General features: G+C 67.6%; 54 protein-coding genes (1 of these 54 only partly in view). 21 read left to right on the top strand and 33 right to left on the bottom strand.

Features of this window, described 5'->3' with window-relative positions; genetic code table 11:
• The 10 genes from JLI01S_RS04200 to JLI01S_RS04160 form a co-directional block, all read right to left on the bottom strand.
• Positions 1–639, bottom strand: a 639-nt coding sequence (locus tag JLI01S_RS04200) for an alanine racemase (protein ID WP_174521303.1), incomplete at its 3' end; no start/stop codon positions are given.
• Positions 640–715: 76 nt separating this feature from the next.
• On the bottom strand, positions 716–1,339 hold the full coding sequence (locus tag JLI01S_RS04195) for an LON peptidase substrate-binding domain-containing protein (RefSeq protein WP_218005457.1): 624 nt from the start codon (positions 1,337–1,339) through the stop codon (positions 716–718).
• Positions 1,340–1,442: 103 nt separating this feature from the next.
• Complete coding sequence (locus JLI01S_RS04190) at positions 1,443–1,931, bottom strand: hypothetical protein (protein WP_157074818.1); 489 nt, start codon at positions 1,929–1,931, stop codon at positions 1,443–1,445.
• Positions 1,932–2,118: 187 nt separating this feature from the next.
• On the bottom strand, positions 2,119–2,856 hold the full coding sequence (locus JLI01S_RS04185; RefSeq protein ID WP_068260458.1) for a hypothetical protein: 738 nt from the start codon (positions 2,854–2,856) through the stop codon (positions 2,119–2,121).
• A 249-nt stretch (positions 2,857–3,105) separates the two neighbouring features.
• Positions 3,106–4,581: a hypothetical protein gene (locus JLI01S_RS04180; protein WP_157074817.1), complete on the bottom strand. Its 1,476-nt coding sequence runs from the start codon at positions 4,579–4,581 to the stop codon at positions 3,106–3,108.
• A complete protein-coding gene (locus JLI01S_RS16855) occupies positions 4,578–4,748 on the bottom strand; it encodes a hypothetical protein (protein WP_157074816.1) in 171 nt (56 codons plus the stop codon). Before JLI01S_RS16855 ends, JLI01S_RS04180 begins: the two co-directional genes overlap by 4 nt.
• Before the next feature lie 17 nt (positions 4,749–4,765).
• Complete coding sequence (locus JLI01S_RS04175) at positions 4,766–5,446, bottom strand: TY-Chap domain-containing protein (RefSeq protein WP_068260452.1); 681 nt, start codon at positions 5,444–5,446, stop codon at positions 4,766–4,768.
• A gap of 110 nt (positions 5,447–5,556) precedes the next feature.
• Positions 5,557–6,084: a DUF6642 family protein gene (locus JLI01S_RS04170; protein WP_439645559.1), complete on the bottom strand. Its 528-nt coding sequence runs from the start codon at positions 6,082–6,084 to the stop codon at positions 5,557–5,559.
• Positions 6,085–6,513: 429 nt separating this feature from the next.
• On the bottom strand, positions 6,514–6,930 hold the full coding sequence (locus JLI01S_RS04165; protein ID WP_218005456.1) for a hypothetical protein: 417 nt from the start codon (positions 6,928–6,930) through the stop codon (positions 6,514–6,516).
• A gap of 177 nt (positions 6,931–7,107) precedes the next feature.
• Positions 7,108–7,491 (bottom strand): DoxX family protein, encoded by a 384-nt coding sequence (locus tag JLI01S_RS04160; RefSeq protein WP_068260443.1) that lies wholly within the window; start codon positions 7,489–7,491, stop codon positions 7,108–7,110.
• 83 nt (positions 7,492–7,574) lie between these two features.
• On the opposite strand from JLI01S_RS04160, the gene JLI01S_RS04155 reads away from it, so the two are divergent.
• The 3 genes from JLI01S_RS04155 (at position 7,575) to JLI01S_RS04145 (ending at position 12,713) form a co-directional block, all read left to right on the top strand.
• Complete coding sequence (locus tag JLI01S_RS04155; protein ID WP_068260441.1) at positions 7,575–8,447, top strand: sigma-70 family RNA polymerase sigma factor; 873 nt, start codon at positions 7,575–7,577, stop codon at positions 8,445–8,447.
• Between the two features lie 584 nt (positions 8,448–9,031).
• Positions 9,032–10,996, top strand: a complete 1,965-nt coding sequence (locus JLI01S_RS04150; RefSeq protein ID WP_068260437.1) for an ATP-dependent nuclease — start codon at positions 9,032–9,034, stop codon at positions 10,994–10,996.
• A 55-nt stretch (positions 10,997–11,051) separates the two neighbouring features.
• Positions 11,052–12,713, top strand: coding sequence for an ATP-dependent helicase (locus JLI01S_RS04145; protein WP_169797284.1), 1,662 nt, complete (start codon positions 11,052–11,054; stop codon positions 12,711–12,713).
• A 38-nt stretch (positions 12,714–12,751) separates the two neighbouring features.
• Here JLI01S_RS04145 and JLI01S_RS04140 read toward each other — a convergent pair whose 3' ends face one another.
• From JLI01S_RS04140 to JLI01S_RS04125, 4 genes are read right to left on the bottom strand one after another with little or no spacing between them, the layout of a single operon-like run.
• Positions 12,752–15,940, bottom strand: coding sequence for a type I restriction endonuclease subunit R (locus JLI01S_RS04140; RefSeq protein WP_068260431.1), 3,189 nt, complete (start codon positions 15,938–15,940; stop codon positions 12,752–12,754).
• A complete protein-coding gene (locus JLI01S_RS04135) occupies positions 15,940–17,109 on the bottom strand; it encodes a restriction endonuclease subunit S (RefSeq protein ID WP_084349193.1) in 1,170 nt (389 codons plus the stop codon). Before JLI01S_RS04135 ends, JLI01S_RS04140 begins: the two co-directional genes overlap by 1 nt.
• Complete coding sequence (locus tag JLI01S_RS04130) at positions 17,106–18,728, bottom strand: class I SAM-dependent DNA methyltransferase (RefSeq protein WP_068260424.1); 1,623 nt, start codon at positions 18,726–18,728, stop codon at positions 17,106–17,108. The genes JLI01S_RS04135 and JLI01S_RS04130 overlap by 4 nt, the downstream gene beginning before the upstream one ends.
• A gap of 1 nt (position 18,729) precedes the next feature.
• A complete protein-coding gene (locus JLI01S_RS04125) occupies positions 18,730–20,736 on the bottom strand; it encodes a hypothetical protein (RefSeq protein ID WP_068260421.1) in 2,007 nt (668 codons plus the stop codon).
• A 178-nt stretch (positions 20,737–20,914) separates the two neighbouring features.
• On the opposite strand from JLI01S_RS04125, the gene JLI01S_RS04120 reads away from it, so the two are divergent.
• The 5 genes from JLI01S_RS04120 to JLI01S_RS04100 all read left to right on the top strand — a co-directional run bounded on the left by JLI01S_RS04120 (position 20,915) and on the right by JLI01S_RS04100 (position 26,904).
• Positions 20,915–22,357 (top strand): hypothetical protein, encoded by a 1,443-nt coding sequence (locus JLI01S_RS04120; protein WP_068260418.1) that lies wholly within the window; start codon positions 20,915–20,917, stop codon positions 22,355–22,357.
• A 73-nt stretch (positions 22,358–22,430) separates the two neighbouring features.
• On the top strand, positions 22,431–22,904 hold the full coding sequence (locus JLI01S_RS04115) for an Rv1352/Rv1906c domain-containing protein (RefSeq protein ID WP_068260415.1): 474 nt from the start codon (positions 22,431–22,433) through the stop codon (positions 22,902–22,904).
• Positions 22,905–23,129: 225 nt separating this feature from the next.
• A complete protein-coding gene (locus tag JLI01S_RS04110; protein WP_068260412.1) occupies positions 23,130–24,920 on the top strand; it encodes a GmrSD restriction endonuclease domain-containing protein in 1,791 nt (596 codons plus the stop codon).
• 69 nt (positions 24,921–24,989) lie between these two features.
• Positions 24,990–25,721, top strand: coding sequence for a hypothetical protein (locus JLI01S_RS04105; protein ID WP_068260409.1), 732 nt, complete (start codon positions 24,990–24,992; stop codon positions 25,719–25,721).
• Between the two features lie 661 nt (positions 25,722–26,382).
• Positions 26,383–26,904 carry a hypothetical protein gene (locus tag JLI01S_RS04100; RefSeq protein ID WP_169797283.1) on the top strand — a complete coding sequence of 174 codons (522 nt, stop codon included), beginning with the start codon at positions 26,383–26,385 and terminating at the stop codon, positions 26,902–26,904.
• A gap of 112 nt (positions 26,905–27,016) precedes the next feature.
• Here JLI01S_RS04100 and JLI01S_RS16595 read toward each other — a convergent pair whose 3' ends face one another.
• From JLI01S_RS16595 to JLI01S_RS04080, 5 genes are all read right to left on the bottom strand, one after another.
• The gene (locus JLI01S_RS16595; RefSeq protein WP_084349192.1) at positions 27,017–27,241 is read right to left on the bottom strand and encodes a hypothetical protein; all 225 of its coding nucleotides are present in this window, start codon (positions 27,239–27,241) and stop codon (positions 27,017–27,019) included.
• Positions 27,238–27,639: an LON peptidase substrate-binding domain-containing protein gene (locus JLI01S_RS16590; RefSeq protein ID WP_218005455.1), complete on the bottom strand. Its 402-nt coding sequence runs from the start codon at positions 27,637–27,639 to the stop codon at positions 27,238–27,240. The genes JLI01S_RS16595 and JLI01S_RS16590 overlap by 4 nt, the downstream gene beginning before the upstream one ends.
• 30 nt (positions 27,640–27,669) lie before the next feature.
• Positions 27,670–28,233, bottom strand: a complete 564-nt coding sequence (locus tag JLI01S_RS04090) for an antibiotic biosynthesis monooxygenase (RefSeq protein ID WP_068260403.1) — start codon at positions 28,231–28,233, stop codon at positions 27,670–27,672.
• A 117-nt stretch (positions 28,234–28,350) separates the two neighbouring features.
• Entirely contained in the window at positions 28,351–28,563 is a 213-nt protein-coding gene (locus tag JLI01S_RS04085; protein WP_068260400.1) for a hypervirulence associated TUDOR domain-containing protein, read from the bottom strand.
• 117 nt (positions 28,564–28,680) lie between these two features.
• On the bottom strand, positions 28,681–29,577 hold the full coding sequence (locus tag JLI01S_RS04080; RefSeq protein WP_068260397.1) for a dihydrodipicolinate synthase family protein: 897 nt from the start codon (positions 29,575–29,577) through the stop codon (positions 28,681–28,683).
• A gap of 74 nt (positions 29,578–29,651) precedes the next feature.
• Between JLI01S_RS04080 and JLI01S_RS04075 the strand changes: the two genes are divergently transcribed.
• The 3 genes from JLI01S_RS04075 to JLI01S_RS04065 are packed head-to-tail and all read left to right on the top strand — an operon-like array spanning position 29,652 to position 33,267.
• A complete protein-coding gene (locus JLI01S_RS04075; RefSeq protein ID WP_068260394.1) occupies positions 29,652–30,170 on the top strand; it encodes a 2Fe-2S iron-sulfur cluster-binding protein in 519 nt (172 codons plus the stop codon).
• Entirely contained in the window at positions 30,167–31,156 is a 990-nt protein-coding gene (locus tag JLI01S_RS04070; protein WP_068260391.1) for an FAD binding domain-containing protein, read from the top strand. Before JLI01S_RS04075 ends, JLI01S_RS04070 begins: the two co-directional genes overlap by 4 nt.
• Positions 31,153–33,267: a xanthine dehydrogenase family protein molybdopterin-binding subunit gene (locus JLI01S_RS04065; protein ID WP_068260389.1), complete on the top strand. Its 2,115-nt coding sequence runs from the start codon at positions 31,153–31,155 to the stop codon at positions 33,265–33,267. Before JLI01S_RS04070 ends, JLI01S_RS04065 begins: the two co-directional genes overlap by 4 nt.
• A gap of 95 nt (positions 33,268–33,362) precedes the next feature.
• On the opposite strand, the gene JLI01S_RS04060 is transcribed toward JLI01S_RS04065, so the two are convergent.
• Positions 33,363–33,575, bottom strand: coding sequence for a hypervirulence associated TUDOR domain-containing protein (locus tag JLI01S_RS04060; protein ID WP_068260386.1), 213 nt, complete (start codon positions 33,573–33,575; stop codon positions 33,363–33,365).
• A gap of 22 nt (positions 33,576–33,597) precedes the next feature.
• Positions 33,598–33,870: a hypothetical protein gene (locus tag JLI01S_RS04055; protein ID WP_068260382.1), complete on the bottom strand. Its 273-nt coding sequence runs from the start codon at positions 33,868–33,870 to the stop codon at positions 33,598–33,600.
• Between the two features lie 165 nt (positions 33,871–34,035).
• Here JLI01S_RS04055 and JLI01S_RS17340 point away from each other — a divergent pair, with 165 nt between their 5' ends.
• Both JLI01S_RS17340 and JLI01S_RS04045 read left to right on the top strand, forming a co-directional pair.
• Positions 34,036–34,890, top strand: coding sequence for a ScoMcrA-related endonuclease (locus JLI01S_RS17340; RefSeq protein WP_218005454.1), 855 nt, complete (start codon positions 34,036–34,038; stop codon positions 34,888–34,890).
• A 13-nt stretch (positions 34,891–34,903) separates the two neighbouring features.
• Positions 34,904–35,317 carry a hypothetical protein gene (locus tag JLI01S_RS04045; RefSeq protein WP_157074812.1) on the top strand — a complete coding sequence of 138 codons (414 nt, stop codon included), beginning with the start codon at positions 34,904–34,906 and terminating at the stop codon, positions 35,315–35,317.
• Between the two features lie 14 nt (positions 35,318–35,331).
• Here the strand turns inward: JLI01S_RS04045 and JLI01S_RS04040 are convergent, their stop codons facing one another.
• Positions 35,332–36,618, bottom strand: coding sequence for an Nramp family divalent metal transporter (locus tag JLI01S_RS04040; RefSeq protein ID WP_245634519.1), 1,287 nt, complete (start codon positions 36,616–36,618; stop codon positions 35,332–35,334).
• Positions 36,619–36,777: 159 nt separating this feature from the next.
• Between JLI01S_RS04040 and JLI01S_RS04035 the strand changes: the two genes are divergently transcribed.
• From JLI01S_RS04035 to JLI01S_RS04020, 4 genes are all read left to right on the top strand, one after another.
• A complete protein-coding gene (locus JLI01S_RS04035; protein WP_068260376.1) occupies positions 36,778–37,440 on the top strand; it encodes a GntR family transcriptional regulator in 663 nt (220 codons plus the stop codon).
• Positions 37,441–37,449: 9 nt separating this feature from the next.
• Complete coding sequence (locus tag JLI01S_RS04030) at positions 37,450–38,289, top strand: urea carboxylase-associated family protein (protein WP_068260374.1); 840 nt, start codon at positions 37,450–37,452, stop codon at positions 38,287–38,289.
• Between the two features lie 78 nt (positions 38,290–38,367).
• The gene (locus tag JLI01S_RS04025) at positions 38,368–38,637 is read left to right on the top strand and encodes a hypothetical protein (protein WP_068260371.1); all 270 of its coding nucleotides are present in this window, start codon (positions 38,368–38,370) and stop codon (positions 38,635–38,637) included.
• A 105-nt stretch (positions 38,638–38,742) separates the two neighbouring features.
• On the top strand, positions 38,743–39,387 hold the full coding sequence (locus JLI01S_RS04020) for an NAD(P)-dependent oxidoreductase (RefSeq protein ID WP_068260368.1): 645 nt from the start codon (positions 38,743–38,745) through the stop codon (positions 39,385–39,387).
• Between the two features lie 10 nt (positions 39,388–39,397).
• On the opposite strand, the gene JLI01S_RS04015 is transcribed toward JLI01S_RS04020, so the two are convergent.
• The 11 genes from JLI01S_RS04015 to JLI01S_RS03965 form a co-directional block, all read right to left on the bottom strand.
• The gene (locus JLI01S_RS04015; RefSeq protein WP_068260366.1) at positions 39,398–40,201 is read right to left on the bottom strand and encodes a hypothetical protein; all 804 of its coding nucleotides are present in this window, start codon (positions 40,199–40,201) and stop codon (positions 39,398–39,400) included.
• Between the two features lie 96 nt (positions 40,202–40,297).
• Positions 40,298–40,903 carry a hypothetical protein gene (locus JLI01S_RS04010; protein WP_068260363.1) on the bottom strand — a complete coding sequence of 202 codons (606 nt, stop codon included), beginning with the start codon at positions 40,901–40,903 and terminating at the stop codon, positions 40,298–40,300.
• 88 nt (positions 40,904–40,991) lie between these two features.
• Positions 40,992–42,056, bottom strand: coding sequence for an NADH:flavin oxidoreductase (locus JLI01S_RS04005; protein WP_068260360.1), 1,065 nt, complete (start codon positions 42,054–42,056; stop codon positions 40,992–40,994).
• Between the two features lie 68 nt (positions 42,057–42,124).
• Entirely contained in the window at positions 42,125–43,678 is a 1,554-nt protein-coding gene (locus JLI01S_RS04000) for a M20/M25/M40 family metallo-hydrolase (RefSeq protein WP_068260357.1), read from the bottom strand.
• 200 nt (positions 43,679–43,878) lie between these two features.
• A complete protein-coding gene (locus JLI01S_RS03995; RefSeq protein ID WP_068260354.1) occupies positions 43,879–45,306 on the bottom strand; it encodes a tryptophan-rich sensory protein in 1,428 nt (475 codons plus the stop codon).
• A gap of 5 nt (positions 45,307–45,311) precedes the next feature.
• Complete coding sequence (locus JLI01S_RS03990) at positions 45,312–46,034, bottom strand: CPBP family intramembrane glutamic endopeptidase (RefSeq protein WP_068260347.1); 723 nt, start codon at positions 46,032–46,034, stop codon at positions 45,312–45,314.
• Positions 46,031–47,422 (bottom strand): cryptochrome/photolyase family protein, encoded by a 1,392-nt coding sequence (locus tag JLI01S_RS03985; RefSeq protein ID WP_218005453.1) that lies wholly within the window; start codon positions 47,420–47,422, stop codon positions 46,031–46,033. Before JLI01S_RS03985 ends, JLI01S_RS03990 begins: the two co-directional genes overlap by 4 nt.
• Positions 47,419–48,174 (bottom strand): SDR family NAD(P)-dependent oxidoreductase, encoded by a 756-nt coding sequence (locus tag JLI01S_RS03980; RefSeq protein WP_068260344.1) that lies wholly within the window; start codon positions 48,172–48,174, stop codon positions 47,419–47,421. Before JLI01S_RS03980 ends, JLI01S_RS03985 begins: the two co-directional genes overlap by 4 nt.
• On the bottom strand, positions 48,171–49,448 hold the full coding sequence (locus JLI01S_RS03975) for an SAM-dependent methyltransferase (protein WP_068260340.1): 1,278 nt from the start codon (positions 49,446–49,448) through the stop codon (positions 48,171–48,173). Before JLI01S_RS03975 ends, JLI01S_RS03980 begins: the two co-directional genes overlap by 4 nt.
• A complete protein-coding gene (locus tag JLI01S_RS03970) occupies positions 49,445–50,209 on the bottom strand; it encodes a DUF1365 domain-containing protein (RefSeq protein WP_245634518.1) in 765 nt (254 codons plus the stop codon). The genes JLI01S_RS03975 and JLI01S_RS03970 overlap by 4 nt, the downstream gene beginning before the upstream one ends.
• Positions 50,206–51,483, bottom strand: a complete 1,278-nt coding sequence (locus tag JLI01S_RS03965; RefSeq protein WP_068260335.1) for an NAD(P)/FAD-dependent oxidoreductase — start codon at positions 51,481–51,483, stop codon at positions 50,206–50,208. The genes JLI01S_RS03970 and JLI01S_RS03965 overlap by 4 nt, the downstream gene beginning before the upstream one ends.
• Positions 51,484–51,622: 139 nt before the next feature.
• Between JLI01S_RS03965 and JLI01S_RS03960 the strand changes: the two genes are divergently transcribed.
• The 4 genes from JLI01S_RS03960 to JLI01S_RS03945 form a co-directional block, all read left to right on the top strand.
• The gene (locus tag JLI01S_RS03960; protein ID WP_055991723.1) at positions 51,623–52,060 is read left to right on the top strand and encodes an SRPBCC family protein; all 438 of its coding nucleotides are present in this window, start codon (positions 51,623–51,625) and stop codon (positions 52,058–52,060) included.
• Positions 52,061–52,081: 21 nt separating this feature from the next.
• Positions 52,082–52,954: a MerR family transcriptional regulator gene (locus JLI01S_RS03955; RefSeq protein WP_068260332.1), complete on the top strand. Its 873-nt coding sequence runs from the start codon at positions 52,082–52,084 to the stop codon at positions 52,952–52,954.
• 145 nt (positions 52,955–53,099) lie between these two features.
• A complete protein-coding gene (locus JLI01S_RS03950; protein ID WP_169797282.1) occupies positions 53,100–53,753 on the top strand; it encodes a hypothetical protein in 654 nt (217 codons plus the stop codon).
• Positions 53,740–54,107, top strand: partial view of a polysaccharide deacetylase family protein gene (locus JLI01S_RS03945; protein WP_068260324.1) — the 5' end (the start) only. 388 nt of this gene lie beyond the right edge of the window; only the first 368 of its 756 coding nucleotides appear in the window; it begins with the start codon at positions 53,740–53,742; its stop codon lies beyond the right edge, outside the window. The genes JLI01S_RS03950 and JLI01S_RS03945 overlap by 14 nt, the downstream gene beginning before the upstream one ends.

Below are 54,107 nucleotides of genomic sequence, written 5' to 3'. Positions count from 1 at the left end.
CGAGCCGACGCTCACGACGGGGGCGGCGTGGCCGGCGGCCCTCAGCCGCTCGGCGGCGTCGACGGTGGCGCGGCGTTCCTGCTCGGCGGCCGCGCGCTGAGCGTGCGGGGTGGTCGCGTGATAGGACCCTCCCGCGTGCGCCATGACCCCACGCACCTGCGCCCCGCCGTCGGCGAGGACGCGCGCGATCTCGAGGAGCTGCGGGGCGTCGGGGAGGACCCCGGCTCGGTGCCCGTCGGTGTCGATCTCGATGAGCACCGGCAGTGACTCCTCGTGCTCGGTGGCGAAGTCTGCGACCGCCTGGGCCTGCGCCACGGTGTCGAGCAGGATCGTCAGGTCGATGCCGCGCCGGCGCAGCCGCGCGACCCGCTCGAGCTTGGTGGGCGCGATGCCGACGGCGTAGAGGATGTCGGTGTAGCCCGCGTCGGCGAAGAACTCTGCCTCGGCCAGCGTCGAGACGGTGATCGGTCCGGTCCCGCCGTCGAAGATCATCGCCGTAGGCTCGAGCGCCTTGCTCGTCTTGACGTGCGGGCGCCAGGTCACGCCGAGGGCGTCGAGGTGAGCCCGCAGGCGGGCGATGTTGCGCTCGACCTTGGCTCGGTCCACGCGGGCGAAGGGAGTGTCCGGTGACGTCGTCATGGGCTCATGATGCCCCCAACGCTCCCTGAGGAGGTTGCGCAGCAACCGTCTCGAAGGGCCGCCCTGGGATGCGGCCTCACACCGGGTCGTCGGGGAACTGCATCGGCAGCAGGTCCAGCGCCTCGGTGGTCAACCGCGCGGTGCTCTCGAGCAGCTCGTCGACGGTGGCCGAGCGCAGGAGCGTCTGATGGTCCAGGGTGCCGAGAGGGGCGATCCCCGCCAGCTGCCAGCTGCGGCTGACGGGGTCGTCGGACAGCTCGACGTCGGACGGCCAGAGGTGCTCGTGGTACTCGCTCATCACCGCCAGGGCCCGCCGGACGAGGTGCTCAGCCTCTGTCAGACGCGAGGCATCCTCGCTGCTCCACTCCAAGGTGGGCACGAGGCGCACCTCGGCCCGCGGATAGGGGTCGTCGGGGAGCCACTGGACGACCTCGAATCGGTCGCCGCCGCGTGCCAGCAGGCCCACCCGGCCGCCCGGCATCGGGCGCAGCTGGTCGATGGTGGCGACGGTGCCGATCGAGAAGCGCTGGTCTCCCCCGCCGACCTCGACGCCCCGCTCGATGAGGACCACCCCAAACTGCCTGTCGCCGCCCACGACGTCCCGCATCATCGCCAGGTACCGGGGCTCGAAGACCTGCAGGAGCAGCGGGCTCCCGGGGAGCAGGGCCGCCCCTAGAGGAAACATCGGCAGGAGGTCCACCTGACCAACATGGCACACGTGGTGGCGGGCTGGGCGCGAGCCGGCCCCAGACCTGCCCGCCGGACACACCTCGCGAGGGCGGCTGGCCGTGCTTCGCGCCCGATCAGCCCTGACGGGGACCGAAGTCGATGAAGTCGGCGAACCCGTCGGCGCGCTCGTCTGGTGACCAGACACCCGCCACCATCCAGTCCTCGTGTCCTCGCATCGCCTCGGCGATGCGCTTGCGGACCTGCGACGCGGACATGTTGAGGGGCCACGACGTGGTGAGGCTTCCGGCTGGCCCTTCGACGTGCGCACCGCGCGCCTCCAGTCGACGGGCGAAGGCCACGCTGGCGTGGTCCAACACCTCGCGCGATGGAGCCACCTGCTGAGGCTTGCGCAACGACCGCCCGCCAACACCGCTCAGGTCAAGGCCCGCGACACAGCGGTTGGCCACCGACACCACCTCGGTGATCTGCAACCGCGAGTCGCCGCCGCGAGTCACTCGCACGACGTCGTCCGGAGCGAGAGCACAGAACATCGAGACGTTGTGCAGGACGAAGGTGTCCGCGCCCTCTCCGGCGGGCTTGGCCCACAGGGATTCCGAGCCCACCGGCCCTTCGTCGGTGAACCGCACGATCAACTTGACGAAGTCAGCGTCGATTCCTTGGACGCCCTGACCAAGACTTTCTGAATTCTGCAAAACAATCCCTGCCTTTTCGAATGGTAGAAAACATGCATATCTGAAAGGAATTCAAATCATGCAAATGGCACTTGCACCATCGCCGTCGTGGCGTCGTTCAGAGGTCTTGATCGAGGTTTAGAAGGAAGTCCGATTCGGGACCCGCGTAGAGGCGCAGGTCGACTCGCTCCTGGACACCCATCGCCCACCGGGCGCTGTGGATGATCTCCTCTGACTGAGTCCACACCATGGGCCGGGCGTTCGGCTTGTGCACGACCAGCGAGTCCCAGGCCCCACCGTTGACGCGGACCTCGACGACGGTGTCATCACTAGGCGCCCACGTGTAGGTCGTCAGGTCACCTCGGACGCTCGTCATCGGTTCAGGCAAGTCGGTGTCGTGCCGGATGAGGTCCTTCGCCCGGACGGCCGCGACGCTGGGCTGACCCTGCTCCCCCGTGGTGTCGTGACGCCGGACTCGCACCATCTCGCATGTCCCCCATACGTTTTGCAGATAGTCCGCCAGGCGCATGCCCTGCTCCCGCTCGTCGGAGCACTCCCAAGCCTCGAAGCCCGCGGTGTCCCGGTCCTCGAGGTCGCCGCGCGCGCTGGCGCGCGTCACGCTGTAGCCACAGTCGTCGACGATGCTGCCGTCCTCGAGCACGAGCCACACGCTGTCCGGGACACTCCCATCCCGATGGATCTCGTACTTCACGTCCTCGACCTCGACGATCGAGGCGGGCCGGCTCCGCACCTCCCCTGCCAGGGACTCCAGCTCGGCGGCACGGCGGAGAGCGTCCTCCTTGGTGACGTGGAATCCCTCATCGAGGTTGAAATCGACAAACCAAATAGAACTCATCAAGAGCCTTTCAAAAAGATGGGTGGTGAAGCCATTTTCTCCGCTTGGCTTCTAGGATTATTTTACCCCGATCCAGGGCCACGAAGAAACCCGAAAACCCCCGGTGATTCACGTCGTGACCACGACGTCTCGGACCAGACCAAGACGACATTTCACACCACTTTGGCGGTCGTCGACTGTGGGCTCACAACTAAGGACAAAACGCCGTCGGGGTGCGCTACCGCTCCACTCCTCGCCAACTGGTTACGGTCAGACGCTTGGCAGCTCGCCCCGGCTTCTCATCTGCTGCTCCTTGTACCCCCGCAGCCCGGCCGCCTCCTGGGGGTCTGTGTCAGCAAGCAGCTCGAGCGCTTCCCAGTCGGAGTCGCCGTGATTGGCGCCCCCAACCCAGGCGCTGACGAGCGGCACGCCCTCCCACGCTCCACCGCGCGCGACGGCGACGACGGCGTGCGGGGCGCGGAAGTCGAGCTCCACCCGCTCCACCTCGACCCGGCTGAGCTGCGGAGGCATCGACCCCACCATGTCCAACGCAGTGAGCGCGGCAACGCGGAACCCGTCGGCGTCGTACTCGGCGCGCACCGTCTGCACGCACCTCGTCACGGCGTCCGGCTCCTCCGGCAGGATCGCCGCGGCCACGCCGGCCACCCCGGGTGCGCCCGTCAGGTCGAGCGTCTCCTGGGCCGCCCAAGCGGGCACGCGGCTGCGCCACTGCTGCGGTCGCCCCATGGCGTCGGTCGGCAGGCCCGACCGCTCGTCCTCGGTCATCTGCACCCTCGCAGTCCGGACTCGCCAGCCAAACCCGCTGGCCTGCAGATCTCCCGGCCGCTCGGCATGCCACAGCCCCCCGTCGTCGAGCAGGGCCACGACCTCGTCGACGGCCTGCCACACCTGCGCGGGCTTGGTCCGCGGATGGGCGCGAACGCTGACGACGTCGATGCCGTCCTCGGAGTGCGGCTTGGCCACGATGACGGGGCCGGCGGCCTGCGTCTCGACGATGGTCTGCAGTCCACCTGTGAGCCTGAGCCACGCGCCATCGGCCACCAGTGGCTCGGTCCACATCGGTTCGAGGACGAGCGCGGTGGTCAGCACGATCCGGGTCAGCTCGGTGACCTCGAGCGGGAAGCGATCGATGAGTCCCCGCGTGCGCTCCGCCGCCCACGCGTCGAGCGAGGCCTGGTCGGGGATCGGCCGCTCCACCCCGACGGGCGTCACCGCATCTGCGGCGGCCCACGCCCCGGCGGCCGCCGCGAGGGTCGAGTGCGGCGCGGCGAGCAGGCGCCTCGCCGCGGCGCCTGCCTCCTCCAGAGGCATCCCGAGGATCTCCTCGAGCGTGGCCCGGCCCTCTCCCGTGGAGTGCTCGGCGGCGGAGGCAAGGAACAGCCACAGCCCAGCGTGGGAGACGACGGAGGTCGTCGTCTGGTCGAGCTGCTCGCGGCAGCGTGCTGCGTAGCCGGTGATGGCTCGTGCGACGGTCCTGTCTGGCGCCGGCGTGGCGGTGAAGTCCGCGGGTCCCCCGTCGACCGTCTCGCGCTGCCCGCACGTGAGGCACTCGGCCGTCCACGTGCCCGGCACGATGAGGCAACCACCGAGCCGCTGCCACGGGGTGGCGGCGACCTGCTCGGCGAGCTCGAGGGGCGGCATCCCCATGACGATCTGGTGGCTCGCGCTCGAACCGCAGCGGCCACATCGCAGGCGCATCGGCTGCCCGTCAGTAGGTGACGTCATGGGGTCTCCTGCCGGTCGCGGGCTTCGGGCAAGACCTCGTCGTCCCAGTCGGCGATGAGCTGGAAGAGGTGGTGGATGTGCTCGCGCAGGTGCTCGGGCACGAAGGGTATGGCCAGCATGTCGATCATCAGCAGGAAGTCCGTGTCATCGAGAACCTTGAACTTCACACCGTGCACGGTGTCATTCAGCGCAGTGCGATCCTGGCCGCTTCATCGAGGTCCGGGGTCTGGTGCGCGAGAGTGCAGCAGATACGGATGAGCGGCATCCGCACCGACGAGCGAACCCAGACAAACGTGTCGAGGTAGTCGATGCAGGCGTCACCCTCGTCGGTCCGGCCGACATCCCCGAGCATCGGACGAAGGGCGATCCGGACAAGGTCGTTGATCTCCGCCTTGCACGTCGGACGGGCACTATCGGCGTGGACCGGGCTGGCCTGCCAGGGCTCCACGGAGGGCGGAGTGAGCTCGTCGGACGGGCTCGCCAGCAGCGCCGGGTGGACGATGCCGAAGACGTCGCGGAGCACGCTGATGACCATGATGGCCGGCTCGTCGGGGCGAGTCTCGTCGCAGTACCTCCCATAGGTCGGCTCCTGCCGCGTGGGGCACACCATCCCCCATCGTCTGATCGCCGCCTGCTGCGTACGGTTCATCCGCCATTCGCGTGCGAGGGTCATGTTGCTCGCGACCTCGACGAGCACATGAGGGCGCACGAAGTTGAGTTCGACGAAGGGGGCGTCTCCCCCGACGTCCTTGCTCGTCCGGTCGAGCGAGATGCGGAAGATGTTGTCACCGTCCCACTCCTCGATGACCGTGACCAGGCGCTCGTGGAAGTCCCTCCATGCTGCCTCGACCTGCTCGTCGAACATGCCCCGCTCCCCTCTCTCGACCCTTGAGCAAGGCTAGGTGGCAGCACCGACAACGATCTTCTCGTCAGGTGGGGAATGGCGAGTGTCGGCTCACTGGCCGAGGGTCAGGCTTACCGGATCATCACGAAGCCGAGGCGTCCAGCCAGCTGGCCATGGTTCTTGGCGATGTACTTCTCCGCGTCACTGGGGCGCGCATACCAGGCGAGAGCCTCAAAGAGAATGAGCTCAAAGGCCAAGCTCTCGAACCAGTCAACATCCTCGGTGAACCCCGTAATGACCTTCGCACCCAACGCCCTGAGCAGCTCGCCCTGTTGCACCTCGTCGGTGAGCACGGAACATGATCCGAAGTGGAGCACCTTTTTGGCCAGGGCACCCTGTGGAAGTTCAGCTTCGAGACCCACCAACTCGATCGACTTCCGACCGGCGTAGACCCTGCCGGGGCTACCGTGCATAGCGACGTAGCCGATCGTGTAGTCCTCGTGCTGTTTCTGCGCAAGTCGCTTCAACTGCTTGACGAGGTCATCGCGACTGTTGATCGCCTGACGGGTGTGACGCGCCACCCCTGCGTCCTGCAGAGCCTGCAGAACCGGCGTCACGCTCCGCACATCCGATACCCGAGAAGACCAAGGGGCCTCCATGGCCCAGATCCCAGGCTTCCGTCGTCTTGCCATGAACTTCCCTCGCTATTCCGCCCTGTCGGACCCGACAAGTGTGGGGACGTACCCACCGCCGCATGATGGACACGGGAGTGAACTCCCCAGCGCTTAGAGCGTAGCGGTGTAAGCGCTCTCGCAAGCGAGCTGCGAGTCGTGGAGGCCGCCCGTAGAAGACCGAGGCCGGGTGCAGCCGTACATAGGAATATGAGGTCCGCCAGTGTCCGCCCGGCGTGCCGCCGGTCGAGGAGGGCGACCCGCAAGTCGGCGTGGCTGATGAGCGCCTCGGTGAAGGCCATGCCCATGGCCCCCGCACCGACCACGACGTAGTCGGCCTCGATGGTGCCCATCCCCCAGCGTCCTCCCGCCGCGGAGGTGGGTCAACGCTCGTGCACCCCCTGGGTGGCGCCGCGGTCAACCCGCGCCCTGGTCGATGATCTGCCACGGCTCGGCGTCGTGGTGGCGGACGAGGAGGTACCCCCAGACGGTCCTGTCATCCGAGGGGAAGCTGCCATCAGATTGGACGATGTGAAGCTCCACGGGGACGCGCACGATCTGCTCCCACCCATCCGCCATGGTGCCGTCACCCGGGGTCGGTGCATCAGCGCCGACCTCCACATCGTCGACGATCATGTTGTCGCGCAGGAGGATCTCTACGTGGCCGGGGACGAAGTGTTCCTCCCGGCTGTCCTCGACGATCGCACGCATCGTCTGCAGATCTCGGGCGTTGCCAGCGTCGATGTAGGTTCGAACGACATCCCGCGGAGAGGTCGCGGCCGTCGGGTCCTCCAGCCTGTCACGGGGTCCGACGAGCACGTAGGCGCCGGCCATGGCAGCCGCCACCACCAGGACCACCACGGCCGCCAGGTATCGAACTCTCATGACCCTCCCCATCGTCAGGGTGAGTTTATGCCGTGCCAGACCCCTGACACCGTGGGCGCACGTCCGGCAGCAGCGCCTCCACCTCGAGCTCGCGCAAGGTCAGGCCACCACGCGGCTGGGGCCTCATCAACCCAAGGGCTCGAGCGCGAACCGTCCCCACGCGATGAAGGCGAAAGCCGCGAGGAAGAGCAGGTCCCCGGCCATCGCGCCGTACTCACGCCGGCGGAAGCGCGTCGTGCCAGCACCGGTCATGAAGAGCATGAGCCCGCACGCGGCCAGGGGCGTGAGCACGGGCGCGATGCCGAGCGCGGCCGGGAGCACCAGCCCCAAGGCACCGGTGGTCTTGGTGGCGCCGATGACCTTGAGCTGGCCGTCGGTGAACTCGTCGGCCCACTCCTGGCTCTTCGCCAGCGCGCGGTACCTCGACCTGGGGAGGAAGATCTGGGTCAGGCCGCCGATGGTGAAGGCGACCCCCAGGACGATGGTCATGATCCACAACACGGTGTTCACCACGTGCTCCTTGCGTCGGTTACGTCGGCCCGGGTGGGCTCGTCATCTCCATGACGGACACCGGACGACGGAGGTAACAGGCGATGACGGATCACGTGGCGCTAGCGCGAGAGTTCGACGCAGAGCGTGGGCGCCTCGTGGCGCTCGCGCACCGGATGCTCGGGTCACGGGCGGATGCCGAGGACGCGGTGCAGGAGGCGTGGATCCGGCTGTCACGTCAGGACGCTCGGGCGATCGACAACCTCCCCGGGTGGCTGACGACGGTCGTCGGCCGGGTCTGCCTCGACGTGCTGCGCTCGCGCCGCGCCCAGCCGGAGGCTCCCCTAGACGATGCCCTGCCGGATCTCGTCGTGTCCCAGGACGAAGAGGGTCCCGAGGACACCGCGGTCCTCGCGGACTCCGTGGGGGTCGCCCTGCTCGTCGTCCTCGACACCTTGCGTCCGGACGAGCGCCTGGCCTTCGTGCTGCACGACATGTTTGCCGTGCCTTTCGCGGAGATCGCGCAGGTCATCGGCTCCTCCCCCGACGCCGCAAAGATGATGGCTAGCCGGGCGCGGCGCAAGGTCCAGGGCGCCCCGCGGTCGTCCGATGGGCGCCAGCAGCAGCGGGAGGTCGTCGACGCCTTCATCGCGGCAGCGCGGGACGGCGACTTCGAGCGGCTGCTCGAAGTGCTCGACCCGGACTTCACCTGGACGACCCACCGACCTCACGCCGAGGTCGTGCGACTCGGTCGGACCGAGGTGATCGCGGCCGTGGCGCGGGGTCGCCACGCCTCCGTCGTCGCCCGCCGCGTCCTCGTCAACGGCGAGCCGGGCGTCCTCACGTGGTCGACGACCAGCAAGCCGCTCAGCCTGATGTCGTGCACGGTCGTCGGCGGTCGGATCGTCGACGTCGTCGCGCTGGTCGACCCCACCCGGCTGGCGTCGATGGACTTGCCTGAGCCGCCGATTGGATGAGCTGCGTCGCACCCGCGACAGGCCTCGAGTCCACCTCAGCGCCTCACGGCAGGTGGCCCGGTAGTTCATGACGCCTGGGCCCGACCAGCCGGGCACCGGAACCTCGTCGAAGTGCGATTCGTCGTCTCCCTCCTCAGGGTCGGCCGCGCCGCAGTTCAGGCAGGCCGCGACCAGCACGCGCGACAAGATGACGCAGCCGCTGAGGTCCTGCCACGGGATCGCTGCGACCTGCTCGACGGTGGCCGGCGCGGCGGGTGACATCCGCCGAAACCGCCGGTCCGCCGACCGATCTCACCAGGCTCCGTCACTGCAGGTCGGCGGAACACAAACAACTCCAGCGTTATCCGCCGAGCCGACCCGCCCGGCTGGCCTATCCTGCTCGCAGCATCGGAAACGAGAGGACGTGGCGAACGAGTGGGACTCATCGGCAGGTTCAAGAGCGGCGCGGATCAGCCACGCGCAGCAATGACATCCTCCCTCGTTAACGGGGGGAATAGCGTGTTCGTTGTCCGAACTGCCGGACTCAGCACTGAGCGGGACCCTGTCGCAGTCGTTCGAGACTCGAGCGTCGAGGCGGCCGGGTAATGAATCTCGAGACCGTCACGATCCGCGGCTTCCAATCCTTCGGTCCCGAACCAATAACACTGGCATTCGACAACATGACTTTCTTGCTGGGGCCGAACGGCTCGGGCAAGACCGCAGTGCTCCACGCCCTAGCGCGCATGTTCGCCGTAGACCCGTCCCTTCGGGGCCTACGAAAGAGCGATTTTCACGTTGGGCCAGACGGCACCGAACGTGAACTCTTCATCGAGGCACGGTTCACATTTCCGGAGGCAGGCACTGACACGGCGTCCCCCGCAATCCCAGAATTCCTCACCCAAATGCAACTCGAGTCCACCGGTGGGACCATGGCTGTGCTGATTCGCCTTTCAGGCACCCTTGACGACGCGGACGAGATTGAAGAGGACCTTCTGTTCATCCGCTCGTTCTCTGCGGATGGAAGTCCGGAGCAAACGTCGCGCGTCGACAATTTCACTCGACGCCTAATCCAGCTCCACTACCTTCCCGCCCGCCGCAACCCACGAGAACACATCTCCTATGCCCCGTCCACGCTGCTCGGTAACGCGTTGCGTGCGGTTGACTGGACCGCCGAAACGGGCACGGTCGACGAGTGGAATAGGCAGATCACTGAGGACCTCTCGGCGAACGCCGGAATATCAACTCTGACGGAGGCGCTTAAGGCCGCTTGGTCGGGACTTCACCGAGGGTCCACACTCGCCAGCCCAGCCATCGGGTTCGGGTCCAGTGGCCTCGACCACCTCTTGCGGCAGTTGACCGTGAACTTCACGCCTGACCACGCCGGGGAATCGGTCGGGTTCGACATGCTCAGCGACGGCCAACAGTCGTTGCTGTACGTGTCGACCGTGATCGCGCTTCACGAGATCGGTAAGGAGGTCATGGCTGGCGTTTCCACGTTCGATGAGTCCAAACTGCGTCCACCTGTTTACACGCTCTTCGCAGTCGAAGAGCCCGAGAACAGTCTCAGCCCGTACTACCTGAGCCGGATCTTCAGACTTCTTCGCACTCAGGTGGAAACTGACAACTGCCAAGCCGCAGTCGCAACACACTCCCCCTCCGTCGTCAAACGAGTGGACCCAGAAAATATCCGGTTCTTGAGACTCGATAGAGATCGCAGAACGCTAGTGCGCCACGTCGAGCTACCAGCCGTAGAGAACGAAGCCCGAAAGTACGTGAAGCAGGCCGTGGAAGCCTTCCCCGAGCTGTACTTTGCTCGCCTGGTTGTGCTGGGCGAGGGTGCTAGTGAAGAAGTAGTGATCCCTCGAATACTTAACGCTTCCGGCACCGAGGCAGACGAACTAGCCGTGGCGGTCGTTCCTTTGGGAGGCCGACACGTCAATCACATGTGGCGACTGTTGAACCAATTACAAATACCACACATCACTCTCCTAGATCTCGATCGAGGTCGTTTCGGAGGCGGCTGGGGACGAATCCGAACGGCACTGCGCAATCTCCAGCAGTACGTCGTGGACCCACCCCAATACGTCAAAGAAGTTGATGTTGATCAACTTCCCGCATGGCACGAGGCCGGCCCTGAAGAAGGCGATCCACTGCTCGTAGCGCTAGAGACGGCCGACGTGTTCTTCTCAGGACCGCTCGACCTCGACTTTCTACTATTAGAGGCCTATCCTGATGCATTCCCTCGGGAAACCCAAGCAATCATCGGCGACACCCAAGCACCCTCAGCGGACGCCGGGGACGCCGGGGACGCCGGGGACGAAACGGAAATCGACGAAAAGGTTCATCGCCAAGTGCTCGGGAAGAAACACACAGATCCGACCATGAACTTCACGCCAGCCCAGTTAGCACTTTTCGATAGGTACCACGCGGTGTTCCAACTCGGCAGCAAGCCGACCGCTCACCTCGAGGCCATGTCCAATCTCGACGGTCTCACCATCGACAATCTTCCACCAGTGCTTAGACGCCTAGTCATGCGTGCGGCGAGCTTGGTCGCCGAGGCGCCCGAATGATCAATTATCCTGTCCGCCACTTTCGGTGCATCGCTCGATGAGTCCAGGTAAGTGGATGCCGAGCCCAGGGATAACGCTGGAGCCGAACGCCGCAACGGCTGTGCAGGAGCTCACCTGCAACACAGCGATCGCAGCTGGTCCGGGGTCAGGCAAGACCGAGTTGCTGGCTCAGCGCGCAAACTTCTTGTTCGAGACAGGCGCTTGCCCCCCACCACAGCGAATAGTAGCGGTCTCGTTCAAGGTAGACGCCGCTAGGAACCTACGGGCCCGCGTGGTCGAACGGTGTAACGGACGGTCGGCGCGACGCTTCGACAGCTACACGTTCCATGCATTCGCCCGCAGCATCATCGCGAGGCATCGTGAAGTGGTTGCCGACCAGGTGCCACCCAACTTCACCGTGGGTCGCAACCGAACCATGACCCAACTAGCCTATGACGATCTCATTCCGTTGGCTCTGCGGATCCTCGACCACGATCACGTGGCGTCCGGGATCCTTCGACAGTCCTACTCATTCGCGTTCTTCGATGAGTTTCAAGACTGCACGACCCAGCAGTTCGAACTGATCGAGAAGGTCTTTGGCGACAGCGACATTCGAATAACCGCCGTCGGCGACTCCAAACAGCGCATCATGGGCTGGGCGGGCGCGCTCGAGAACGCCATGGATGACTACTTAGATCAGTTCTCCGCAGCTGAGTTGCCGATCTACCAGAACCACAGATCACTTAAACGGCTACGGAGAGTGCAGAACGCAGTGATCAAGGTGATGGCACCCGCCGCCGCACTACTCGATGCCGAACTCGCCTCGCAAACGGCGGAGGAAGTGACCTCGGATGGAGAGGTGGACGTTCTCGGCTTCGCGACGGCAACGGATGAGGCGAAGAAAATATGCGAGCTCATCGTCCGGGACATCACACTCGGAACGCCTTCGTCGGAGATCGCTATTCTCACCGTTCATGAACCGGACCTAATCGGTGAGGAACTCGTCCAGCTGCTCACCGATCGGGGTGTGGCTGTCCGGCACGAGCAGAGTGCGCAGGATGCCTTCGGCGAGCCTGTCGGTGAGTTAATTCTGGATATGACGCGCCTTCTGATCTTGGGCCACGCTCCAGATGAGTACGTCCGCATAAGTGAGTTCATGACACGCTTTTGTGTCGACGAGGAACAGGCTCACCGACGCCTTCGACGGTTCGACCAGTTCCTCAAGGACACCCGGGCGGAGACGGCATCCGGGCTATTTGACCTATCTGAGGCCAAGACCCTCGAAGGCTTGATCTTCGAATTCCTAAAGATATGTCAGCGCCAGTACTTATCACGTCTATCGGTCGAATACACCGATGATTTGGCTCTCACGGCGGCCGCCAGAGCAGCAATCACCGTGATCAACGACGCCATCAGCCAGAGCGACAGCCCACGGACCGCTGTGAGTAGCCTCTCTCAAGACGATGCAGTTCGTCTTCTCACCGTCCACAAGAGCAAGGGTTTGGAGTTCGATCACGTCTATTTCCTGGCGGTTGAGGCCGAGTGCTTCTTCAAGGGAGCGGACGCCGGACGTTCGACATACTTCGTCGGAATCAGCCGCGCTCGCACCAAGTTGGTCCTCACCCACGTTCAACAGCGGGTGCTCGTCTCGGCGACCCCCTACTGGTGGAAACCGAAACGGCACAGACTCCACGAATTCCTTGAATACGCAGCCGTGGAGTGCTCCGGGAATCTCTAAAAAGGAAGCGCTTGTGCGCTGTTTATCGAGACTTATCATTACCGCGCGACATACCTCGGCGCCATCGCCTCCATCTGCTCGATGACAAGCCGGATCGCCTCGGCCTGCTTGTCCGGCGGGTACTTGTGCACAACCAGAAGTCGCTTGATCGAGGAGCGCAACTTAGCCCGGACATCGTCACGGGAGGTCCAGTCCGTCTTGATATCGCGCTGCATGACGGCCACGAGCTCGCGGGCGATTGTGGCCAAGATGTCGTCCCCCATGAGCTCCACCGCGGAGTCGTTCTGCGAGACAGCGTCGAAGAAGGCCAACTCGTCCTCGCCCAGGGCCGGATCGAACCCCTCTCCACGCTTGGCCTCATGAGCGATGTCCTTGGCCATGTCGATGAGCTCGGCGATGACCTCGGCGGAGGTCAGCTGCTGGTTGGTGTACTTGTTCATCAGCTCGGTGAGCCGCTCGGAGAAGGCACGCTGCCGCACGAGGTTGTGCCGCGACACCTTCGTCGATTCCTCGGTCAGGGTGGCGCGCAGTGCTTCGATGGCCAGGTGCGGGTTGGTCGCGGACGTCGCCTGCTCGACGAAGTCCGGCCCCAGGTCAGCCAGGCTCGGCTTCGGCAGGCCGGCCGCCTCGTAGATGTCGATGATCTCACCGGAGACCGTCGACTCGGCCACGAGCCGGCTGAGTAGGCGTTGGATGTCGTCCGGAACGGGTTCGCCACGGGCCTGTCGCTCCGTCGCGTCGAACTTGCCCATGTAGACGCGCACTTCCTCGTAGAAGCGCACATCCGGACGCAGGTGGTCCAGCGTCTGCGAGCCAGAGGCGATCGCCCAGGCGCGCGACAGTTGCGCGCTCAGCTTGCGGAACCGGTCACCCAGGCTCTCCTCCCCTTCGGGCACGTCGTGATTGCCTGGAGTGGCAGGGTTGCGCAGGTGGTTGGTCATCGCGACAGCAGCCTTGAGCCACGAGGTCGGTCCGCCGTCGAGCGTGGCCTTCCAGCTGTACCCGGAGCACACCTGAGCGATCTGGGCGACGAGGGTCTCGGCCAGCGCCACGGCCTCGTCGATATTGCGTCCCATCGGCTTGGCGGCCTGGTCGCTGGCGCTGTACTCCGCGAGAGCCTTGTTGAGGTTCTCAGCCAGCGGCGCGTACGCGACGAGCAGGCCGTCCTCCTTGCCGCGGTAGGTGCGGTTGACCCGCGCGAGCGTCTGCATGAGCAGCGCGCCCTTGAGCGGCCGATCGAGGTAGAGGGTGTGCAGCGGCGGCGAGTCGTACCCGGTGAGCATCATGTCCTTGACGATGACGATCTCCAGCTCGTCGTCGACCTCACGCAGACGCTGCTTGATGACCTTGTTGTCCGAGTCGCGGCGCACGTGGTCAGCGACCGGCGGCTGGTCGGTGGCGTTGCCGGAGTAGACGACCTTGATCTTCCCCGACTCCAGGTCTCCGGAGTGCCAGTCCGGGCGAAGGGAGATGATCTCGTCGTAGAGGTTGGCGCAGATCTCGCGGGTTCCTCCGACGATCATCGCCTTGCCGGGCGCTCCGATGGCCTTGGTCATCTGGGAGCGGCGATTTTCCCAGTGCTCGACGATGTCGGCGGCCAGCGCCTTGAGGCGCGCGGGCGCGCCGTAGACGGCGTTGATGACGGCCACCGACTTTTCGATCCGCTCCCGCTCTGCCAGGTCGAGCCCGACAGCGGCCTCGTCGGCAGCCGTGTCGATGTCGTCCTCGGAGACACCCTCAGCCAGGCCGACCTTGATCAGTCGCGGTTCGAAGAAGACGGGGACGGTCGCGCCGTCCTCGACGGCACGCGAGAGGTCGTAGATGTCGATGTAGTCGCCGAAGACATCGCGGGTGTTGCGGTCGCTGAAGGAGATCGGGGTGCCGGTGAAGGCGATGAGCGTCGCCTTGGGCAGTGCGTCCTTGAGGTGGCGGGCGTACCCGTCCAGATCGTCGTAGTGGCTGCGGTGTGCCTCGTCGACGATGACGATGACATTTGACCGGTCGGACAGCATCGGGTGATCGGCGCCGGCGTCGCGCTCGGCCTTGCTCAGCCCGAACTTCTGCAGGGTCGTGAAGTAGATGCCCCCGGTGACGCGACCGGCGAGTTCCTCGCGTAGCTGCGCACGGCGAGTGACCTGCACGGGCTTCTCCGGCAGGAGCTCGCTGCGCTGGAAGGTCTCGAAGAGCTGGCCGTCGAGCTCGGTGCGGTCGGTGACGACGACGATCGTCGGATTGAGCAGCTTCGGGTGGCGCATCACCCGGTTGGCGTAGAGCTCCATCTCCATCGACTTGCCCGAGCCCTGTGTGTGCCACACGACACCGGCCTTGCCATTGCTCTGCACGGCCTGGACGGTGGCGCCGACGGCTTTGCTCACCGCGAAGTACTGGTGCGGCTTGGCGATGCGTTTGAGCAGCCCGGCGTCCGGATCGGAGTCGAAGGCGGTGAAGTCCCGCATCAGCTGCAGGAACCGTATCGGGTTGAAGACCCCGTCGATGAGGTGCTCCAGCCCAGTGCCGTAGTGGCTGTCCTCGTGCTGAACGCCGGGGGTGATGGGTGCGCCGTCGTCATCGACATTCCACGGCGAGTAGTGGTTGAGCGGGGTGAAGGGGGTGCCGTACCGCGCCGAGATCCCATCACTGGCGACCGTCACGACCACGCTGCGGAAGGCCATCGGCAGCTCGCGGACGTAGGTCGTCAGCTGGGCGTGGGCGGCAGTGACGTCGACATGGGCTGCGCCGGCCTGCTTGAGCTCGAGCACAGCCACTGGTAGACCGTTGAGGTAGAGCACGACATCGAATCGCCGCTCGACCTCACCCGAGCGGACGGTCACCTGGTTGACGGCCAGATACTCGTTGTCCTCCACCTGCGCACCGACCAGGCGGATCGTCGGGTTCTGCTCCTGGCCATCGCTGTCGAGGTAGCTCACTCCGCGATAGCCGTCAACGAGCCAGCCGTGGAAGCGGTGGTTCTCGGTGATCGCGTCCTGCGACCTCGGCGCAAGGATGTCGGCCATCGCCTGCTGCAGGTACTCGGTAGGCACGCTCGGGTTGAGTCGGGTGAGCGCGGCCATCAGACGCGAAGGGATGACCGGGTCCTCCCACGTGGCCCGCTCCCCCGAGCCCGGCGCGATCGCCGTGCCGTGCTGGGGCTGCCACTCCTGCTCCGACAGCGCCTCGAGCGCTAGCTGCTCCCACGCGTCCTCGCTGAAGTTGCCCACCTGGACCATCACACGACCCCCTCGACGACTGACTCTGCGTCCCTGACGGTGACCTTGCCCGACATTAGGAGGGGGAGCAATGCATCGCGCATCCGTGCAAGATGACCCCGTTGACGCGCGAGCGAGACGCGATGATCAACCACTGGCTGCGCCTTCGCCTCGAAAAAGATCCTGTTGGCCTCGGCCGGCATCAGGACCTTGGCCTGCTGCAGATCGCTCTTGTTGAGGTGGATCACCGTGGTAGCACTCTTGGACCGCTCAATCCTCGCCAAGGGCGCTCGAAGGGCTTCCGCCACGAGGGCGGATGTGGAGTCCCGTGCACGCACTCGGCAGACCCGCTGATTGAGCAGTCCATCGTCACCCAACCACCATGTCGCTCGGAACTCTGCGTCCATGCCAACGACAACGTCCCCTGGTCGGACCACCGTCTCACGAGGCCGCTTTTCAGAGGTCCATATCTGCGAGCGGAAGGTCTTCAGGTCACGAATGCGGATGAGAGGTCGGCCTACTCCGGGGTCAGTGAAGGACGCGCCCTTGAACGCCTCCCCAAAGTCGACGTAGAACACGTCGAACAGGGGACGCTCCTCCGCGTCATGACGTACCGACTGTGCGTACATGGCCCTCACCAGTTCATCGCTCGCAGCCTCGACAGACTTGTTGGCGGCGATCTTGTCGTCGAGTGCCCCCAGCACCTCCGCGATCGCCCGTTGCTCGGCAACGTCCCGGTGCACCTCGAGGTGCAACCTGTGAAAGTCCCCCTTCTTAAAGTGGGGGATCATCGTTCCGACATGCATGTTGGCAATCTGCCTCCTCACTTCGAGAGAGGTGAGGATGTAATACAAATACTCAGGTTGCACCTTCGTGGGATCTGCTCGTAAGGCGACCATGTCCTGCGCGATACAAAAGGGCACTGGGTCAGGCACCATCGCGACGCGACCTGGTGACCCCTTGCAAACGAAGATGATGTCCTTGGGTTGGGGGTGCGCCCGAAACCACGTCTCCCGAGTGGCGTCGTCGACATAACGCACGTTCTCCCAAACAGGAAAGCGCTGATCGTCCTTGATGCAATTGGTTGCGATGAGGGGGAAGCCCGAATCGGTTGTCGGGCACGACCGCCCCCTGTTATCAACGATGAATTCTAGGAGGTCCGGCAACGGAATCGTCATTTTCTCATTCATGACAGCCTCCCCACCTGTTCGCGCACAACCTGCTCCAGTCGTGCCGACTCGTCGAGCTGCTCGAACAACTCCGTCGTCAGCCGCTCGATCTTCTGGTCGACCGGCTCATCGTCGTCTTCGATCTCGGGCGCCCCGACATACCGCCCCGGCGTCAGCGCGTAGTCGGTCGCCTTGATCTCAGCCAGCGTCTTCGTCGCGCAGAACCCGGGCACGTCCTCGTACTCCAGCCCCTTCTCCGCAGCAGAGGCCGAGCCCTGCCAGGCGTGGAAGGCATCGGCTATACGAGCAATGTCCTCGGGCGCGAGCGACCGCTCCGCGCGGTCCACCATGTACCCGAGTTCCCGCGCATCGATGAAGAGCACTTCACCAGTCCGGTCGGTCGCTCCCTTCGTCCCAGCGCTCTTGTCCTTGGCGAAGAACCACACGCACACCGGGATCCCCGTCGACCGGAAGAGCTGGGTCGGCAGCGCGACCATGCACGAGACCATGTCGGCCTCGACGATCCGGGCGCGGATCTCCCCTTCGCCACCGCTGTTGGAGGACATCGACCCGTTGGCCATGACCACTCCGGCCTGACCACCCGGCGCGAGCTTGGACAGGATGTGCTGGATCCACGCGTAGTTGGCGTTGGTCTTCGGCGGCACCCCATAGACCCAACGCGGGTCCTCCTCGGCGCGGTGCCAGTCCTTGATGTTGAAGGGCGGGTTGGCCATCACGTGGTCCATCGACAGCTCCGCGTGGTAATCCCGCACAAAGGTGTCACCCCACCGGTTGGCCAGTCCCTTGTTGCCGATGCCGTGGATGGCGAGGTTCATCTTCGCCATCCGCCAGGTGCGCTCGTTGTGCTCCTGCCCGTAGATCGACACGTCCTTGGGGTCGCCGTCGTGCTCGTAGACGAACTTTTCCGTCTGGACAAACATGCCGCCCGACCCGCAGCACGGGTCGTAGACGCGGCCGCTCGTCGGCTGGAGCACCTCGACGAGCACCTTGACGACACTCGCCGGCGTGTAGAACTCGCCACCCCGCTTGCCCTCGGCCCGGGCAAACTTCTCGAGGAAGTACTCGTAGACCTCACCGAGCAGGTCACGGGCCCTCCCTTCGCCCTGGCGAGAGAAGCGAGCACTGTTGAAGAGGTCGAGCAGCTCCCCCAGCCGGCGCTGGTCGACGTTGTCCCGGTTGAAGATCCGCGGGAGGGTCCCGGCCAGCGGAGGGTTGCTGCCCATGACATAGTCCATGGCCTCGTCGACGAGCTGCCCGATGTTCTTGGGAGGCTCGCCCGCGGCTGCGGGCAGACCCTTGGCGTTCTGCGCGAGGTAGGTCCACCGTGCCCGCGGCGGCACGACGAAAACGCCGTAACCCTGGTACTCCTCGGGATCATCGATGAGCATCCCGATCTGCTCCTCGTCCATCCCCTGCCCCGACAGCTCGGTGCGGATCGCCTCGCGGCGCTCCTCGTAGGCGTCGGACACGTACTTGAGGAAGATCAGCCCGAGGATGACGTCCTTGTACTGCGACGCATCCATCGACCCACGCAGCTTGTCGGCGGCCTTCCACAGCGTGTCCTTGAGCTCCTTCATCGTCGATGGGGCGCTCGGGTCCTTCTTGGTCCTGGTTGGCATGTCAGGGTCCTTCCTCGGTGGTCTTCGGAGTGAGTATCAGTGCGCCCGCGGCAACGCCTTGGGCAAGTTCTTTCGCGAGTGACGACAGGCGTGACAGTCGCTCGCGGGTGCGGATCTCGTCGGATCCCAATTGCCGTAATACGGTCCCCAAGATGGCGGCCTGGTCGACGGGTACCTGGGGTACGCGCCAGTTACGCCAGCGAGGCGAGTGCGATGGCAGGTCGTTGATCGCGCGGGCCACCGCCTCGGGCACCATTCCCCGATCGGGTGAGCACCTGAGCAATCTGGCGGGAAATGCGACGACGGAGAAGCCCTCATGATCAACGACCGCAGCAGGCCGTGGTGAAGCGCAGAAGATGACGTCACCCGGCTCGGTCCGACGCGCGCGAGGCCACGACTGCTCCAGCTCGAGCGGATCGAGTCCACGTCGGGGTCCAGCCGGGTCATGGACAGCCTGGGCATCGACGATGCGCACTCCGGACAGGGTCGCCGGAGCTGCGACATCGATGCGCGATCCACTGTGGATGCTGACCAGTCCACCCCGCTCGGCCGCGTCGATGGAGATCCCGACGTCCGACCCCGCGGCCTCGCCCGGTTCCAACGTCACACCGTCGAGCGGCGACAGCCACGCCTGCTCCTCGAGCTCGGCCGCCATCTGGCTCACGCCGACAACGCCTGCAGCGCCCGACCTCATGGTCACACGGTCCGGACCAGACCCGAGAGCAACGATCGGTCCTGACCCCGCCAACAACAGAGACGTCAGGTGCAGACGCGCGTATCGGAAAGCGTGGGTGGCCCGGCTCGAGTCCGTCAACGACGCGACCACGTCGGTAGCAACGTCGTTGACGACATCGGGTTGAGGGGCCTCATTCGTGAGATCTGCGGTCGCGAGCCGCCTGGCCTCGACTCGAACCGAGGCCGGCTCTCCGCCCAAGACCCACAGACCGAGGACCAGACGAGAGCCATCTGCGACTAGACCAAGGGGCAGACGCAGCGCGCAGCGAAGGCGCCCCAGCCGAATGAAGTGGTCGCGCTGTTGGTCGAGCTCCGCATCGCGGAGGGCGTCACACATCACGGAGGCAGGGCCGACGACCAGCGCACGCTGCTGATCACGGAGGTCCAGCTGGACGTCATCAGCCGACTTCAACACGGAGGCCGGATCACTGGCACCGTCCGGTACCGGGACGCGACTGACCACGAGCGGCAAGATGCCCTCGGGTGCCGCGTCCACCACGGTGCGTCCTTGCGTCCAATGGAGCCGGCGCGCTGCACGTGCCCCGACGGAGTCACCCGACACGAGGACGTGGGCGCTCACCCCTTCACCCAGTTGGGTCAGGACTGCGTCCACCAGGTCGGTGTCCGAGGACAGCGGATCGTGAATGACGATGTCACCTTCCACGTCCAAAGCGATCGCAGCCCCAATCTCACCGAGAAGATCAAGAGCGCCCCCGCTCAACTCCGCACGTGATCGGACACTACGAGTTGTCCACCGCGTCCGGATCCGATGGTGGGCCGACGCCGCATCCCACATCGAGTCCGACAGCCGTTCCGCGTATGCGGCGAGGGTGCTCAGGTCATCGCCGGCGGCCACGAGCTCACGGACGAGGTGGTCGTCTGTGGGGTCGGCCTCACTCGCGTGGGTGACGATCTCGTCCGCAGGTAGCTCCACGAGATCGAGTCCAGTGCGCGCCTTCAAGCACAGCAAGGCGTCAAGAGCCGTGAGCATCACCGCGTCGTCCAGCAGCACGAAGGGCCGCGCGTGTCCGAGAGCGTCAGCGCGGACATCACAGTTGTTGCCCCGTCCCGTCGTCTCGAGCCAGGCGACCACGTCCGACATGGCAAAGAACTCCTGACCCTCCCGGGTCTCGAACGGCTCCGGGAAGGGCACGAGCTCGCCACGGACCGAAGGGCGTCGCCTCCACATGGAGACGACGGCACGTTGGACGTGGGCCAGCGACGCGATGTCGGCCAACGACATGAAGTCGGTCGCCGTTATTTCTCCGGGCACTGCTCCACCTCCTGCACTGTCGATAAGGGCTCGAACTATGGGCCCAACCTAGATGCCGATGGTGACAAGGACTAGAGCAAGCACTGATAAGCCCCCTTATCAGTGCATCAACTACCACGTCATGGAACTTTGCCCCGACGCTTGAAACACGCCACACCCCTTCAGCGAAAGGAACGTCATGAATACCGAGTCCACGTCCCCCAAGGTCACCTTTGACCCGACCCACTCCGCTCTGCTCGTCTCCAAGCTGAGCGTGCAGCACCCCGCCGTCACCCAGGAGGCGCTCCGCTGGTCCACCGGCAGTCGCGGCCAGGCAGTCCGGGCCGACGCCCTCGAGGACTGCGACCTCTCCCCCTTCGTCCTGCAGGCGCTCACCGTCGGCGCTACGGCCATCAGCGCCGCGGGCGGAGCCCAGGACACGTACAACCTGGAGCAGCTCATCCACGACGTCGGAACCCGGACGACCGAGGCCACGCACCGCGCTGCGGAGTCGACGGCGAAGGTCACGAAGGACGCCGCCGAGGCGATGGACAAGGCCACCAGCGGAGTTCGCAAATCCTTGGCGGAGTCGAGCGAGTCATCGAAGAAAGCCATCGGCGACACAGTGACGACCGCCCGCAAGGAACTGCGAGAAGAGCTGACTCGCCTCTTTGGTGGGGACGACCCTGAGTTCATCGGTCGCCTCCAGCCGGTCCTCGACGAGTTCACGACGAAGCTGACCAAGCGCACCGACGAGCACACGGCGTCGATGTTCGAGAAGGCGACCAAGGCGCTGAACCCGGACGATCCGACGTCGCCCATCGCCAAGCAGATGGCGGCCTTCGACAAGCGGCATGCCCAGCTCGTCGAGCAGTCCGCGAAACAGAACGACGACCTGAAGACGAAGGTCGGCGAGCTCACCAAGGCCATTGAGGTCCAAAAGGCTGCTGCAGCGGCCACGAAGGCCGCCACCAATGTCACCCCGATCAAGGGTGCGAGCTACGAGGAGAACGCCGGAGCGGTGCTCGCTGCACTGGTGAACGGATTCGGCGACGAGTACGTCGCCACCGGCACGACGACCGGTGCCATCCCCTACTGCAAGAAGGGCGATGGCGTCCTGAGCATCGCAGGATCGAGCTCCAAGGTCGTCGTCGAGATGACCAACTCTCAGGGGAAGCCTCGGTCGTGGACCGACTACCTCGACGAGGCTGAGCGCAATCGAGGCGCCGCCGCATCTCTCGGCCTGGTGCCCTCGGTCGAGGACAACGACGGCCATCGCGTCCGGCCGATCGGCAGCCGCCGGATCATCATGGCCTTCGACCCCGAGACCGACGACCAGTCACTGCTGCACACCGTGCTCTGCCTGCTTCGGGCAGCCTCCCTCGCCGCGACCACGCGCGACGAAGGAGGTGAGGTCGCTACGGCCAAGGAGCGCATCGACGAGGCGCTGGACGCACTCGGCCGGCTGGACGAGATCCAGAAGGTGGCGGGCCAGATCCGCAAGTCCAGCGACAAGGTCGCCACTCAGGCAGACGGGCTCCAGACGACCCTCAACCGTCTGCTCCTGCAGGCGCAGACGGCCCTCGCCGGTAACAAGCTCACGTCCGTTGCCGACTCCGACAAGACCACCGGCGTCGCCTGACTCCGGCCGCTGGTGGGTCGCGGCCCGAGGTCCGACCCACCGGCACCCATCTCTCAATTCACAGGAGACAGAAATGAAGACCATGCTGCATCTGGCCGGGTACGCCGCTACGGCGCTCTTCGCCTTCGTCTTTGGCGCATCCGTCGTGGCCATCGGCTCCGAGACGACCTCGGCCTCCGACAAGCCATCCACTTCAACCGTCACATCGACCGCGACAATCACCGACCCGGGTGCGACCACGACGACCACAGCCGCTCCGGAGACGTCCACAAAGACCAAGACGGCGACTGTGACTGCCGAGCCGCCCGCCCCTGCCAGCGCCATCCCCGGTGACGGGACATTCGCCGTTGGCGTTGACGTCGAGCCTGGCACGTACGTATCAGCACCTGCCTCAAGCGGGAACTGCTACTGGGCGCGACTCAGTGGCAGTGACGCGTGGGACAACATCATCGACAACAACAACTCGAGTGGCCAGTCGCTGGTCACCATCGCCGCCGGCGACAAGTTCTTCGAGTCAAGTGGGTGCAGCGACTGGACGAAGCGGTGAGGGAGGCGACGCGACAAGATCGCGAGGAACGCTCGGGCGCAGAGGCGATTGCAACCAAGGCGGCCTGTCATCTTCAAGGCCCTGCCTTCCAGCCGAGATGCCCTCCGGCGTGGACCTCGCCTTGCTAGCGCCGGTGAGTCTGGAAGGACGGGGCCGTAGGGCAACCCCGGACGGAGGCCCAAGGTTAAGGTCAGACGGGAGTTGTCGTGAGTTGGAAGGGACACAGTGTCGAAATACAAGGTCACCCAATCGGCCGTGAGTCAATTGCTTGCCGATGTGCGTAGCGAGCAAATCGCCATACCTGAGCTCCAACGACCCTTCGTGTGGGACACAGTCAAAGTCCGCGATCTCATGGACTCCCTCTACAAGGGATACCCCGTCGGGTACCTCATCACTTGGCAGTCCGTGGGGGCTCACCTCAAGGGGGGTCTGGTTGCGGCTCATCAGCAAATCCTCATCGATGGCCAACAGCGGATCACCGCACTTCGTGCCGCCGTGGCCGGATTGGATGTCATCGACAAGCGTTACCGGCGCAAGCGGATCAAGATCGCCTTCAATCCCATCACCGAGGCGTTTGACACCCTCACCCCTGTCATCGACCGAGACCCCGAGTGGATCTCCGATATCAGCGACTTGTTCAACAGCCCATCGACGTACACCTTCTACACCCAATACTTCAACAGCAACCCTGAAGTTGACCGCTCCCGCGTGGAGGCAAACATTTCCCGCCTGGAGCAACTGAAGAACGCCCAGATTGGCATCATCCAGCTGAGTGACGACCTCGACGTCGAGACGGTCTCTGAGATATTCATCAGGATCAACTCCAAGGGAGTTCCGCTGTCCAGCGCCGACTTCGCCATGAGCAAGATCGCCACGTACGGTGACCGGGGGCGAAACCTGCGAAAACTGATCGACTACTTCTGCCACTTGGCGACCGCCCCCCACGCATACGAAGACATCCGGGACAACGACTCAGACTTCCGCGGCAGCCAGCATCTCGCGAAGATCGCGTGGCTCAAGGATGACTCCGAGGATCTGTACGACCCTGCCTATGGGGACATGATTCGAGTCGCCGGACTGGTCGGCTTCAGCCGCGGTAAGGCTTCCAGCATTGTGTCCGAGTTGTCAGGACGAGACCCTGAGACCAGGAAGGTCGACGAAGCACGAATCCCAGTCGCCTACGACAAGCTCGAAGCCGCGCTCGACGCGATGGTGCGCAAGTACAACTACGAGAACTTCATCATGACCATCAAGTCTGCGGGATTCATCTCTCCTGGCATGATCGGCTCCAAGAACGCACTGAACTTTGCCTATGCCCTCTACCTTCGCCTACGCGCGGATCAAGCGATGAGCGAAGGCGAACGCAAGCGGGTGGTTCGCCGGTGGTTCGTCATGTCGATGCTCACGGCGCGACACTCTGGCAGTTTTGAATCCACCTGGGAACAAGACATCCGTCGGATCGGCGTCCTAGGCGCAGCCGCGTACCTCAAGCAGATCGAAGAGTCTGAACTCACGGAGGGGTACTGGGACGTTGCCCTGCCGGCCGCCCTAGAAACCACGAGCACGACGAGCCCCTACTTCCAAACGTTCCTCGCTTCACAAGTTCGGTCAGGCGCTCGGGGATTCCTGTCTAAGTCCATCACTGTGGCCTCTATGCACCAGCAGTCCGGCGACATCCACCACATCGTGCCCAAGGACTACCTACAGAAGCACGGCTACCCAGACCGAGGCGACTACAACCAAGTCGGCAACTTTGCGCTCACGGAGACGTCCATAAACATCAGCATTTCGAACAAACCGCCCACTACATATGTGGATGAACTCGAGCAGCAGATCGCGACGAAGCAACTGACCCTCGGCGAGATCACTGACGCGGATGACCTGTCTGCCAACTTCGCCGAGAATGCTGTGCCGAACTATTTGCACGATGTCTCCGAAGTCAACTACCCGGAGTTCTTGGCAGCGAGACGTAAGTTGATGGCATCCCGGATCCGCACGTACTTCGATCAACTGTAAGCCTCAGGCGGAACCGCCGGCACTGCCCTCATCCACCAACGTCAACGACCCAATGAGCGGGATGGACCCATGCAACTGATCTCTTTCTACGACACCGACCCGGTCAAGGCAAAGGGCGCTTCGGTGAAGCAACTCCCCTTGGAACGGGCGGACGAGTTCACCTTCGGGAACGAACCAACCATCTCCAAAGTGGTCTACGTCCGTCACCCTCGTATCAAGTCTCGCGTGGTGCCGTACGGTCAGTACGACAGCCTCGTCATGACGGACAAGTTCAATGAAGCCTTGCGCATCGTTCAGACCTTGGGCGCTCACACCGTGGTGACCAGGAGCTTCCGCGGGGACTTGTCACGCTTGGCCCTCAAAGGGAGATTGCCTCAAGGAACTGCCTCAGCAGAAGTCTCCAAGAGCACACGTGAAGAGATCGCCTTCGAGCAACTCGGGACAGGCGGGCCAGCGGTGGACCCAGGCGACAGCGTCTATCCGCACGAGGCCGGCTTCGAAGCCGCCCGACGCGCCGTCCTTCTCAACGGGGCTATGCACGTGGCTATCAACATCGAGAGCCAATCCGCGTTTCGTGTGGATTCCGACATCGCAACGCTCTTGCGGAAGGCAGGCTTCTCGCTGGGTGCCACGGCAGAACGCGCCCAAGTCCGTTTGCTGCGACTCGACGCCTACTTCCCCGAGAAGGGCAAGTTGCACGCGCCGAGTGAGGAGCAGGTCCGCCCCCTCGTGGAGCCCAGGCCCGCTTTGGCTCCCGACGAGCAGCCGGGCGAGCACAGGAGGATGTGGCGGTCCCGCTGACAAGATTCGACCATTGGATGTTCGAGATGGGCCATACCGCAACATCCGCCCTGCTGAGCCGGGTCGACGGGCAGGACGTGCGGTCGCGCCCCATGAAGCCGGTCCTCCAGGCACGCGAGTCAACCTTGGGCGTCTCGGCACACTGAGACCGGGCGGCGCGGGCCATTCGAGCGCTCACGCGGACTCGCCGAGCGACTCCTCCTCGCCGACGAGGTCCTCGAACCACGCCTGCTCGGGCAACCTGCAGTCCTCGACCCGCACGGGCAGCCCATCGCGGGTGACGCGCAGCATTCCGAGGACGAGGCGTGCTGACTGCAGATCTCCCAGACGTCGAGGTCTCCCTCTTGTGAGTACCACTCGGCAGAGCCGACCCAGCGGGCCAGGTCATCCTCCGACGCGAAGTGCACCACAACCTGGTGCTGTCCACCCTCACCCTTCGGTGACCAATGGCGATTTGTACGACACCGCGCTGGTCCCAACGCACGCCCTATGAGCCCTGCGGCGAGATGTCACCAGCCGAACTCGAGGGAGGCCTACTGCGCTCGACACACAGCCCCCACACTCCGCTGAGCAGACCGTTTGAGACATGTCTCCGGACATGCCGGGCGGTTCAGTCCCGTGAGTTGTCGATGCCCACGGACGCTCTGGTTGGATGGAGGTCGTGACAATCGAAGGCCGCTGGACCAGGAACGCCGGGGCGCTCAAGTACATCGTTCCGAGCGCGGAACGCCCTGGATTCAGCCGTTGGTTGGCACTGCTGTCGCTCGCGATCGCCGCACTCGGGATCCTGATCATGGTCATGGCCGGGGCACAGATGCTCGATGGTGATTTCACATCGACGGGCACGAGCAGGAAGTCGGGGTGGATGACCCCTCCGATCGCCTTCGCCCTCGGCGCGCTGCTGAGTCTCTCCCCCATCGCCATCTGGCTCCAGGTGAAGAGGTTTCGCCCGCACGCAGACGACGGACGCGTCGCCGTGGTGACCCTCCGGCCCGAGGCGATGTCACTGGCTGACTGGCCGGGCCACGCGCGGCGCGCATGGGACGACATCACCGACGCGATGGTCGCGGAGGTGCCGGAGCAGGCTCGCGCCGTGGTCCAGCACTATCGGGACCACCCCGAGGACCGTGCCGAGATCGGCACACGAAGCTCCCTGGTGCGAGCCAGCGGGACATCCTCCTGACGCCTGCTGGCCACTTCGGCAACTGACCGTTGTCGGTCCTCGCCGACCCGGGTGGACGCTGAGCGGACCTGGCGCGCGGTCGCTCAAGACCTCAGCGAAGACCAGTCCCCCATCAGGCCGGACCATCCGGCAACTGCAGGGGCAGGAGATCCACCGCCTCGGTGGTCAGCTGCGCGGTGCGCTCCAGCAGCTCACCAACGGAGGACGAGCGCAGGACGGCCAGTTGGTCAAGGGCACCCAGAGGGGTGATCCCAGCCAGCTGCCAGCTCTTGGACACAGGCTCGTCGGACAGCTCGACGTCCGCTGGCCACTGCGAGGTGCGGTACTCGCTGATCACCGCGAGCGCGCGCCTGACGATGCGCTCCGTGGCCTCCAGCTGCGAGGACTGCTCGTCATCCCAGACCAGGTCGGCAGAAGTCGTACCTCGGCACGCGGGTAGGGATCGTCCTCCAACCACCGCACGACCTCGAAGCGTTCTCGACCGCGCGCCAGCAGACCGATGCGGCCGTCCCCCATCGGGCTCACCTGCTCGACCGAGGCAACGGTGCCGATCGAGAAGCGCTGGTCTCCCCCGCCGACCTCGAAGCCACGCTCGATCAGCACCACACCAAACCGCCCGTCACCGGCGGCGATGTCCCGCAGCATCGCGAGGTACCGGGGCTCGAAGACCTGCAGGGGCAGCGGGCTGCCGGGGAGCAGGGATGCCCCCAGGGGAAACATCGGCAGGACGTCCATGCAGACCAACATGGCACACGTGGGCGTCGGTCACCTCGAGGGCACGAGGAACCCACGCAGAGCCTTCGTCAGCACGGGCGAGACGAGGTAGACCATCGCCCCCACGATGAAGACGACGTTGATCGCCGTGGCGACCAGGAAGGGCAGGCCGAGGTCCTTCCAGACGGGCGCGAGGAACCACAGCACGATCGAGGCGAGCGGCCAGATGCCGAGCCAGGTGACGACTGCCGTCTTCCATCTCGGCACCCTCGTCCCGCTCGGCACGTCCGGACCGAGGAACCACTCATCGATCGCACTGAGGCGGCGATGCTCGGGCTCGTCCTCCGCGTGCGGACGCATCCGGGCGAGGATCTCCCTTCGCTCGGCGGAGCCGTCCCAGTGGGCCAGCTCGTCCTCCGACGCGAAGTGGACCACGACCTGGTGCTGTCCACCCTCGCCGTCCGGTGGGATGAGGTCCGCACCGAGGAAGCCGCGGTGCCGGCGCATCAGGCCAAACATCTCCCGGACGAGCTCCTCGTACTGCCCGGCGTGCCCTGGCAGTACGCGCCGTCGCGCGATCCGGGTGATGGCCGACTGGTTCGCGGTGTCAGACACGGGAGATCCCGCCCTCTCCGTCGGGCGCGACCCGTGCCGCGCCGATCCTGGCGAGCCAACCACGCCCAGTGCCGCGATCGACGAGCCGTTCGCGCGCAGGGAACGGCAGGCGCGCGCTCAGTCCACCTTGTGCAGAGCCGACCCCTTGTGCGCGGCGACGTGGTCGGTCTTGTCGCTCGTGATCTCGTACTGCGGCTCGTCCTTGCTCGCTCGGCGCGTGTGCCCCTTGTAGTCGAAGTCGCGCGTGTGAACCTTGGTGATCGTGCCGGTCACTTGGCCGGCCTCGGAGTTCCACCCCACGTGGTCCCCCACCTCGTACGTCGCGCTCATCGGCTTCTCCTTGTCTCTCGTCACGTGCGCAGGGACGCACCCCCCAGACGACTACCCGGACCCACGGACGTCAACCCCACGCGAGCGATTCCCGCGTCCACGGTGGGGGGAGCGTGCTCAGGCCACCAGCCCGAGCCGAGCCACCACCTCGACGACCTTCTCGCGCTGGTCATCGTCGAGACCCTGGATCGGCAGCGGCAGGCAGCGCGGCGCGACCAAGCCGAGGTGCTCGGCGATGGTCGCGACGACGCGCAGGCTCCCTCCGTACTCGGCGAAGAGGTCCCACAGCGGCTCCAACCGGTCCGATGCTGCGAGTGCGTCCGCGGTCCTCCCTTCGCCCACGGCACGGGTGATCTCGAGAGCCGGCTGCGGGAGGGTGCCGCCGATGACGGAGTACCAGGCGTCGCACCCTGCGACGAGACCCGCCGCGGCCATCCCGTCACCAGAGATCCCGATCGTCACGTGCTCGGGGACCACGGACCGGATCGCGGCCACGTGCTCCCGGGCCGCGTCCGGATCACCGGGCACGCCGGGGATCTTGATCGAGGCGATGCCCGGCAGCTGAGCGACACGGCCGTAGAGGTCGGTGGAGAAGCGGAAGTGCGTCGTCCCCGGGTTGTCGTAGACGACGACCGGCAGGTCGGTGCTCTCGGTGACCGTGCGGAAGAGCTCGAGGACGTCGTCGTCGGTGAGCGGCTGGTAGGTCATCGGGGCGAGCAGCACCCCCTTCGCCCCCGCGCCCTCGGCGCCGGCGACGTGCTCGAGTACGTGCGAGGTGCGCAGCGCCCCCACCCCGACGATGACCGGAGTGGACCCGGCGTGCTCGACGGCGAGCCGGGCGACCCGGGCCCGCTCCGGCGCGGTGAGATAGGCGTAGGAGCCGGTCGAGCCGAGTGCGGTCACCGAGTCCACGCCCGCCGCGGCGAGTCGCTCGACGAGCCCGGCGAAAGCTCGCTCGTCCACCGCGTCATCGGCCATCGGGGTCAGGGGGAAGGCGCTCAGTCCGGTGAACATGGTGGGACGGTACCGGTTGGCCGGCGGCCAGACGGGTACGGAAGGCCCGCACTGACCGCGACCCAAGGACTGCCATGGAAGCCGACATCACCCTCGTGGTCGACGGGGAGCGCCGCTCGCTCACGGTCGACACCCGCACCAGCCTGCTCGACGCGCTGCGCGACCACCTGGGTGTGACCTCGCCCAAGAAGGGCTGCGACCACGGCCAGTGCGGTGCGTGCACCGTGCTGCTCGACGGGCGGCGGGCGACGAGCTGCCTGACCTTCGCCGTCGCCCAGGACGGCGCGGAGGTCACCACCGCGGTCGGGCTCGTCACCGACGGGGAGCTCCATCCGGTGCAGGAGGCGTTCTGCGAGAACGACGCCTTCCAGTGCGGCTTCTGCACACCCGGCCAGGTCTGCTCCGTCGTCGGCATGCTCGACGAGCTGCGCGCGGGCCACCCGAGCCACGTCACCGCCGACCTCACCGCCGAGATCGGCACCGACCCGGGCATCGAGGACGACGAGATCCGCGAGCGGATGAGCGGCAACCTCTGCCGCTGCGGCGCCTACGGCAACATCCTCGCCGCCGTACGGCAGGTGACCTCGTCATGAAGCCCTTCGACTACCGCCGCGCCGGCGACGTCGACGAGGCGATCGCCCTGGCCGCCGGCTCCCCCACCGCCCGCTACCTCGGGGGCGGCACCAACCTCGTCGACCACATGCGGCTGGGCCTCGAGACGCCCGACCTGCTCGTCGACGTCAGCCGCCTGCCGCTGGCCGAGATCGAGGACCTGCCCGACGGCGGGCTGCGCATCGGCGCGGCGGTGCGCAACAGCGACCTGGCGGCCGACCGCCGCATCCGCGAGCGCTACCCCGTGCTCTCCCGGGCGCTGCTCGCCGGCGCCTCCGGACAGCTGCGCAACCTCGCGACGACCGGCGGCAACCTCCTGCAGCGCACCCGCTGCCCCTACTTCCAGGACGTCACCACACCGTGCAACAAGCGCGAGCCGGGCACGGGCTGCTCGGCGATCGAGGGGCACTCCCGCAACCACGCCATCCTCGGCGCCTCGGACGCCTGCGTGGCCGTGCACCCCTCCGACATGGCCGTCGGCCTCCTCGCGCTCGACGCGGTCGTGAGCGTCCACGGACCTGACGGCGAGCGCACCATCCCCATCGACGAGCTGCACCGCCTGCCCGGCGAGCACCCCGAGCGGGACACCGTCCTGGAGCCCGGTGAGCTCATCACCGCCGTCGACCTGCCGCCGGCCCCCTTCGCCCGGCGGTCCACCTATCGCAAGGTGCGCGAGCGGGCCTCCTTCGCCTTCGCCCTCGTCTCCGTGGCCGCGGCCGTGGAGCTGCGCGAAGGGAGGATCGCCGACCTGCGCATCGCCTGCGGCGGCATCGCCCACACACCGTGGCGGGCCCGCCGCGCCGAGGAGATGCTCGTCGGCATGGCGCCTGACGAGTCGCTCTTCGAGCGCGCTGCCCGGGCCGAGCTCGCCGACGCACGGGCGTTGCAGGACAACGGGTTCAAGATCCCCCTGCTGCGACACACGCTGGTCGCCACCCTTCGCGACCTCACCCTGGAGACGTCATGACCGACATGCTGACCGCACACTCGATGGGCACGCCCCTGGTCCGGCAGGACGCCGTGGCCAAGGTCACCGGCATGGCGCCCTATGCCTACGACCACCGGCAGACCGACCCTGCCTACCTCCACCCCGTGCAGGCGAGCATCGCGCGCGGACGCGTCGTGGAGATCGACACCACGGCGGCCGACGAGCTCGACGGGGTCCTGCTGACCCTCACCCGGCACGACGCGCCGCGCCTCGCCGAGAGCGAGGACACCGAGATGCTCATCCTCCAGCACGACGAGGTCGCCTTCCGCGGGCAGCTCATCGGCGCGGTGGTGGCGCGCACCCCCGAGATCGCCCGGGAGGCCGCCGCGCTCGTGCGCGTCACCTACGACGAGGAGCCGACCGATGCCCGGCTGTCCGCCGACCGGGAGGACCTGTACCGACCCGACGAGATCAACGGGGGCTTTCCCACCGACACCGACACCGGCGGTGTCGACGCCGCGCTCGCGTCCAGCGCGGTGCAGGTCGACCAGACGTACACGACGCCCATGGAGCACAACAACCCGATGGAGCCGCACACGACCGTGGCGCTCTGGCAGGAGGAGCACCTGACCCTGTGGGACTCCGTCCAGGGGGTGCACGCCGCGCACAGCGCGCTCGCCCCGCTGCTGCGTCTGGAGCCCGAGCAGCTGCGGGTGGTCACCCCCTTCGTCGGTGGTGGCTTCGGGTCCAAGGGCAAGCCGCACTCCCACGAGGTGCTCGTCGCGATGGCCGCGATGCGCCTGCCCGGGCGGGCGGTCAAGCTCGCCCTGACCCGCCAGCAGATGTTCACCCTCGTCGGGTACCGCACGCCGACGATCAACCACGTGCGTCTGGGCGCCGACCGCGACGGGCGGTTGCAGGCGATCAGCCATGAGGTGGTCGAGCAGACGGCCCGGCTCTACGAGTTCGCCGAGCAGACCGCCGTGCCGACCCGCACCGTCTATGCCGCGCCGCACCGCCGGACCAGCCACCGCCTCGCGACTCTCGACGTGCCGGTCCCCTTCTGGATGCGCGCCCCGGGCGAGTGCCCCGGCATGCACGCGCTGGAGGTGGCGATGGACGAGCTGGCGGTCGCCTGCGACCTGGACCCGATCGAGCTGCGCGTGCGCAACGACACCGCGACGGACCCGGAGACCGGGCTGCCCTTCACCCACCGCGACCTCGTGGGCTGCCTGCGCGAGGGCGCCGCTCGATTCGGCTGGGCGGAGCGTGACCCCCGGCCTCGCCAGCGCAGGGAGGGCGACTGGCTGGTTGGCACCGGAGTCGCCGCCTCCACCTACCCGGCGATGAGCATGCCGGGCAACACCGCCCGCATCCGCTACGGCTTGGGCCGTTATGCCGTGGAGATCGGGGCGGTCGACATCGGCACCGGCACGTGGACCGCGCTGGCGCAGATCGCCGCCGACGCCTTGGAGTGCCCGGTCGCGCACATCGACCTGCGGATCGGCGACAGCGACCTGCCGCAGGCCACGGTCGAAGGGGGGTCCAGCGGCATCGCCTCGTGGGGCGGGGCCGTGGTCGCGGCAGCCAGGGCCTTCCGTGCCGAGCACGGGCGGCTTCCGGCCGAGTGGGCCCAGACCGAGGCCGACCTGCCGGAGAGCGACGTGACGCAGCGCTTCGCCCCGCACTCCTTCGGGGCGCAGTTCGCCCAGGTACGGGTCAACGCGCGCACCGGCGAGGTGCGGGTGCCGCGCATGCTCGGCGTCTTCTCCGTCGGCCGGATCGTCAACCCGCGCACCGCCCACTCGCAACTCACCGGCGGCATGGTCATGGGCCTGTCGATGGCCCTGCACGAGCACAGCGTCATGGACGAGCGGTGGGGGCACGTCGTCAACCACGACTTCGCCGAGTACCACATCGCGTCCCACGCCGACGTCTGCGACGTCGACGCGATCTGGCTCGACGAGGTCGACGAGCACCTCAACCCGATGGGCACCCGCGGCATCGGCGAGATCGGGATCGTGGGCGCAGCCGCCGCCGTGGCCAACGCCACCTTCCACGCCACGGGCGTGCGGGTGCGTGAACTGCCGCTGACGCCGGAGCACTTCCTGGACGCCTGGGCTCCTCGCACCGCCCTGCGTGAGCAATAGCGCGGCCTTTGCCTCGCCGATCCTGCCGAGTCGGCCACGTCCGGTACCGCGATGGGCAAGACGTTCGCGGGCAGGGAACGGCAGGCCGGCAGGCCTCAGCTGACCTTGTGCAGCGCCGACCCCTTGTGCGCGGCGACATGGTCGGTCTTGTCACTCTTGATCTCGTACTGCGGGTCGTCCTTGCTGGCCCGGTGCGTGTGTCCCTTGTAGTCGAAGTCCTTGGTGTGGACCTTCGTGATCGTGCCGGTCACCTGGCCCGCCTCGGAGTTCCACCCGACGTGGTCACCCACCTTGTAGCTGCTACTCATCCGCTCCTCCTCGTCTCGTCCATCAGGTGCGTAGGGACGCGATCCGACTGACCGCCTCCGGGTAGGCCGCCACGACCTCTTCGATGTCGACCAGCTGCGGCAGGTCCTCGGCGCCTTGGTGCTCCAGGAGGAACCGGATCGTCGCGAGGGCCGTTCCCTCGTCGGGACTGAGCTCTCCCCCGCTGCATGACTCGGCGTCACCGAGCAGCAGGTCCAGCGTCACCGCCCCCTCGTCGGTGCCGACGCGTACCGCGTACTCCCCGTCGTCCTGCGACGTGACCTCGATCTCCGGCATCGCCCTCTTCCTTCCTCGTCCCTCCAGATGACACCCGAACCGCGCGGACGTCAAGGCGACCGCGGTGCCGGCCGCGGCTTCGCTCACCACCCGTGAGGTCGGTGCCGCGCCGGCGCAGCCGCTGGGTGGTCACCCGCCCCCAGCCAACAGGCCTATGGTCGGCTCATGGTCAACTTTGCGCAGGTCACCTTCCAGGACGTCCAGGAGGCGGTCTCCGAGTACGACCGCGTCGGTCAGGACGAGTTCCTGCATGGGCACGATTTCGGCCGCAGCCGCGGGTACGAGCTCCTCCTCGATGGCAAGGCATACGACTCCAAGGCCGTGCTCGGCGTGGCCCACCGGTACGCGACCGGCGCCCTCGCCGCCAGCCGCGACTTCAGCGGCGGACCGTACGGCGCGGCCAAGGTCCTCGGGGATCTGGGCTTCGAGGTCACCCAGCCGGCCCCGTCCTCACCGGAGATCGTCCCCGCCACGGGTTCGTGGCAAGACGTCTCCGACATCGGCTCCGAAGCGGCCCGCGAGGCCTGGTGTGCCGCCGCACGTCCGGTGCTCCTCGACATCGCCCGCCGGTACCAGGCGGTGATCACCTACAGCGAGCTGTCGGCCGAGATCCAACGGCAGACCGGCATCCGCACCAAGCAGGGTCTGCAGCACTGGATCGGCAAGGTCCTCGAGCGGGTCGCCCTCGACTGCCACGAGCGAGAGGAGCCCAACCTCAGCTCCCTGGTCATCAACAGCTCCGGCAGCGTCGGTGCTGGCTATGCGGCAGCAGTGCGCAGCATCGGCGGGGAGGAGCCGGCCGACCACGACGACCACGCCGCCGCCGAGCGGCTGGCCTGCTACCGATTCTTCGAGGCTGAGGGCCTGCCCGCCAACGGCGGAACCCCGGCCCTGTCCCCGCAGCTGGCCCAGCGCCGCGAGCGCATCCGCAGCCGGGCGACTCCCCCGCCGGAGCCGAAGCTGTGCCCGACCTGCTTCATCGCGCTGCCGTCATCGGGGCAGTGCGACGGCTGCGCCTGAGGTCCCTGAGGTCATGGACAGCCCAGCGGTGATGCACGTGCGCAGAGCGCTCGTGCGGGCCGCCGCCCTTGGCGTGGCCGTGGCCGTCCTCATCGTGCTGATGCGGGTGATGGGCCCGGGCACGAGGACAGTGGCCGTCGGTGCACTCTTTGCCCTGGTGGCCCTGTGGTGCACCAGCTTCACGTGGTCCTCCAGGGACGCTCTGCGCTCTCCTGTGGTCGGGCCCGTGATCATCTGCTGGCTCGAGGTCGTCGCCCTCCTGCTCTGTGGCTATGTGGTCGCTGCCCTCGTGCTCGCAGGCAGCTACGCACAGGAGATGCCCCTGCCGGAGATCGTGATCTCGGCCGTGGTCCCCGGGGTGCTGTGCCTGGCCCTGCCCGCCGCACTGGGCATCGCGCTGGGACGCTCACGACGCGCTCAGCACTGACCCTCCCGGCCGCGCTACTGCGGCAGCATCCCGAAGATGTCGGCGAACTGGTAGACCGCCAGGCCGGTGACGACGAGGAAGATCGCAATGCCGAGTGTCGTGGCGATCGGGCCGTTCTTGTACTTGCCGAGCACCGACGAGCGGCTCATCACCACGAGGAGGAACCCGGCGACGATCGGCAGCAGCAGTCCGTTGGCTGCCTGGGCGAGGATGATGATCTGGATCGGGTTGACGCCGGTGAGGGCGATGACCATGCCGATGCCCATGACGGAGATCCAGACGGCCCGGAAGCGCACCGACTTCAGGTCACTCCCCCAGCCCATGACCCCGCAGATGGCGTAGGCCGCACCCAGCGGGCCGGCGACGGCACTGGTCATGCCGGCAGCGAAGAGTCCCAGCGCGAAGACGTAGGGCGCGGCATCCCCGAGCAGCGGCTCCAGCTGCGTGGCCATGTCCGCACCCGACTCGGCGGTGACCCCCTTCGTCCACATCGCTGCGGCCGCGGTGATCATGATCGCGAGAGTGATCGCGCCACCGATGGCGATCGAGACGATCGTGTCGACCTTGGCGTCACGGATGGCGCGGTCCTTCGGCAGGCCGCCCCACTTCTCCTGCGCCAGGTTGGCGTGGAGGAAGAGGTTGTACGGCACGACCGTCGTCCCGATCAGCGCGATCGTCGTGAGCAGCGCACCACTCGGGATTGACGGGGTGAAAGTCCCTCGCAGGATCGCCCCGATGTCGGGCTTGACGACGACCATGGTCAGGAAGAAGACCGCGGCCAGCACGGCGACCAAGACGACGAGGACCCGCTCGAGGACCTTGTAGCTACCCGAGATGAGCAGACCGAAGATGATCAGGCCGACGACCACGATGAGCAGCTTGGGCGGCAGCCCCGTCAGGCCTGAGAGACCCAGGGCCGTGCCGGTCGTGTCCCCGCCCGCATAGCTCGCGCCGCCGATGCCGATGGCCGCGACGATGAGCACGACCATGCCGATGCGCAGCACCGGATGGGTGAATGTCGCCCGCAGCGCCTCACCGAGCCCCTGCCCGGTCGCGATGCCGAGACGGGCCGACATCTCCTGCAGGATGATCGTCGCCACGATGGAGAAGGCGATGGCCCAGGCCAGCGTGTACCCGTAGGACGAGCCGGTGACCGTCGCCGTCGTGATCGTGCCGGGACCGATGAACGAGGCGCTGATGATCAGCCCCGGGCCCATGCGCTCCCAGAAGCCCTTGCGCGCCGACGCGTCGCCGCCCTGCTCTGCCTGTGTGGACTCGTCATTGAGTCTGTTGCGTGCCACCGCGTGCTCCGTATCGATCGTCTGCGGGGTGGGTGAAGACACCTACGCTAGAGATTGTTGAGCAATCGGTCAACGGATTCCCGGCATTTTGGGCGATTTTTGCGAAATACTCTGGCCTTCCTGTTGAGCAATCGGCAGCGCTCTCGATACTGTCTCCTCATGACTCAGGACCAGCCGGGCGGTGCGACCTCGCAGATCGCCGCGTCCCTGCGCTCGCGCATCATCACCGGCGCCCTGGTCCCCGGGGCGCCTGTGCGCGACTCGACCGTCGCCGGGGAGCTCAGCGTCTCCCGCAACACAGCACGTGAGGCGCTGAGCCTGCTGCGTCACGAGGGCCTGCTCGACCACCGCAACCATCAGGGATTCGTCGTGCGCACCCTGACGACGGCCGACGTGCGCGACATCTACGCAGCTCGGGTGGCGCTCGAGCTGCGCGCGGTGCAGGACGCGGCCTACGCCCCGGACGAGGCACTCGACGAGGTGCGACGGGCGGTCGAGACGACCGAAACCGCCGAGCGAGCCGCGAGGTGGGAGGACTATGCCAGCTCGAGTCTGCAGTTCCACTCCGCCCTCGTGCGGCTGCTCGGCAGCCCACTGCTCGACCAGTTCTTCGACACGATCCTCGGTCGACTGCGGTTGGCCTTCCACGCCGCCGGGGACACCAGTTCCTTCCAGCGCCCGTGGGGTCCGCGCGACCGCGAGATCTGGGAGCACCTCGCCGACGGCGACCGCGCGGGAGCCGAGCGGCTCCTGCGGGACTACCTGAAGGACTCCGAGCTGACGGTCCTCGACATGGTCCGACGCCAGACCACCCACCGATAGGAGACACCCATGAGCCTCACCGACGCTGCCTACCAGTCCGATCCCGGCGGCCCGCTCGACGTCGACCGCGAGCTGTACGGCCGCATCGGGTCCATGACCGAACGGCGTGAGCTCGTCGACTCCTTCACCATCCCGATCCGCAGTGGCCGGGCCTGGGAGGTGCCGGCGGGGCACGTCTGCCGGATCGTCACGATCGAGGGACCCCAGGTCGCCGACCTCAACCTGTGGAACCTCCATGACCCCCGCGAGCGGCTGTGGGCAGCGCGCACGCGACAGCTCCAGGCCGCGCACGTCTCGGTCAACGACCGGCTGTGGTCGACCCTGCCCTTCCTCCGGCCGCTCGTGACGATCACCGGCGACTCGCTGGCGGACTACGGCGTCGATGACGAAGGGGGTCGCGTCCACGACCTGCTCGGCACCCGCTGCGACCCCTACGTCAACCAGATGCTGAACGACGCCCCCTTCGACTACCACTGCCACTCCAACCTCACCCGGGCCGTGCGGCCCTGGCATCTCACGGAGTTCGACGTGCACGACGTGCTCAACGTCTTCCAGTGCACGGGGCTCAACGAGCACGACGAGTACTTCATGAAGACCTGCCCGGCGCAGCAGGGCGACTACTTCGAGTTCTTCGCCGAGATCGACATCCTCGCTGCCCTGTCCACCTGTCCCGGTGGTGACCTGTCGGTCCCGATGTTCGGCCCCGGGGCCGGGGACACCGAGTCGGTCTGCCGTCCGCTGGGCATCGAGGTCTACACGGTCCCCGACGCCGCGCTCGCAGGGTGGGTACCGCCCCAGCCCGCGGCCTACGCGCAGGACCACGGCCTGGCGGCCCGCCCGTGGGCATGACGGGGACTGCTCCCCATCGACGCCTCCCGCTGGGACTCATACCTTCGTCCTCAACAGCCCGACGAAAGGACCCATCCCATGCGCTCCACCACCAAGACCAGGACCGCTCTGGCCACCGCCGTCTCCTCCCTGGCCCTCATCGGAGGCAGCCTCTTCGCTGCGGCCCCCGCCCAGGCAGCCACCCACATCGTCTGGGGAAAGACCTACTCCTCCTGCTCGACGCAGTTGCGCGCGGCCATCCAGGACCTGCGGGCTGGCGGCCAGTTCGTCTCCTCCACCTCCTGCCGCAAGTACCGGTCCGACCTCTACGGCGGCTACGTCTACCAGGCGTACATCACCTACCGCTGATCTCCGCCGCAGGAACAACTTGACGCAACAACTTGTTGTCGAGTCGGCGATGGGCGGTCCCCTCCCGTCGCCGACTCCACCTCCATCCACAGCAAGGAATTGCTCATGTCCACGATCGTCATCTTCGGCGGCACCGGCTACGCCGGCGGCAACATCGCAGTCGAAGCCGTCTCCCGCGGCCACCAGGTCATCTCCTACAGCCGCACCGCCCCCACCGAGACCGCAGACGGTGTCGAGTACCGCACCGGCTCGCTGACCGATGACGACGTCGTCGCCCGCGCCGCCACGGACGCCGATGACCTCGTCGTCGCCACCCATGGAGCGGACGTCGGCGGTTCCCCGCTCGTGGACCACGTCGCCCGCCTCACCTCCGCCGCGATCGAGCACGGTGCCCGCCTGTCCTTCGTCGGCGGCGCCGGCACCCTCAACGTGACGAAGGGGGGTCCCCGCCTGGTCGACACCCCCGAGTTCAACGACGAGTGGAAGCCCGAGGCCCTCTCCCACGCGCTGGTGCTCGACGCCCTTCGCTCCGGGCCGGAGGAGCTGAGCTGGTTCTACGTCTCCCCCGCCGCCCTCTTCGGTGCGTGGACCCCGGGCGAGACCACGGGCAGCTACCGCCTCAGCGACGACGAGCTGATCGTCAAGGAGGACGGGACCTCCGAGATCTCCGGCACCGACTTCGCCACGGCGTACGTCGACGAGATCGAGCAGGGCAAGCACCCGAGGCAGCGGTTCGCCGTCGGGCACTGAGCTCGCAGGACTACCGCGTCCCGGCAAACACCGCCGTCTTCACCCAGGTCGTCGCGGGCTTGCCCCTGTCGACGGACCGCTGCACGGTCCACGCCTTGGCGTCGTCGTCGAAGGTGCCCTCGATCGACTCGTCGGTCAGCAGCTCGGACCCGTCGTCGCAGCTGTACCAGCTGAACTTCCCGTTCCAGTGCTGGTCGTGGTCGTGCGAGACGACCGAGCACTGGGCACCGTCCTCGAGCTCGACGTACATCGGGATCGGGCCGGTGCCACGCTCGTGCATCTCGCCGTCCCAGTTGTCCACGGTCGACGAGGTGAAGCGGATCGCCTGGTGGCCCACCGGGTCGGTGATGCAGGTGGTCTGCCCGCCGTCGGCGTAGGTGCACGCCTTGACGCTCGCCGCGGTGGGCCCGCAGGTGAAGAGCTCTACCTGATGGGAGTACGCCGACGTCGTCAGCCCACCCGTCGCACACAGGTCCTCCTTGACCGTCTCGACGCTCCAGGTGTCGTCGATCCAGAGCTGGGCGATGTTGGTTGCGCCACCTGAGCCCCCGCCGTCGCTGGTCGTGCTCGATGGTGTGGTGGTGCTCGACGACGGCGTGGTCGTGCTCGACGAGGAGTCCTGCGAGGTCGACGTCCCCGACGAGGTGCTCGTCCCGGTCGTGGGTGCCTGCGTCGTCGTGGTCCGTGTCGTCGTGGTCTGCGAGGACGCCGTCGAGGTCTCTGTCGCGCTCTCGCCCTCGGAGTCCCCCGACCCGCAGGCCGACAGGCCCACCGTGAGGAATGGCACGGCCATCCACGTGATGCTGCGTCGCATGATCTGCCCCCTTCTGGCCACGACCCCCTGCCGCGACCTCCCTCCACCAGACCGGATGCGGACGTTCGATGCAAGCATCTTGACGAATCCTTGACCTCAGTCCTGGGGCATCAACGGCTGGTCGACGGGTGCACTGCACAGGACGACGCCCCACGGGCTGCAGCCCAGGACGGTGGTCGATCGGGGTCCATGCACGGTGACGACCGTGTGGCTGCCGCCGTCGACGTCCTCATTCACATCCCACACCGGCTCGGTCCCGACGCTCGTGCGGTAGCTGACGCTCGGCTGCGTGGTCACCGGTTCCGTGCACCGCACCTGTGTGCACTCGGATACTCGGACACCCTCGCTCAGGTCGGCCAGGCCCTCGGCCTGCGACAGCACCGAGGCAGGGTAGACGTCGACGACCTGCCGCGAGCACAGCTGGGTGTAGTCGTTGACCATCCACCCGCCGTCGTTGGACCCGATCTCGCAGACCACCTGCGACCACGACCGCTCCGGCTCACCCAGCGTCGCCCGGTTGTCCTGGACGATCTGGTCGGTGGTGCCGGTGTCCCGCTCGAGCATCCGCACGCTCTCGAGGGCATCCCCCTTCGCCCCGTGCACCTGGGCCATCCCGACCAGTCCGCTGACGACGTAGATGAGCAGCATGAGCGCGAAGAACCCCACGATGATGCGGAACGTCCAGCGCACAAAGGTCTTCATGTCGATGACGATACGAAGGGAGCCCAGCCGGCGCCTGAGTCGCGGTGCTCAGTCACGCGACCCCTGTCGATCACCCGACACCTGTCGATCACCCAACGAAGTCCGGCCAGCCAGCGTCCAGATACTCCACGAAGGACTCACTGACGTGCTCGGCGTGCAGGTGCTCCCGGCTCACCGGCAGCGGCGCCATCGCGAAGGCGTGGTCGGCGTCCGACTGCTGGGGGAAGTCGTGGTGCACGATCGCCGCGCGGCCGATGTCGACGAAGTCCGCCCCCTTCGACAGGCACCACCGCGCCTGCTGCGCGGAGCGGATCTTGCCCGCGACGCCCAGCCGCGTCAGGCCGCGCGGGAGGGAGGTGAAGGCGTCGATGAGCAGGTCGCCCTCCTCGTCGACGGTCATGAAGGCGTCCCAGAGCGACATGTCGACGTAGTCGACGAGGCCGGAGTCGAGGATCCAGCCGGTGACGGTGACGGCCTCGTCCAGGACGATGCCGTTGCCCTGCGGGGTCAGTCGGATGCCGACCTGGAACTCCGGGCCGGTGCGCTCCCTGATCCCACGCAGCACCTCGAAGGTGATCCGCGCGCGGTCCTCGAGCGAGCCGCCGTAGCCGTCGGTGCGCTGGTTGTGCCGGCCGTCCAGGAACTGGCAGAGCAGGTACCCATGGGCGCCGTGCACCTCGACCCCGTCGAAGCCCGCCCGCTCGGCCCGCTCCGCGGCGACGGCGAAGTCCTCGACGACCTGCTGGATCTCGGCCGTGGTGAGGGCGCGGGTGTTGCGCTCGAGGTCGTCCCAGGGCGCGACATTGGGCGCGCCGGTCACGCTCGGGTCGGAGCGCCGGCCCGCGTGGTGCAGCTGCACCGACGAGACGCTGCCTGCTGCGCGGATGCCGTCTGCCAGTCGGGTCAGTCCCGGCAGGTGCCGGTCGTCGCTGATGCCGAGCTGCCCGGCCCACGCCTGCCCCAGTCGCGACACATAGGTCGCGCAGGTCATCGTCAGGCCGAAGCCGCCCTGCGCCCGCGCCACGAGCCACCGGTACTCCTCGTCCGAGAGCGTGCCGTCGTCGTGGCTCTGCGTGTTGGTGAGCGGTGCGAGGGCCAGGCGGTTGCGCCAGGTCGGGCCGTGGGCGAGGTCGAGGGACTCGTGGAGCGTCATGGGTCAATCGTCTCAACCCGCGGGGACGCCCGACACCCTGGTCACGGTGTGACGAGGCGCACCAGGCGTCAGCCCTTGCTGCGGAAGGCCGCGAAGACCTCGTACATGTAGTCGCTGCCCTGGGCGAGCGCCTCGACGAAGATGCGCTCGTTGTTGCCGTGCATCCCGATGAGCTGCTCGTTGCTCAGGACGTACGGGTACACGCCGTAGCCGGGAACCCCCTTCTCCCGCCACGGCCCCAGGCTCGTGCCCGCCTCGAAGAGCGCCGGAGCGAAGGGGGTGTCCTCGTACGTCGTCTCGGACGCGTCCGACAGAGCCCGCCACAGGTCGGTGTCGAGGTCCGCCGGCGGGGTCGCCCACGTCTCGTCGAGGCGCGCGAGGGTCTCCTCCTCGCTCTCCCCGTCGGCGCCGATGACCTTGACCTCGACGTCCCGGTCCCTGAGCAGCTCACGCACGGCGGCGACGAACTCGCGGGGCTTCTCCCCGCCGGGGATGCCGCGGCAGTTGACCCGCGTCGTCGCCTCCGACGGGATGACGTTTTCCTTGTACCCCGCCTCCTGGATGACGAAGGCGTGCGTCGTGCGCAGCAGCGCCCGGTGCAGGTACGGGTAGTCCGAGAGCTTGACGACGAGTCGCGCCGCGCGGTCACGCGAGCGCTGACTCCTGGCCTTGAGCAGCAACCGGATCGCCTTGGCAAAGTTGCGATCCGACGTGGCATCGGCCACCGCCTGGAAGTACTCCCGGGTGACCTCGGTCAGGTGCACCTCCGCCTCCCAGGCGCCGAGAGCGCTGATCGCCCGGGACACCGTCACGACCGCCGAGTCGTCGGGCATCGGCTTCGACGAGTGCGTCGCCGTCCCCTGCGCCACGAGGTCGAGGTTGAAGTAGACGTTGTCCTGACGGGTCGCCGTGATGAGCATCGGAGTTGTCTTGTCACTCTGCGCAAGGAACCAACCCCCTTCCGTCAGAACGGAACCCGCGTCGATCTTGTCCCAGTGGTTCTCCGCCAGCCAACCCGAGCCGTAGTCACCCGCCTCCTCGTCGCAGTCGGTGAGCACGATGATGTCGCGGTCGAACTGCGCACCTTCGTCGACGTGTCGCAGCAGGGCGCTGATCATTGCTGAGTTCGCGCCCTTCATGTCCAGCGCACCGCGACCGTAGATCTCGCCGTCGACGACCTCCCCGGCGAAGGGATCGACGTCCCAGTTCTCTTCCTCGACCGGCACGACATCGGAGTGACCGAGGATGAGCAGCGGCTCCTCCGTGCCGTTCCCGGGGATCCGGGCGATGAGGTGCACGTTGTCCGGCTGTGGGGTCTCGATGATCTCGACGGGCACCCCCGCTCGCTCCCACACCGCTTGGAGCATCTCGGCGTGCGGTCGGGTCTTGCCGCCCGTGCCGTGGTTTTGCGTGTCGAAGGACAACATCCGCTTGAGCAGGTCCAGCGGGTCCATGTCGGCCGCGGGGATCGCGGCTCCGGAGAGGCTGGACGAAGGGGAGGTCGTCCGGGCGTATGCGCTCGCACCTCCGGCGGTGGCAGCGCCCAGGACGGCCACGCCGACGCCTCCCAAGAAGGTGCGGCGAGGGAGGGTGCGTGGGGTCTCGTCGGGTGTGGTGTGCATGTCACGACTCCTTTGTCGGTGGTCCCCGCAGGCTTTCGCCGGGCCGCCTTGCGCCCCAAGGGTGACCGTCCGGTAGTGAGGTGAACGGTCCCCCCTCCGCGACGGACGGACGAGCCGCCCGGCAAACCTGACCACGTGCCGTCCAAGCCTTGGCGAAGACGTGACCTTGGACCTCGCGCCGGCCGGGACGAGCCCGACCGCTACCTGTTGCGGCGCGCGATCGCCGTCGACAGCGCCGTGGCGAAGGCCGTCCAGGCTGCGTAGGGCACGAGCGCCCACCGCCCCCGTCCACCGGCAGCGGCGGCCCGACGGGCCAGGTCGGCCGAGCTCACCGCGAGCACCCCGGCCTCGAGCGCTGCCAGCCTCGTCCGGCGCACCCGCCAGAAGACGACGCTCCACCCGGTGTTGAGCACGAGGTTGACCCACAGCGCGCGACGGTAGGCAGCCGCCTCGTCACTGCGCCCCTCGGCCTCCAGTCGCGCGAGGGTCGCGACCGAGCTGGCTGCGATGTCGGCGTACAGAGGCGTCCACACGAGGGGGAAGGCGAGCGGCGGCGGCTGCCACGACGGGAGGTCCAGCGAGCGGTACCAGCGGCTGTCCGGCTGCGTCGCCACGCCCCCGGTCGCGGCACTGGCGATGGTCGCCGCGGTCACCGTCAGCACGTCGCGCAGCACGTGGTCGGGCCGCGCGGTGCGCATCGCCCGCCGCACTGCGTCGTCGAACCCGATGAGCCCCTGCGCAGGCAACCCCACCAGCTCGTCGAGGTCCTGCTCGCGTCGCACCACCTCGTGCACGAGGCTGCCGACGAGCGGCTTGGCGACATCGGCCGCGACGGGCGTGATGATCCCGACCCAGTGGCTCGCCAGCCACGGCGTCAGCACCGGCACCCCGACGATCAGGCGGCGGTGCAGCCCGTTGACCGCGGCGAACCGCTGGATCATCTCCTCGTAGGTCAGCACCTCCGGTCCCCCGATGTCGAAGGTCCTGTTGACCTCCGCCGGCAGTCCCGCTGCGCCCACCAGGTAGTGCAGCGCATCGTCGACGGCGATCGGCTGGATCCGGTTGCGCAACCACTGCGGAGCGACCATCGCGGGCAGTCTCTCGGTGAGGTAGCGCAGCATGTCGAAGGAGACCGACCCGTCGCCCAGGACGACCGCCGCTTGCAGAACCGCAGCCGGCACGGGCGCGTCGAGGAGCACCTGCCCGACCTCCACGCGTGAGGCGAGGTGGACCGAGAGGTCGGCGCCCTCGGGGTGCAGGCCGCCGAGGTAGACGATGCGGCTCACCCCTTCGTCGGTCGCTGCCGTGGCGAAGCCCTCGGCCAGCTCACGGTCTCGCCGCGCGAGGTCGCCGCCGCCGTCCATCGAGTGCACGAGGTAGTAGGCGACGTCGGTGCCCGACAGGGCTCGCCGCAGGTCGTCGCCGGACGTCGCGTCGCCCTCGACGACCTCGACCCGATCGCCCCAGTCGTGCGCACCGAGCTTGTCGGCGGAGCGGGTGAGCACGCGCACCGTCCACCCCTCATCCAGGAGGCGGGGCACGAGCAGGCCACCGATGTAGCCGGTGGCCCCGGTGACGAGCACCGTGCGGGGAGCGAAGGGGGTGGACGTGGCTGTGGACGTGGACATGTCGGTCACCTCAGGAGGTCGAAGGCGGGTGGGAGGAGGAAGAGCATCGAGCTGGACCAGATGACGTGCGTGATGATCGGGGCGAGGACGCCGCCGGTGACCCGGCGCTGCGCCCCCACGAGCACCCCGAGCAGGAGCGCGGCGAAGGTCAGCAGGAGGTTGCCGGTCGCGGCGGTGACGAGGACGTAGACGAGGGTGGTGATGGCGATGGGTCGCCGCCGGCCGACGGAGGCGAAGAGCGCCCCACGGAAGAAGAGCTCCTCGCCGATGCCGGTGACGACGGTGATCGCCCAGACGATCGGCAGGGACCCGTACCGGGCGTGGTCGAGCACCTCGTCGACGAGGCTCGCCAGCCACGGCACCCGACCCACGACGAGGGCGCCGGCGAGGAAGATCGCGACGGCGAGCAGCGCCAGCGCGATCGGCTGCACGACCGGTCGGGCGAAGCCGGCCTCGCGGGTGTGCGCCCAGCCGACGTGGAGGCGACCGGCGGACAGGCCGCCGACGATCCACACCAGGGCCAACGCGAGCCCACCCAGGTAGAAGCTGTCGTCGCCCGGTGGGATGCGCAGGGTCACCGCGAGGACGAGCGTCCCGACGACGAGCGTCGCGAGCGTGACCACCCGGCGCCGGCGCACCAGCGCGTCCGGCTCGTGGTGGTCCCTCGGGACCGGCGCCACGAGCGCGGCAGCGACGAAGGAGCGCAGCTCCCTGACCGGGTGGATCACGTCTGCGCCCGCGCCATCTCGTACCGGTCCAGCGCCTCGCGGCGCTCCTCGGCGTGGTCGAGGACGCGCTCGGGGTAGCCGTGGGCGGCGCCGTCGGGGTGGGTCCACGGTGTGTGGGCGGCCTTGCCCGGCAGGTGGGCGAGCTCGGGCACCCAGCGACGCACGTAGGCGCCGTCGGGGTCGAAGCGCTCCCCCTGGGTGATCGGGTTGAAGACCCGGAAGTACGGTGACGCGTCGGTCCCGGTGCCCGCCACCCACTGCCAGCCGTGGCTGTTGGAGGCCAGGTCGCCGTCGAGCAGGTGGTCGAGGAAGTGCCGCGCCCCGACCGGCCACCACACGTGCAGGTCCTTGGTGAGGAAGCTCGCGACGACCATCCGCACCCGGTTGTGCATGAACCCCTCGGCGAGCAGCTGGCGCATCCCCGCGTCGACGAAGGGGTAGCCGGTGCGCCCCTGCCGCCACGCCTCCACGAGCCGGTCGGTCTCCGACCCGTCGTCGTAGGGCAGGCCGGCGAGGGCATCGCGCAGGTCGGCCCACGCCGAGTCGGGGCGGTGCCACAGGACGTCGGCGTAGAACTCCCGCCACGCGAGCTCGGTGACGAAGCGCTGCGCGGCATCGGAGCCGGCCGCCGGGTGCGCCGCAAGGTCGGCGAGCATCGTGCGTGGGTGGATCTCGCCGTGGGTGAGGTGGATCGACATGCGGCTCGTGGCATCGCGGTCGGGCCGGTCACGGTCGGTGTCGTACCCCGCGAGGTCGTCCCGGAGGAAGCTGCGCCACCGCTCCTGCGCCGCGTCCTCCCCTGCCGGCCCGTCGATCGCGTCCTCGTCCGCGGCGGCGAGCACGCGCTCGAGGCCGTCCTCGCCGACCTCGGCGAGCAGGTCGGCACCGCCGGGCAGCCACACGTCGTCGCCGACCCGGTCCGCGGGCGCCGGCCAGCCGTGGTCGCGCCAGGCCCGGGCGAAGGGGGTGAAGACCTTGTACGGCGTGCCCTCACCCGTGAGGACGAGCCCGGGGCCGACCGCGCAGGGGGTGCCGGTCGTCACGAGCTGCGCGCCCTGCTCCTGCAGCCGCCCGCCGACGTCCTCGTCCGGCACCCGGCCGGCAGGGGTCGTGTCACGGGTGATGTGCACCCGCTCGGCCCCGGCCGCCGCAGCCGCCTGCGGCACGAGGTCCACCGGGTCACCACAACGGACGACCAGCGCTCCGCCGGTCGCCTCGTACAGGGCCGCGATCGAGCGCAGCATCCGGCGGGCCGACGGGCGGTGGTCGGTGAGCAGTTGCGGCTCCACGACGACGAAGGGGAGGACCTCCCCTTCGTCGGCTGCGGCCAGGAGCGCCGGGTGGTCCGACAGTCGCAGGTCCCGGCGGAACCACATGAGGGCGGTCACGAGGACGAGCGTGCCACGCGGGCGGTGATCGCCGCCCACAGCCGCACCGGCAGCACACGGGCGACCTTCATCGTCACGGCCATCCGGCGGGGGAAGACGATCTCGACCTTGCCCCCTTCGAGCCCGTCGGCGATCTCGGTGGCCGCTTCCTCCGGCTCGATGATGAAGGGCATGGGGAAGGAGTTGGTCTCGGTCATGTCGGTGCGCACGAAGCCCGGGCAGACCGTCGTGACCTGCACGTCCTTGGTCGACAAGGATGCGCGCATCGACTCCAGCAGGTTGATCTGCGCCGCCTTGGTCGCGGCATAGGCCTCTCCCCCGGACAGGCCGCGGTAGCCGGCGACCGAGGCGATCCCGACGAGGTGCCCGCTGCGGTGCGAGACCATCTGCGGCAGGGTCGCGGCGATGACGTTGTTGAGCCCCAGGAGGTTGACCTCGACATGCGTCACGAACTCGTCGGCCTGCCAGTCGGTGGCGGTGTAGGTGTGCCAGTACCCGGCGCACCAGATCACCATGTCGATACCCCCGATCGCCGTGCGCACCCGCTCGGCAGCGGCCCAGCACGCGCTCCGGTCGGTGACGTCGAGCGGGACCGTGACCATGCGTCCGCCCGAGACCTCGTCGAGCCGCTCCGCCCGGCGGGCGCTGATCGCCACGATCGCGCCGCGGCGCTGCAGCTCCTCCGCCAGGGCCGCACCGATGCCGCTGGAGGCCCCGACCAGCCAGATGCGTTGTCCGACAAGGCTGCTCATGCTGCCTCCATCCGCTCGAGACGGATCTGCGCCACGTCGATGTAGTCGGCGGCGAAGCCGGCCTCGCAGTACGCGAGGTAGAACTCCCACTTGCGGCGGAAGGTCTCGTCGAACCCGCTCGCAGCGATCGTGGGCCACTCCTGGATGAAGGTGCGGCGCCAGCGGCGCAGGGTCTCGGCGTAGTCGCGGCCGAAGCGGTGCGTCGCGGTCACCCGCAGCGAGGTGTGCTCGGTGGTGGTCTCCTCGATCGCCTCGCTGGAGGGGATCAGCCCGCCGGGGAAGATGTGCTTCTGGATCCACCCGTAGGAGCGGCGCGTCGCCAGGTAGCGATCGTGCGACATGAGGATCGACTGGATCGCGGCGATGCCCCCGGGCGCGAGCAGGTCGTCGATCGCGCGGAAGTAGGTCGGCCAGTACTCCTCGCCGACGGCCTCGATCATCTCGACACTGACGATGGCGTCGAACTGCCCGCTCACCTCGCGGTAGTCCTGCAGCCGCACCTCGACCCGAGCCGCGAGACCCGGCTCGTCGACGTCGGCCGCGGCGATGCGCTCACGGGCCAGGGCGGCCTGCTCGTGCGAGAGGGTGATCGAGGTGACGGTGGCGCCGCGGCGGGCGGCGGCGATGGCCAGCGAGCCCCACCCGGTGCCGATCTCCAGCACCCGGCTGCCGGCCGTGACATCGGCGGCGTCGAGGACCGCATCGATCTTGGCGTGCTGGGCCTCGACGAGGGTCTGCTCCGCCAGCGGACGAGAGCGGTCGAAGAGCGCGGAGCTGTAGCTGAGGGTCTCGTCGAGGAAGGCGGTGAAGAGGTCATTGCTCAGGTCGTAGTGCGCCTCGATGTTCTTGCGCGAGCCGAGCAGCGTGTTGCGCGTGCCGCTCGGGATGCGCCGGTCGACAACGCGCTTCATGCGCGCGAGTCCCGAGGGGACGAGGGTGGTGATCCGCTGGGCGAAGGGCAGCAGCGCGTCCGCCAGGTCGGTCCCGGGAGCCGCCTCCCAGTCCCCGGCCATGTAGCCCTCCCCCATGCCGATCTTGGGGTGGTGCGCCATCCGCTCGAAGAGTGCCGTCGGGTGCACGATGTGCAAGGTCGGGGCGTCGGCCTCCCGGCCGCCACCCAGGGTGGTCCCGTCGGGCATCGTCACCCGCACCGGCGCCCGGTCGAGCACCGCGGCGAGGATCGGTCGGGCCAGACGGGCCCGCAGGCACCACGGACGCAGGGCGGGTCGGCGCAGGCAGATCGGTTGGTCGAGGGTGGGGACAGAAGCGGTCATCGGAGGTCCTCCTGCGAGTGCGGGGTACGAGGCTGGATGGGGAGTCGGCGCGTCCACAGCCAGATGCCGTGGACGCGGATCAGGGCGCTGACGCGCCAGGTCATCAGCAGGTGGCGGGCGGCGGTGCGCACGACGGTGGCGTCTGTCGCGGCGCGTGGGACACCGCTCGTCGTGGCGGTGAGGATCCGCTCGCCGTCGCGGTCCAGGCCGACGGTCACGACGACGCGGTCACGCTCCAGGCGCAGGCTCACCGCGTACTCGCCGCTGGTGTCGTTGAAGGGCGAGACGTAGAAGGCCTTGTCGGTGCGTGCCCGCCCGCTCTCGTCGACCTCGAGCAGGTAGGCGTGCCGCTCGCCGTAGGTGTTGTGCACCTCGAAGACGCAGGCCCGCAGGCGCCCGTCCGGCGCGAGGCACCAGTAGACGGTCAGCGGGTCGAAGACGTGGCCGAGGACCCGCGCGTTGGCGAGCATGACAACCCGGTCGTCGGCAGCGAGCGTGATGTCCCGGTGGGCGAGGAATCGCGCCAGGTCACCGCGGATGCCGCCACCCTGCTCGCCCCCGTCGAGGTGATCGCGTGCGTCGATCCGGGTCAGGGCGCTCAGCGGCCACCGGTGCCGCGGCAGCTCGTCGACGTCGACGAGCCACTGGTACTGGCGGTTGCTGAAGGCGTGCTCGACCGGGGTGCGACGGGTGTGGCTGACGGTCCCGACGACGAGGCTGGGCAGGGTCGGCAGGTCCGTGAGGGTCGGCGAGATCGTCACCACGCCACCCCGAGCCGCTGCGCCGCCTCGACGCCCGAGCGGCAGCCGTCCTCGTGGAAGCCCCAGCCGAGGTGGGCTCCGGCGAAGGCGAGCCGGTCGCCGCCGGCGGTGCGCAGGCGGGCGGCTGCGGCGACGGCCTCCCGGGTGAAGACCGGGTGGGCGTAGTCCATCCGGGCGACCACGTCCCCGTCGTCGAAGGGGGTCGAGGAGTTGAGCGTGACGACCAGCTGGTCGCCGTCCTCGTCGAAGCCCTGCAGGCGGTTCATCCAGTAGCTGACCCGCGCCTCGCTCGCCCCGCCGCAGGTCTCGCTGCGGTAGTTCCACGAGGCCTTGGACCGCTTCGCCCGCGGCAGGTGCGTCGTGTCGTGGTGCAGGACGGTCGCGTTGCGGGAGTAGCGGATCGTTGCGAGGTCCTCCTTCTCCTGCGGCGTCACGTCAGCGAGCAGGCGGAGCGCCTGGTCGGCATGGGTGGCGATCACGACCTTGTCGAAGGGGGTGACCCCATCGGCGGTGCGCACGTCGACCCCGCCGGCATGGCGGGTCACGGACGTGACGGCGGCACTCGTTCGGACGTCGGCCAGGCGCGCCGCCAAGGCGTCGACATAGGTCCTGGACCCGCCGACGACGGTGCGCCAGGTCGGGGACCCGGAGACGCTGAGCATGCCGTGGTGCTCGAGGAACGCGAAGAGGTGTCGGGCCGGGTAGTCGAGGGAGTCCTCGTCCCCGGACGACCACACGCACGACACGAGCGGCAGCGCGAAGTGGGCGATGAAGTACTGCGAGAACTTGCCGCGCTCGAGGAACTCACCCCACGTCGGGTCGTCCCCCTCGCGCTCGTCGGCGAGGACCGCCCTGGCGGCCCGGTGAAAGCGCGGGATCTCCAGCAGCATCCGCAGGAAGCGTGGGTCGGCGACCCGCCACGGCTGGGCGAGCACGGCGCCGATCCCGGCGCCGCCGGCCCAGGACAGGCCGCAGCCGTCACAGGTGATCGACATGCTCATCTCGGTCGGACGCGTGGCCACGTCGAGCTCGCGGAAGAGTCGCAGCAGATGGGGGTAGGTGCGCTCGTTGTGCACGATGAAGCCGCTGTCGACGCGCACCTCACCGCCACCGCTCGTGGGGACCGTGTGGGTGTGGGCGTGGCCGCCGAGCCGGTCGTCGGCCTCGAAGAGGGTGACGTCGTGGGTCTGCGACAGGACATACGCCGCAGTCAAACCGGAGACGCCCGCGCCGATGACGGCGACGCTCGGGCGGTCGGGGTGGTGCTCGGTCACGACGGATGCTCCTGCTGGGAGAGGAAGGGGGGCACGTTGGGTTCGGAGCCGACCGCGCCAAAGGATTGTTCAACCTTTGTCCAAGACGCTAGAGTCACCTTGACCGCGCTGTCAAATGTTTGTTCAAGGATGTGCAGCCATGAAGATCACCCGAACCATCAACGTCGCCGATACCCCACCGTCGGCCGTCTACGCCTACCTCTCCGACTTCACCACCAGCGAGCAGTGGGACCCCGGCACGCTCGAGACGACCCTCGTCGAGGGTGACGGCGGCGTCGGCAGCCGCTACCTCAACCGCTCGGTCTTCCGCGGCCGCCAGACCGAGCTGACCTATGTGACCGTGGACCTGCAGCCCGACCGGCTCGTCGTCATGCGCGGGGAGAACAAGAGCGTCATCGCTCAGGACACCATGTCCATCAGCCCAGGGCCTGACGGGAGCGGTAGCGTGCTCGTCTACGAGGCGGACTTCACCTTCAAGGGGCTCGCCAAGCTGGCCACCCCCTTCCTGCGCGGCCAGCTCACCGCGCTCGGCGACGAGGCCGAGCAGGCTCTCGCCCGAGAGCTCCCCCGGCTCTGACAGACCCAAGGACCGCCCCGGATGTACACGATCAAACGCGCTGCCGAGCTGACCGGCGTCCCCGCCGCGACGCTGCGCGCCTGGGAGCGCCGCTACGACCTCGTCGAGCCCGAGCGCACCGAGTCGGGCTACCGCCTCTACGACGACGAGGCCGTCGCCCGGGTCACCCAGATGGCAGCCCTGATCGCCGACGGCTGGAGCGCGAGCACCGCTGCGGCAGAGGTACACCGGTGCCTCGGTCCCGACAGCGCGACACTCCCCCCTTCGCCGTCGACGGACGGCCCGACCGCCACCGCCCAGCTCATCGAGGCCACCGCCGCGATGGACCCGGCCGAGCTCGACCGGATCCTGGACGAGCAGCTCGCGCGCACCCCCTTCGAGGCGGTCGTCGACGACTGGCTCATGCCGACACTCGAGGAGGTGGGCCGGGCCTGGGCGGACGAGCGCATCTCCATCGCCGGCGAGCACCTCGTCGCGCACGCGGTGCTGCGCCGACTCGCGGCCTTGTTCGACGCCGCCCCGGGCCGTCCCGGCGGTCCGCGGGTCATCGTCGGGCTGCCCGCCGGGGTGCACCACGAGCTGGGCATCTTCGCCTTCGCCGTCGTCCTGCGGCGACTCGGCGTTGACGTGGTCTACCTCGGACCTGACCTGCCCGCACCGGCCTGGCGTGACGCGCTCGAGACCCACGGCGCGAGCTGCGCGGTGCTCGGGGTGCCACGACGACGCGACGCCCGGCCCGCCCGCGAGGTCGTCGAGGCGCTGCACGACGTCGACGACACCCTGAGGATCCTCGTCGGAGGAGGGCACCAGGACGAGCTCGACGGCACGCGCACCACGCGTCTGGGGCACCTCATCGGCCCGGCCGCCGCCGAGGTCGCCGCCCTGCTGCGCTGACGGACCCCCCTTCGTCACGCCCCGGTCACGCCCGACGTGTCGCAACGCCTCGCGACGACCCCGCAGCCAGCGTGGCCGCCAAGGGACATCGGGACCACGCTGACATCTCACGAGGTCCCGCCGCTCGGGTGGAGGGGTGGTGCGCATGTGGGCCAACCGGACGGCGCGCGTCACGGTGCTGCTGACCTCGACGGCGGCACTCGGGATGCTCGTGGGTTGCTCGTCCACATCCGAGACGACCACGTCGTCGCCGAGCGAGTCCGCCACCCACACCAGCTCGACGACCAGCGCAGATGGGACTCCCGCCTCTCGTACGCAGCATCGCCACAGGAGCGTGGAGCGGTCCAAGACGGCCGCGGCGCAGTACGACTACCGGGGCGCGTTGCAGCACCTTGAGGGCCTCGAGGGCGCGGACGTCGATCGGCTCACCACCCGGATCGCCGCGCAGAAGAAGGACGCGGTGGAGTGGGCAGACAATGCGCAGATCCCCCACCTGTTCTTCCACTCCCTCATCGTCGACGCGGACCGGGCCTTCGTGTCGCCGGACAGTGCGCAGGGCTATGCGGACTACATGGTCACCGTCGAGGAGTTCAGGGCCGTCCTCGCCTCGGTCCACGACAAGGGCTATGTCCTCGTCAACCCCGACGACTTCGCCCGCGAGGACGCGCAGGGAGAGATGGCGTACGTGCCGATCAAGCTGCCCCCGGGCAAGAAGCCACTCGTCATCTCCGAGGACGACGTCAGCTACTACGAGTACATGAAGGGCGACGGGTTTCGCCACCAACATGGTCATCGGTGACGACGGGGCGGTCACCAACACGTACGAGGACGCTTCCGGTACGAGCGTCGAGGGCGCCTATGACATGCCGGCCGTCGTGGACGAGTTCGTCGAGAAGCACCCCGACTTCTCCTACCGCGGCAGCAAGGGCATCCTCGCGCTGACCGGGTACAACGGTGTGCTCGGATACCGCACCAGCGACATCGAGTACGGCAACGACCCGGACATCGACGTCGACGAGCAGAAGAAGCGGGCAACAGCTGTCGCCGACACCCTCAAGGACGACGGGTGGGTCTTCGCCTCGCACACCTGGGGCCACACCAATGTCACGGATGCGTCGATGACCCGGCTGACCGCGGACACGACGAAGTGGAA

The sequence above is a fragment of the Janibacter limosus NBRC 16128 genome (assembly GCF_001570985.1).
Taxonomy (GTDB): domain Bacteria; phylum Actinomycetota; class Actinomycetes; order Actinomycetales; family Dermatophilaceae; genus Janibacter; species Janibacter limosus.
Note: the sequence above shows the minus strand (reverse complement) of the source record. Positions and strands in the feature narration are given on the sequence as shown.

Bases quoted from the DNA above. Each gene is read 5' to 3' on its own strand.
- JLI01S_RS04115 (WP_068260415.1), top strand. From the start codon at position 22,431: ATGAAGACCATGCTGCATCTGGCCGGGTACGCCGCTACGGCGCTCTTC.
- JLI01S_RS04105 (WP_068260409.1), top strand. From the start codon at position 24,990: ATGCAACTGATCTCTTTCTACGACACCGACCCGGTCAAGGCAAAGGGC.
- JLI01S_RS04150 (WP_068260437.1), top strand. From the start codon at position 9,032: ATGAATCTCGAGACCGTCACGATCCGCGGCTTCCAATCCTTCGGTCCC.
- JLI01S_RS04035 (WP_068260376.1), top strand. From the start codon at position 36,778: ATGACTCAGGACCAGCCGGGCGGTGCGACCTCGCAGATCGCCGCGTCC.
- JLI01S_RS16590 (WP_218005455.1), bottom strand. From the start codon at position 27,639: ATGGACGTCCTGCCGATGTTTCCCCTGGGGGCATCCCTGCTCCCCGGC.
- JLI01S_RS04155 (WP_068260441.1), top strand. From the start codon at position 7,575: ATGACGGATCACGTGGCGCTAGCGCGAGAGTTCGACGCAGAGCGTGGG.
- JLI01S_RS04070 (WP_068260391.1), top strand. From the start codon at position 30,167: ATGAAGCCCTTCGACTACCGCCGCGCCGGCGACGTCGACGAGGCGATC.
- JLI01S_RS04130 (WP_068260424.1), bottom strand. From the start codon at position 18,728: ATGCCAACCAGGACCAAGAAGGACCCGAGCGCCCCATCGACGATGAAG.
- JLI01S_RS03950 (WP_169797282.1), top strand. From the start codon at position 53,100: ATGTGGGCCAACCGGACGGCGCGCGTCACGGTGCTGCTGACCTCGACG.
- JLI01S_RS04030 (WP_068260374.1), top strand. From the start codon at position 37,450: ATGAGCCTCACCGACGCTGCCTACCAGTCCGATCCCGGCGGCCCGCTC.
- JLI01S_RS04055 (WP_068260382.1), bottom strand. From the start codon at position 33,870: ATGCCGGAGATCGAGGTCACGTCGCAGGACGACGGGGAGTACGCGGTA.
- JLI01S_RS03960 (WP_055991723.1), top strand. From the start codon at position 51,623: ATGAAGATCACCCGAACCATCAACGTCGCCGATACCCCACCGTCGGCC.
- JLI01S_RS04075 (WP_068260394.1), top strand. From the start codon at position 29,652: ATGGAAGCCGACATCACCCTCGTGGTCGACGGGGAGCGCCGCTCGCTC.
- JLI01S_RS04010 (WP_068260363.1), bottom strand. From the start codon at position 40,903: ATGAAGACCTTTGTGCGCTGGACGTTCCGCATCATCGTGGGGTTCTTC.
- JLI01S_RS04020 (WP_068260368.1), top strand. From the start codon at position 38,743: ATGTCCACGATCGTCATCTTCGGCGGCACCGGCTACGCCGGCGGCAAC.
- JLI01S_RS03980 (WP_068260344.1), bottom strand. From the start codon at position 48,174: ATGAGCAGCCTTGTCGGACAACGCATCTGGCTGGTCGGGGCCTCCAGC.
- JLI01S_RS04135 (WP_084349193.1), bottom strand. From the start codon at position 17,109: ATGAATGAGAAAATGACGATTCCGTTGCCGGACCTCCTAGAATTCATC.
- JLI01S_RS04140 (WP_068260431.1), bottom strand. From the start codon at position 15,940: ATGGTCCAGGTGGGCAACTTCAGCGAGGACGCGTGGGAGCAGCTAGCG.
- JLI01S_RS04145 (WP_169797284.1), top strand. From the start codon at position 11,052: ATGCCGAGCCCAGGGATAACGCTGGAGCCGAACGCCGCAACGGCTGTG.
- JLI01S_RS04185 (WP_068260458.1), bottom strand. From the start codon at position 2,856: ATGAGTTCTATTTGGTTTGTCGATTTCAACCTCGATGAGGGATTCCAC.
- JLI01S_RS04120 (WP_068260418.1), top strand. From the start codon at position 20,915: ATGAATACCGAGTCCACGTCCCCCAAGGTCACCTTTGACCCGACCCAC.
- JLI01S_RS04045 (WP_157074812.1), top strand. From the start codon at position 34,904: ATGGACAGCCCAGCGGTGATGCACGTGCGCAGAGCGCTCGTGCGGGCC.
- JLI01S_RS04065 (WP_068260389.1), top strand. From the start codon at position 31,153: ATGACCGACATGCTGACCGCACACTCGATGGGCACGCCCCTGGTCCGG.
- JLI01S_RS04165 (WP_218005456.1), bottom strand. From the start codon at position 6,930: ATGGCCGGCGCCTACGTGCTCGTCGGACCCCGTGACAGGCTGGAGGAC.
- JLI01S_RS03995 (WP_068260354.1), bottom strand. From the start codon at position 45,306: ATGTCCACGTCCACAGCCACGTCCACCCCCTTCGCTCCCCGCACGGTG.
- JLI01S_RS04175 (WP_068260452.1), bottom strand. From the start codon at position 5,446: ATGTTCGACGAGCAGGTCGAGGCAGCATGGAGGGACTTCCACGAGCGC.
- JLI01S_RS04180 (WP_157074817.1), bottom strand. From the start codon at position 4,581: ATGACGTCACCTACTGACGGGCAGCCGATGCGCCTGCGATGTGGCCGC.
- JLI01S_RS04005 (WP_068260360.1), bottom strand. From the start codon at position 42,056: ATGACGCTCCACGAGTCCCTCGACCTCGCCCACGGCCCGACCTGGCGC.
- JLI01S_RS04085 (WP_068260400.1), bottom strand. From the start codon at position 28,563: ATGAGCGCGACGTACGAGGTGGGGGACCACGTGGGGTGGAACTCCGAG.
- JLI01S_RS03955 (WP_068260332.1), top strand. From the start codon at position 52,082: ATGTACACGATCAAACGCGCTGCCGAGCTGACCGGCGTCCCCGCCGCG.
- JLI01S_RS04170 (WP_439645559.1), bottom strand. From the start codon at position 6,084: ATGGAGGCCCCTTGGTCTTCTCGGGTATCGGATGTGCGGAGCGTGACG.
- JLI01S_RS04015 (WP_068260366.1), bottom strand. From the start codon at position 40,201: ATGCGACGCAGCATCACGTGGATGGCCGTGCCATTCCTCACGGTGGGC.
- JLI01S_RS04080 (WP_068260397.1), bottom strand. From the start codon at position 29,577: ATGTTCACCGGACTGAGCGCCTTCCCCCTGACCCCGATGGCCGATGAC.
- JLI01S_RS04025 (WP_068260371.1), top strand. From the start codon at position 38,368: ATGCGCTCCACCACCAAGACCAGGACCGCTCTGGCCACCGCCGTCTCC.
- JLI01S_RS04060 (WP_068260386.1), bottom strand. From the start codon at position 33,575: ATGAGTAGCAGCTACAAGGTGGGTGACCACGTCGGGTGGAACTCCGAG.
- JLI01S_RS04000 (WP_068260357.1), bottom strand. From the start codon at position 43,678: ATGCACACCACACCCGACGAGACCCCACGCACCCTCCCTCGCCGCACC.
- JLI01S_RS17340 (WP_218005454.1), top strand. From the start codon at position 34,036: ATGGTCAACTTTGCGCAGGTCACCTTCCAGGACGTCCAGGAGGCGGTC.
- JLI01S_RS03975 (WP_068260340.1), bottom strand. From the start codon at position 49,448: ATGACCGCTTCTGTCCCCACCCTCGACCAACCGATCTGCCTGCGCCGA.